The organism is Rhizobacter terrae (genome assembly GCF_003852895.1).
Taxonomy (GTDB): Bacteria; Pseudomonadota; Gammaproteobacteria; order Burkholderiales; family Burkholderiaceae_C; genus Albitalea; species Albitalea terrae.
The window spans coordinates 113264-170806 of record NZ_QUSW01000004.1; the positions used below are offsets into that span (position 1 = coordinate 113264).

Below are 57543 nucleotides of genomic sequence, written 5' to 3' on the forward strand. Positions count from 1 at the left end.
CAACCCACCATCACCAACAAGGTGGTGTTCGTCGCGACCAATGAGCGCGCCAAGGCGCTGGGCACGCTGCTCAGCACCAATGCCGAGCTGCAGGGCATCGCGGTGGAGTACGGATTCCGCATCGCCGACCCCGAGCGCTTCGCCCAGGCGGTGAAGCCCACGGGCCTGGCCATCGAGACGCGCCTGGCCAACGTGGTGGACCCGCCGTCCTTCGAGATCATGGCGGAGATGATCGAGGTGGTGTCCAAGGAGATGACGCAATGAGATCCCGTTGGCTGGCCTGGGCCGGCATGTTCCTGGTGCTGGGCTTCGTGGGCTGCGGCCGAAAGGAAGCGCCGCCCGAGCCCAGCAAATCTGTGGCACTGCCCTCCGCGCCCGCCGCCGACAACGCGGTGCTCAAGGTGCTGGCCACCAGCGACCTGAAGGACATCGAGCCCCTGCAGGACATGGTGCAGCAGGCCACCGGCGTGAAGCTGCGCTTCAAGTTCGGCGGCACCATGGAAAGCACCGAGGCGGTGATGAACGGCAAGGGCGATGCCGACGTCGCCTGGTTCGCCAACGCCAAGTACCTGCTGGCCGATGCGCAGGGCCAGTCGCGTGTGAAGCTGCAGGAAAAGATCATGCTGTCGCCCATCGCCGTGGGCGTGAGTGAATCGGCCGCGAAGAAGCTGGGCTGGGACGATGCCGCCAAGGCGTCGAAGGTGACGTGGAAGGAGATTGCCGAGGCCGCCAAGGCCGGCAAGCTGACCTACGCGCTGTCCAACCCCGCGACGTCCAACCAGGGCTTCATGGCCTTGATGGGCGTGGTGGCGGCCACCAGCCAGAAGACGGACGGGCTCACGGCGGCCGACGTGGACCGCGCCGCCATCGCCGCCTTCCTGAAGGGCTACAAGCTGCCCGGCGACAACTCGACCTACCTGTCCGAGCGCTTCATCGAGCAGCAAGGCACGTATGTCAACGCTTTCATCAACTACGAGAGCTGGCTGCTGAGCCTGAACCAGTCGGGCAAGCTGCGCGAGAAGCTGGTGCTGGTGTACCCGCACGAAGGCGTGAGCACCGCCGACTACCCGCTCATGCTGCTCAACGACGCGCGCCGCGACGACTACCAGAAGGTCGTCGCCTACCTGAAGAGCGAGCCTGCGCAGGTGTGGCTGGCCAAGACCACGCTGCGCCGCCCCATCGTGCCGGAGTTCGCGGCCAAGGTGGCCGACGTGCTGCCCAGCCAGGGCATGCGGGTGGAGCTGCCCTTCTCTCCCGACCGCGCGCTGGCCGACGGGCTCATCGACGCCTACCTGAACGAGTTCCGCCGCCCCATCGCTTCCACCTTCGTGCTGGACACCAGCGGCAGCATGGAGCGCGAAGGCCGGCGCCAGCAACTGGTGCAGGCGCTGCACTACATCGCCGGCGCCGATCGCTCGCTCACCGGCCGCATTGCCCGCCTGACCAACCGCGAGAAGCTGTGGCTGCAGCCCTTCTCCGACACGCCCTACGGCCTGCAGGCCTTCGAGATTCCCGGCGGGTCGGCCACGGCCAAGGGCGTGCAGATCCAGGAAGACAGCGACGCCAAGCAGCAGTCGCTGGCCGACGTGCGGCAGTTCGCCGAAGGCCTTCGCATGCGCGGCGGCACGGCCTTGTTCGACGCCGTCTACCAGTCGCTGCAGCACATGGCCGCCGAGAAGGCCAAGAACCCGGCCTACCAGTACTCGGTGGTCGCCTTCACCGATGGCGAGAACAACCAGGGCCGCAGCTTCGCCCAGTTCAAGCAGGACTACCTGGCCCTGCCCGAGGACGCCCGCTCCATCCCGGTGTTCATGGTGCTCTTCGGCGAAGGCAACGAGCGCGAGCTGTCCGACCTGATCAAGGTCACGGGCGGCCGGCTCTTCGACGCGCGCAAGACGCCGCTGTACAGCGTGTTCAAGGACATCCGTGCGTATCAGTGAGCGGCTGCTGGGCCTCGTCGCCTCGCCGCCGAACTGGATCGGCCTGGGGCTGGCGAGCGTCGTGCTCGTGCTCAAGGGCATGGGCCTGATCGGTGCGCCCGGCCTGGCCATCGCCGTCCTGGGCTACTTCGCCGGCTTCGTGGTGGGAGGCCTGTGGCTGGGCTTCCCTTCGCTGTCGGCGCCCACCTGGGAAGCCCTGCACTTCAGCGATGAAGGCGATGCCCGCGAGGCCATGGAGCGGGCCCTGCAAGGCGTGCGCAGCCTGACCCGCTACAACCCCGACAACCGCCTGCCGGGCAGCCTGCAGACGCGGGTGATGGCGCTGTGCGACTCGCTGGACGGGCTCCTGCAGCAATGGGAGCGGTCCAAGGGCCACCTGTCGCTGGAAGACAGCTTCGACGCCCGGCGCATCGCCATCACCTACCTGCCCGAGGCGCTCAACGCCTACCTGTCCATCCCGACCTCGTACGCGCGCACCCGCGTGCTGGCCAACGGCAAGACCGCGCTGGACACCTTCGACGACAGCCTGGGCGAGCTGGAGCACAAGGTCTCCGAGCTGGCCGACGACCTTGCCTCGCAGGACGCGCAGGCCTTCCTCGCGCACTCGCAGTTTCTCAAGCAGAAGTTCGGCGACAACGAGTTGTCCGGCGCTGCCCTCCTGAATCTTCCCTCGGCCAAGGAGCCGCGATCATGAGCGACACCACGACCACCACCGCCACCCCGGTTGCCAGCTTCCAGCTGCAGCCGCCCGAAGTCATCACGCCGGTTCCGGCTGCGCAGGTCCAGGAAGCCGTGCCGCTGAAGCCGGAGACCGTCAAGGCCGTGGACGACCAGGTCGGCCGGTTCATCGACGCGCTGATGCAGGAAGACCTGCATTCCGACGCCTTCCGCACCAAGCTCGACAGCGCCTTCGCGCTCGGCCGCGAGGAAATCTCCACCGCCTCCGCGCTGATGCAGAACCGCTTCATGCAGAGCAACTTCGTGGGCATGGAGGATTCGCCGGCCTACAAGGCGATCGCCGAGATCCGCGGGCTGCTCGACGAGCTGAACCCGGGCAAGGAAGGCGACCTGCTGCAGAAGAACAAGCTGCTGGGCTTCATCCCCTACGGCAACCGGCTGCAGGCCTATTTCCGCAAGTACCAGAGCGCCAGCAGCCAGTTGCAGTCGGCGATGTCGCAGGTGCATGCGGCGCGCGACGACATGCAAAAGGATGTGGCCGCCATCGATACCACCCGCGCCCAGGTGTGGGAGGCGCTGCAAAAGCTCGCCGCCGCCGCACGCTTCGCCACCACGCTGGACGGCCAGCTCAAGAGCAAGGTCGACTCCCTCGAATCCACCGACCCGCAGAAGGCGCAGGCGCTCAAGCAGGAGGTGCTTTTCTACGCCCGCCAGAACCTCACCGACGTGCTCACGCAGCAGGCCGTGACCATCAACGCCTACATGGCGCTGGGCGTGCTCAAGCAGACGGCGCGCGAGATGATCAACGGCTGCTCGCGCGTGCTCACCACCGGCATGAGCGCCCTGGCCACGGCGCAGACGGTGGCGCGCGCCACCGGCAACCAGATCAAGGTGATGGAGATGCTGACCGGGGTGAACAACACCATCGGCGCGCTCATCGCCGAATCGGGCAAGCAGCTCAACCAGCACGTCGAGCAGACCACGAAGTTCGCCGAGAACCCCATGCTGGGCATCGAGCAGATGAAGACGATGTTCGACCAGACCTTCCAGGCCATGGACGCCATCGACACCTTCCGCGCCAAGGCCATCGACGTGATGGGCCAGAACAACCAGCTCATCCGCGAGCAGATCTCGCGGGCGGAGAGCTACCTTGACAAGAACCGGCAGAAGCTGGCGAAGGAGGCGACGGCCGGCGCGATCGAGGGGCCGGTCAAGCTTTGACCGGCTTGCGCATCAGGCCGGCGCCAGCACCGTGCGGCGCACCCGCCGCACGTTGAACGCGCTGGCGATCAGCACGCCCTGCACGATCGCGATGCCCAGCCACACCTGCGCGGGCTTCTGGCCGTCCATCAAGGACCCGAACACCAGCGGCGCCACCGCCTGGCCGATGTCCAGCCCTGAGTAGACGACGCCGTACACGCGGCCCGTGGCACCGTCGGGCGCCGAACGCTTCACGATGAGGTCGCGCGAAGGCCCCGCCACGCCGGCCGCCACGCCCATCACGCCGAACAGCACCGGCACGGCCAGGGCGGGCAGGTCTGCATAGCCCAGCATCAGGGCGAAACAGGCAGCCACGCCGAAGCCGGCGCCCACGATGCGCTCGCAACGCGATGGATCGGCGGCGAGGAAGCCACCTGCTGCCATGCCGAACGCGCTGCACACCATGTAGATCGTCAGGCACATGCCCGCCCACTGCACCGGCACCTCATGCAGGATGCGCGCGGCTTCGGGCGCGAAGGCCTGCACGCCGCTCAGGGCCATGGCGTAGAAAAAGAAGAAAGCGAAGCACATCCACACGGCAGGGATGGCGAGGAAGTCGAAGCTGCCATTGCCCAGGGCCGCTGTTTTCGCTGCCTTCGGACGAGCGACCACCGCATGAGGCTCCAGGGCCAGTTCACGCCGCGCGAACCAGAGGATCACCAGCACCAGCGTCGACACCGCCCCCGCGCAAACCAGGGCCACGCGCCACGAGTACAGATGCGTCAACGGCACCAGCATGGCCGGCGCCAGGCCCCAGCCCAGGCTGCCGGTGATGCCGTGCACGCTGAAGGCATGGCCCAGGCGCGACTGGTGCACCTTGCGGTTGAGCAGCGTGAAGTCCACCGGGTGGAACACGCCGTTGCCGATGCCGGCCACCACCGAGAAGAACGCCAGCATCGCGTAGCTCTGGCTGGCGGCAAAACCGAAGGCGGCCACCGCCAGCAGCCCCAAGCCGGTGAACAGGATGGGCCGCGGACCGAAGCGGTCCACGATGAAACCCGACGCCGCCTGCACCGAGCAGGAGACGACGAAGAAGATGGTCATCAGGAAGCCCAGCTCGACGTAGCTCACGCCGAAGGCATCTTTCAGCCAGGGAAACAGCGGCGCCAGCAGAAGCTGGCTGAAGTGGCTGATGCCGTGGGCCAGGCCGACGAGGCCGATCACGGTGGCGTCGCGGCGGATGTCGCCGGCAGGAGATGTCGTGCGCAAAGTGGTGCTGCTCATGCGGTTGATGGTAGGCAGGAGGCGGCTTGCGGGTTTACGATAGCTCGTCAAGTTCTGTCGAGATCCGGCCAACATGCCCGCCACCATCCCGCTCGGTCCCCTCACCCCCCATCTGTACGCGCCCAGCAAGGAGCGGCCGGTTCGCGCCAAGGTCCACCGCCTGCGCACCGACCAGCGGGTGGTGCCGCACGACCACCCCTGGGCCCAGGTCGCCGTCTCGGCCACCGGCGTGGTCCGGCTCACCGTGCAGCACGGCACCTACATCGCCCCACCCTCGCGCGCCGTGTGGATTCCAGCCGGCGTCCAGCACGCCGTCTCGGTGGTCGAAGACGCCGACTTGCGCACGCTGTACCTGTACCAGCCCGCCGGCCGGTGCGGGCCGGACGTGGCCCGGTCCGACGAAAACGCGTGGCGGCAGTGCCGGGTGCTGGAGGTGTCGGACCTTCTGCGGGCCCTGGTGCTGGAGATGGACACCACGCCGGACGATGGCCCGCAGCCCGCCCAGGGCATCGATCTCGTCCGCGAACGCCACCTGTCGGCCCTGGTGCTCGACGAACTGCGCCGTGCCAAGCCCGTGCGCCTGGGCGTGGCCCTGCCCGCCGACAAGCGCCTGCGCACCCTGTGCGAGGCCGTGCTCGACGACCCGGTGCGCCACGCCACGCTCGACGACTGGGCCCGCAATGCCGGCGCCAGTCCGCGCACCGTCGCCCGGCTCTTCCGCCAGGAGCTGGGCACGACCTTCGTCCAGTGGCGGCACCAAGTGCTGCTCGCCAAGGCCCTGGCCATGGCCGCGCGCAAGCTGCCCATGGGCACCATCGCCGCCGAGCTGGGCTATGCCAGTCCCAGCGCATTCACGGCGATGGTCCGCCGGTCCGTGGGCGCACCGCCCAGCGAGTTTTTCCAGTGAACCTGTCAGGGGTAACACCCCCTAACTGCATGGGTTGCAACCTCCGGTTGCAGCTGGAGCCGTGCCATCGCGACGGGCTTGCCATAGACTCGGTCAGGCCCGTGCGGGAGGTACTGGTCATGACACTGGTACGCACGAGACGCCACAGGAGAACTCATGCTGACATCGCTGTTCGGTGATCTCGGTCCACCGCGCGACCCTTCGAAGAAGACGCGCCAGGAACCGGAAGGGCCCGACCAGGGCTTTGCCGCCACCGCCATCCTGGAAAGCATGGCCACGGAGGTGAACGACCAGGGCAAGATGGTCGACCGGCACCAGCACGACCTCGTTGTCAGCGGCTCCCCGGCCCAGGCCATCCGCGACCATTTCGCCACCACGCGTGCCGACCTGGAGACGGCCAGCCGCCTCATCACCCTGCTCGACCCGGTGGGCATCTGGGCCTCGGCCGTCATCAAGGCCCTGTCCGACGCCGGCGGGCGGCCCATCGAACGGCTGCACCTGCGCGAGCAGACCACGCTGCGCACGCTGGCCACCATCGAGCGGACCACGCTCGTGCGCCGGCACGAGGAAACGCTCAAGATCTACCACGCCGACGTCCGCGCCCCGGGCCGCGAGAACGCCGAGATCCCCATCGCGCTGATGGAGCGCAGCCACATGACCACGGTGGTCGTGGGGCCCATGCAGCCGCATGCCATCGATGCGCTGCTCGCATCGCTGCTGGAAGCGGTGTCGCTGCCCACGTGGCGCTGCCCCAACCTGCTGTTCATGCTGCCGCCCAGCGCCGTCTGGATCGCCAACAAGATCAGCGCCGTGTCCTGGCCCACGCGGCTGCACGTGCACGTGCTCAACGAGCCCATGACCAGCGCGTCCTCGGTGTGGAACGCCATGCTGGGCATGTGGAACCACGTGAAGACCCAGCCCGCCTGGGAGCCGCCCAATGCCGCGCTGGGCGTGGCGGACTACCCGATCAAGGTCGCCGACCTCCAGGCCTCGGCACCGGTGCCGCTGTCCACGACCCCGTCGGTGACGCCCTCGGTCATGAGCGGCCCGCGCCCGGCCCAGGCCCTGCCGCCCGGCCTGCGCACGGTGCACCAGCCGCCCGCCATGCGGGTCAGCAGCCACCACGCGCTGGATCCGTCCAAGGCCCACAACGCGCTGAACGACATGCTCACCATCGACGGCCTGCTGGGCTGCGCGGTGGTCGACGGCACGACCGGCCTGGTGCTGGCCCGCGAAAGCCGCGAAGACCAGCCCGCCGACCTCGATCTGTCCGCCGCGGCGAGCGCCCAGGTGCTGCGCGCCCATCGGTTGGCAGCCCGCAACATGGGGCTGTCCGACCAGATCGACGAGGTGATGGTCAGCGCCGGCAACCGGCAGCAGGTGCTGCGCACCGTCAGTCGTCACCCGGACCTGTTCCTGCTGGCCTTGCTGGACAAGCAGCGCGCCAACCTGGCCCTGGCCCGGTACAAGCTGATGGAAGTGGAAAAAGGCCTGGTCTGACCCAGCCTGCAGACGGGGCCACTCGCACGTGGCCCCGCTCCAATCACCACATTTCGGGCTCGGCTACCATGCCACCATGAGCCAAGTGCTGTTCGACTACACCAAGCAGGACGCTTCCGGCGCCAGCTGCACCGCCCATGCGTGGGCCAAGGTCCCGGAGCCCCTTTCCCCTTCCCAGCGCGCCGACTGGAAAGCCCGCGCCGCGGCGCTGCTCAAGAAGCACAACGCCGTGCTCGTCGCCCACTACTACGTGGACGGCGACCTGCAGGACCTCGCGCTGGAAACCGGCGGCTGCGTGGCCGATTCGCTGGAGATGGCCCGCTTCGGCCGCGACCACGCGAGCCAGACGCTGGTGGTGGCCGGCGTGCGATTCATGGGCGAATCCGCCAAGATCCTCAGCCCCGAGAAGCGCGTGCTGATGCCCGACCTGGACGCCACCTGCTCGCTGGACCTGGGCTGCCCGCCGGACGATTTCGCGCGCTTTTGCGATGCGCACCCGGACCGCACCGTCGTCGTCTACGCCAACACCAGCGCCGCCGTGAAGGCCCGCGCCGACTGGATGGTGACCAGCTCCTGTGCGCTGGCCATCGTGAACCACCTGAAGGAACAGGGCCAGAAGGTGCTGTGGGCACCCGACCGCCACCTGGGCCGCTACATCCAGGAGCAGACCGGCGCAGACATGCTGATGTGGAATGGCGCGTGCATCGTGCACGACGAGTTCCGCGGCCTGGAATTGGACCTGCTGCGCAAGGAGCACCCAGGCGCCAAGGTGCTGGTGCACCCCGAGTCGCCGCGCAGCGTGGTCGAGCAGGCCGATGTGGTGGGCTCCACCTCGCAACTGCTGAATGCAGTGCTCAAGATGGACGCGCAAAGCTTCATCGTCGCCACCGACAACGGCATCCTGCACCGCATGCGGCAACTGGCGCCGGGCAAGACGCTGATCGAGGCACCCACCGCCGGCAACAGCGCCACCTGCAAGAGCTGCGCGCACTGCCCCTGGATGGCGATGAACGCGCTGCAGGGCGTGGTGGCCTGCCTGGAGCAGGGCACGGGCGAGATCCTCGTGGACGAGCCCATCCGCAGCCAGGCGCTGGGCTGCATCGACCGCATGCTGGACTTCGTTGCACGCAACCCCAACGCCACGGCCAAGCCGGGCTTCGTGAAGAACATCGGCGCGGCCTGAATTCATGTTTGACCACAACGAATCGCTGGAACAGGCCCGCGAGCGGAACATCCGCGACGCGCTTTTCGAGGACATCGGCCAGCGCGACTGGACGGCCGAGCTGGTGCCCGCCGGGCAGCGCGTGAAGGCACGCGTGCTGGTGCGCGAGGACGCCGTGCTGTGCGGCCGCGACTGGTTCGACGGCTGCGTGAAGGCACTGGATGCCGGTGCCAGCGTGCAGTGGCAGTACGACGAAGGCGCGCGCATGGCCAAGGACACGCCGGTGTGCTTCATCGAGAGCAGCGCCCGCGCCCTGCTGTCGGCGGAGCGGCCGGCGCTGAACTTCCTGCAGATGCTGTCGGCCACCGCCACCCTCACCCGCCGCCATGTGGGCGCCATCGAAGGCGCCTCGCCCAACCCGCGCGGCTGCGCCATCCTGGACACCCGCAAGACCATGCCCGGCCTGCGCCAGGCGCAGAAGTACGCGGTGCGCGTGGGCGGCGGCCAGAACCAGCGCCTGGCGCTGTGGCACGGCATCCTCATCAAGGAAAACCACATCGCGGCGGCCGGCGGCATCGCGGCCGTGCTGCACAACGCGCAGGCGCTGAACGCAGGCGTGGACATCCAGATCGAGGTCGAGAACCTCGACCAGCTGCGCCAGGCGCTGGCCTGCGGCGCGAAGAACATCATGCTGGACAACTTCAGCCTGCCGCTGATGTGCGAGGCCGTGGCCGTCAATGCAGGGCGTGCGCTGCTGGAGGTGTCGGGCAGCGTGCAGCTCGACGAGGTGCGCGACATTGCCGCGACGGGCGTGGACCGCATCAGCATCGGCCGGCTGACCAAGGACGTGAAAGCGGTCGACTACTCGATGCGGGTGCTCGAACGGCTGTGATGGCCGCGTGAAAAGGTGGGCATCTGGGCCCCTGTTCCCTTTGCCAAGGCCGGCACCCGGGATCACACTAACGACAGTGTCGTCCAGCGAGACAGGGGCTGCCCATGACAGGTGATTTCTCCTCCATCTACAACCATCACGAGCGGGCCGTGACCACGGCCGTGCGCAACCTGGCGCCGCGCTACCCGCAACTGGTCAGCGAAGACATGCTGGCCGACATCGCCTGCGTGGCCTTGAACCGCCTGCCGCCGCGATACATCCGCCACGAGGTGGACTTCGCCTTCTACCTGACGGACAGGGAACGCATCGAGAACGAACGCGCCATCGGCGAGGCCGTGGCCTTCGCCTTCGAGTTCGTCCAGGCCCGCTCGGCGATGAAAGCGCGCGGCTGAGCGTAAGGTCCGGGCCCCGTCCCCGACAGATGCAGGTCAACCACCTCATCTGAAAGGGACACCGCCATGACCACCCGCTTCCTGCTGCGCACCGGCCTGCTCGCCGCCACCCTGGCCCTCGCCACCACGGCCGCCATGGCCGAGGGCGACATCTATTCCCGCCTGGCCGAGATGCGCGCCAAGATGATGAAGTCGGAACCGCAAGCCATGGTCACCAAGCGCGAGTACATGGAATACGTCAGCCAGGCCTGGGACCTCAAGGCGCACGAGATGAAGGCCAAGGACGGCAAGCTGACGCAGGCCCAGCTGAAGGAGCTGGAAGCTGCCCTCAGCCGGATGGTGACCAACTGAGGCCTCAGCCGCAGCCTCAGCTCAGCGTGCCGGCGAACAGGCGCCGGTCGCGCTCCTCCTTGCTGTCCTTCACGTAGTACTTCGCCGACCACGCGTCCGTCTCCGACAAGGCCATCGGCTTGCCCGACTTGATCTTGCCGGCCTGCTTCGCGCGGAAGTGGTAGTGCTCGAACATGCGCATGAACTCGCAGGCGTAGATGTCGGCGATGGCCGTGCTGCCGCGGATGATGAGCGTGTTCGAGTCGTTCACCACCGTCGAGTTGTTGGAGAAGTTGGCCGAGCCCGTCACGATGATCGGATCGGACCCGAAAGGGTCGATCGCGAAGATCTTCGAGTGGATGTGGATGCCCGCGTGGTGGAAGCTCTCATTGCCTTCCAGCAGCTTCTTCTGGAAGTCGTGCAGCGGCGATGACAGTGTGGTGGCCACCGCGATCGAGTTGCTCGGGTCGCCCTCGATCACGTTGACCTCTTCGGGCCCACCCAGGCTACCGACCTTGTCCAGCAGCATGAAGCGCACGGCCTGTTCATTCTTCTTGGACAGCACCTTGAGGATGACCGGCGACAGCGCGAACGGCGCCGACACCAGCAGCGACTTCGCTCCTTCGCACAGGCTCGCGTACAGGTGCAGCATGGTGTCGTCGGACTGCGGCGAGAGGATGGGAATCACCTGATGCCCCGCGGGCAAGGTCAGCGACACCGGCGTGAGCGTGGCCAGCGCCTGCTTCATCGTCGATGAATCCGCATCGTCCAGCAGCAGCTTGAAGCAGCTCTCGTAGATGGCTGCCACCTTCTCGTCGAACACCGCGTGGCCCACGTTGAGCTGGCCGTACAGCGCGCCGTCGGTCCAGTTGGTGGAACCCGTCCACACCGACTTGGGCACGAGCTTGCCGTTCTCGTTCTTCAGCAGCACGAGGAACTTGTCATGCATGATGGCCGACTGCGGATCGGCCTTGCGAGGCTTGGCGACGGTGCCCAGCTCGGCGCGCTTCACCGCGTCGTCGTTCTTCTTCGCCGTCGTGTCCTTCGCGTCCTTGTGGCGGTGGTGGTAGACGATCTTCACGTCCACGCCGCGCCCGATCGCCTCCTGCAGCCCCTGCAGCAGCTCGACCTGCTGGAACTCGTAGATCGCGCCGTGAAGGGCCCAGGTGTTGTCCTCGGCCTTCTTCATGTAGGCCAGCAGCGCTTCCTTCAGCCCGTTGGACAGCCAATCGCGTGCCTTCTTCGCCTTGGGCGTGTTGGCGGCGAGATCGGCCACGTCGCCGAACTTCGTGTTGAAGGCGCTGCTCGCGGCCGCGGCGCGGTTGAAATGGACGAAGGTCTCGTCGTGCGTCGGGTCCTCGGTGGTCACGTCCAGCGTGATGCCGTCGCCCTGCGGCGCTTCGGTCGGGCTCAGCGCGGGCATCATCTGGCCCGGTGCACCGTAGCGCGGCACGACGGTGAACCTGTAGCGATGCGCCGGCATGAGCGTGTAGTCACCCCAGCGGAATTTCTGCAGTGGCGCGGTGAGCGTGGTGCCGCCGCCCTGCAGGTCGCTCGGGAAGCGCAGCATGTTGGGCAGCCAGCGGAATTCGCCCGCCACCGGCGCGGACGATGCCGGCCCCATGTCCATCCGCCCGATCGAAAAGCCCAGGCAGCCCGGCCGCTTGTCGTCTTGCAGGTCCATCGCGATGATGGCGTTGCGCGTGCCCGCGATGACGCGGACGGTGAGCCCCTGCCTGGTCACGCTGGCTTTCATCGCAGATCCCCTCGTCGGCATCACCTGGGCCGGATGAGCGCAATGGTGGACCTGCAATGCCCCTGCTGGCATCCCTAACTTGGCTGATCCTCTCGGGGGTTGCCCAGCCGCTCACCCACTCAGGCCAAAGGCCTTGGGCTTCTTGCCCGCACGGTGCGCCCGCAGCAAGACGGTCGGGAAGCTCACCGGCAGCGTGGTCGGGAAGTCGCGGCTGAAGTGAAGGCCGCGGCTTTCATGGCGCATCAGCGCCGAGCGCACGATGAGTTCGGCGCAGTCCACCAGGTTGCGCAGCTCCAGCAGGTCGCGGTTCACGCGGAAGTTGGCGTAGTAGTCGTCGATCTCGCTCTTGAGCAGCTTGATGCGGTGCAGCGCCCGCTCCAGCCGCTTGGTGGTGCGCACGATGCCCACGTAGTTCCACATCAGCAGGCGCAGCTCGTCCCAGTTGTGGGCGATGACCACCTGCTCGTCGGCGTTCTCCACCTGGCTTTCGTCCCAGGCGGGCAGCGAGGGCATCTCTGCCTCGGGCCGCGAGAGGATGTGGGCCGCGCAGGTACGGCCCAACACCACGCACTCCAGCAGCGAGTTGCTCGCCAGGCGGTTGGCGCCGTGCAGGCCGGTGTAGGTCGTCTCGCCCACCGCGTACAGGCCCGGCAGGTCGCTGCGGCCCTGCAAGTCGGTGACGATGCCGCCGCAGGTGTAGTGCGCGGCCGGCACCACCGGAATCGGCTGGCGGGAGATGTCGATGCCCAGCTTCATGCACCGGGCGTGGATGGTCGGGAAGTGCTCCTTCAGGAACGCTTCGCCCAGGTGGGTCGCGTCCAGCAGCACGTAGTCCAGGCCATGGCGCTTCATCTCGAAGTCGATGGCGCGCGCCACGATGTCGCGCGGCGCCAGTTCCAGCCGCTCGTCGTGCGCGGCCATGAAGCGCGTGCCGTCGGGCAGCTTGAGCAAGGCCCCCTCTCCCCGCAACGCCTCGGTGATGAGGAAGCTGCGCTCCTGCGGGTGGTACAGGCAGGTGGGATGGAACTGGATGAACTCCATGTTCCCGATGCGGCAGCCCGCCCGCCAGGCCATCGCAATGCCGTCGCCGGTGGCGGTGTCAGGGTTGCTGGTGTAGCGGTAGACCTTGCCGACGCCGCCGGTGGCCATCACCACGGCGGAGGCAGGCAGGGTTTCCACCCGCTGGTGGTCGATGTCCAGCGCATAGATGCCGTAGCAGCGTGGCGTCTCCTCGCGCTTGAGGTGGCGCGAGGTGATGAGGTCCAGCGCCATCCAGCGCTCGCGCAGCTGGATGTTGGGGTGCTTCTTCACGCGCTCGAGCAGGGCGTCGTGGATGGCCTTGCCGGTGGCATCCGCCGCGTGCGCAATGCGCCGCACCGCATGGCCGCCTTCGCGGGTGAGGTGCAGGCCCAGGGGACCGTCAGGGTCGGGCGAGAACGGCACGCCACTCTTGACCAGCCACTCCACCGCCTCGGCGCTGTGCTCGGCGATGAAGCGCGCCGTCTGCTCGTCCACCAGGCCGGCGCCCGCATCCTGCGTGTCGCGCACGTGCGACTCGATGCTGTCGTCGCTGCCCAGCACGCCCACGATGCCGCCCTGCGCCCAGGCGGTCGCGCCCTCGTCCAGGTTGCGCTTGGCGAGCACCACGACGGGGCATTTCTCGGCTGTGTGCAGCGCCACCGTGAGGCCGGCCAGGCCGGCGCCCACGATCACCACCGGCGAGGTACAGGGTTCTTCTGGAGTGGTCATGGGCGCAGCGTGCCGTGTTCGCAGGCCGCAACGGGCCGGCGTCGGCATGACGGAAAGGTGACGATCGGGGAATTCTAGGGTCTGCCCGCACTGCCACAGGCCGGCAGGGTCGCAGGCACGGGACCTGCCTGCATCCCATCATCGTGGGATGGTCCACCCTGAAGAGTCATGAAATCATCGTTTACATCGGCCCTCGGGAGGGGCCTGCTCACCTAAACTGCCCTTGAACCGTGGACCGTTCTCGGGCCGGGAAGCGAACCATGAACTTTTCCAATTCGGGTGGCTGGGTCTCCACGCCACCTCCGCAAGACCAGGTCGATGATCCTGAGGCTTGGCAGTCGACCCGCGCCCAGACGCAGGTCGCCCGCGACGAGCAGGCCTACCTCGATTCCGGGCCGGACGACATCGGCCGCCTAGTGGCCGACAACCTGCGCGAGCTCTTCGTCACCTGCGATGCGGGCCCGGCGCTGCAGCAGCAGTTCGAATTCCACTGCCCGGAGTTCATCGCCATCCACGATGTGGCCACGCATTCATCGCGCAAGCTGCTGGCGGGCATCGCTTCGGCCAGCAAGAGCGCGGTGAAGCGGCTGGTGATCCGCCGGCAGGGCTACGGCAACACGCTGGCCACGCTGGAGTTCGTGGAGCTGCCCACGGCCGACGGCAAGCCGCTGCGCATCTATTCCACCGAGGCCGACGCCGACACCACCACCCGCCATGCCCTGGCCCGCACGCTGCTGGGCTTCAGCACGCTGGGCGTGGTGCTGGTGGGCGACCTGCCCGGCCATTCGATGGCGGGTGTGTTCAAGCCCCTGCACGACGACATGATCACCGGCCCATGGCCGAACCGGAACATGCTGCTGCTGCCGCTGTCCACCGCGAATGCGCTGGTGACCCAGGGCATGGAACTGGGCCGAGGCACCGGCGTGAACGTGCGCACCACGCCGCAGGTGTCGCGGCCGGCGGATGCCTGGAACTTCATCAGCAGCACCTGGGGCAAGCTGAAGCAGGAATTGCGGGGCCTCGGCCAGCCGGCGGGCGCGCCTGCGTCCATGGCGCCGCCCTACCAGCCGCGCCTGGAACCGCAACGCGCCGCGCCGCAGGATTACTCGTCACGCAGCACGCCATTGCCGCTGCGGCCGATGCCCGCCGTGCCGACACAAAGCGCTCGCGATGCCGCCGCCCGCGACCCGCTCACCCGCTACGTGCAGCAGCTCAGCGAGTTGACCGGCATGGTCAGCGTGTGCATTTTCGAAGTGGCTACCGGACGCGACCTCATGCACGCCGGCGCCAGCCCCGGGCCGGAAGACCTCGCCACGCACGGCTCCGATTTGCTGTCGGCCATGCTCACCACCAGCCGCACGCTCGGACTGGGGCATGCGCTGCCCGAGGCGGCCATCACGCTGGGTGCGCATCACCTGGTGCTGCGTGCGGTGCCCAAGCACCCCGGCCTGGCCATGCATGCAGTGCTCGACAAGACGCACGCCAACCTCACGCTGGCACGCCTGCAGATCATGCGCATGGATGCCGTGTTCGACGAGCCCGCACCGACCTGACTCACCCGTCCGGTGCCTGCCGCAAAGCCTCTTCAAGCGCGGCGAGCAACTGCCGCGCCTCCACCGGCTTGACAAGGTAGGCTGCGCAGCCGGCCGCCAGCATGTCCTCGCGCTGGAAGCGATCCGGGTAGGCCGTGACTGCCACCACCGGAAGCATCGCCGTCGCGGGGTCCTGCTTGACGAGCTTGACGAAGCTCAGTCCATCCATGCCCGGCAGGTTCAGGTCCAGCAGCACGACATCGGGATGCTGCCGTGACAGGCTCTCCAGCGCCTGCTCGGCCGTCGTGTTGCTGAGCACGAGGTGCCCGCTCAGCCGCACCCGTTCACCGGCGAGCTTCATGTCGATGCGGTGGTCTTCCACGATCATCACCTTGAGCTGCGCCTTGCGCCGCTCGGCCTCATCGAGGTAGGCCTGGACCTGTGATGCCAGCTGCCGCGTGTCGATGGGCTTGGCGATGTAGCCGTTGCAGCCGGCATCCAGCGCCTTGCGCTCGTCGCCCTTCATGGTGAAGGCGGTCATGGCGATGATGGGCAGCTCGGCATAGCGCGGGTCCGCCTTGAGCAGCCGGGTCAGCGCCAGGCCGTCCATGCCCGGCAGGCCGATGTCCATGAGGATGATGTCGGGTGCACCGAGAGGCAGGACGCGAAGCACCTCCTCCGCATCCTCGCAGGACTGGACGACGTAGCCCTCCATCGTCAAGAGGCTGCAGGCCAGCTTGCGGTTGATGAGGTTGTCGTCGACGACGAGGACGCGTGCAGCCATGGACCTCCCTGCTCAGTGCGCCACCGGTTGCGCGATGGTGGTCGGCAACTCGACATGGAAGGTGCTGCCCACGCCTTCCTCGCTGTGCACCTCGATGCGCCCGCCATGCAGCTCGACGAGGCGCCGCGTGAGCGTGAGCCCGAGGCCTGTGCCTTCATAGCGGCGCGTGAGGCCCCCGTCGAGCTGGCGGAAGGCCTCGAACAGGCGGCCCATGTCCGTCTGCGCGATGCCGATGCCGGTGTCCTTGACCGACATGCGCCAGCGATCGTCACCGCAACGCTCGGCCGTCACCGATACCTCGCCGCCCGCGTCGGTGAACTTGACGGCGTTGGACAGCAGGTTGAAGAGGATCTGGCGGAACTTCTGCAGGTCCAGCGTCACCTTGTCCAGCCCGTCGATGACCGGGCTGCGCAAGGTGATCTGCTTCTTGCGCGCAATGGGCGCCACCACGTTGCACACCGACACCACCGCCTGCTGCAGGGCGAATTCCTCGGGGTAGACCTCCATTCGGCCAGCCTCCACCTTGGACAGGTCGAGCACGTCGTTGATGAGCTGCAGCAGGTGCTGGCCGCATTCATGGATGTCGCCCAGGTACTCCAGCTGCGTGTCGTTCAGCGTGCCGGGCCGCTGGTCGATGAGCAGTTCGGTGAACCCGAGGATGCCGTTCAGGGGCGTGCGCAATTCGTGCGACATGTTGGCGAGGAACTCGCTCTTGAGGCGGTTCGCCTCCTGCAGCAGTTGCTCGCTGCGGCGACGTTCGGTGGCATCGCGGATGGTGCTGGCGATCAGCAGCCCATCCTCGGTCTGGATCGGGCTCAGGCTGATCTCCACCGGGAACTCGCTGCCGTCCTTGCGCAGCCCGTAGAGCTCCAGCCCCGCGCCCATCTGGCGGACCTTGGGGCTGGCGAAGAAGCCGGCGCGCCGGCCGGGGTGTGCATCACGGAAGCGCTGCGGCACCAGCACCTCCACCGCCTGGCCCAGCAGCTCTTCGCGCTTCCAGCCGAAGAGCCGCAGGGTCTGCGAGTTGACGAGAACGATGCGCCCGGATTCCTCCACGATGACCATCGCATCCGGTGCGGATTCGAGCAGGTCGCGGAACTGCCGGTCGGCCTTGCGGCGCGCCTCGATGCGATCGGTGGTGTCGCGCACCGCGCACATCACCATGGTGCCTTCTTCGGTCTGCAGCGGGCTCAGGCTGATCTCGACCGGAAACTCCTCGCCGCTCTTGCGCTGGCCGAACAACTCCAGCCCGGCACCCATGGACCGCGTGCGCGGCTTGCCGAAGAAGCCGGCGCGCCGGCCGATGTGGCTTTGCCGATAGCGCTTGGGCAGCAGCATTTCCACCGGCTGGCCCAGCATGTCGGCCCGCGCATGGCCGAACACCTCCTGGGCCTGCGCATTCGCCAGCACGATGCGTCCGGTGACGTTGACGATGAGCATCGCGTCGGGCGTGGTCTCCAGCAGGTCGCGGAACTTGGCCTCGACCAGCCGCGTGTCGCGCAGCGTCTTCAGCGGCGTTACGTCCTTCTGGGTGATGACGAAGAACTCCAGCAGCCCATCCGACGAATTCACGGCCTTGGCGGAGCCGCTCACATGCAGGGCCGATCCGTCCTTGCGATGCCGCACCGATTCGTCGATGGTGACGCCCCGCAAGCGGGCATCGCTCAACATCTGGTCGAAGGATGCGCGCTGCTCGTCGGCCACCACCAGGTCCGCCATGGAGCGCCCCGTGGCCTCCAGGGAGGCATAGCCGAAGATCGCCTCGGCCGCACTGCTCCAGTGCAAGACACACCCCACGGGGTCCAGGATGACGACAGCGTCAGGATTGTGGTCCCTGACGGCCGCATCGAAGCTCGAAGCCATTGCGTTTCTCCCTGGAAAACGCCTGCGGCTCGTGATGGCCGCCTGAAGCGGCGAGCCTACTCTCATGCATGAGAAAAGACAAAGGCCGCGGCGCTCTCGCGGCCGCGGCCTTTGCCATGGTGCGGTCAGTCGACCGTCAGTGCACCGTGCGCGCGAACACCAGTTCGCCGCCTTCGACCCCCACCGGGATCACATCCTTCGGCCCGAACTTGCCTTCGAGGATCAGCTTGGACACCGGGTTCTCGATGCGCTGCTGGATGGCACGCTTCAGGGGCCGTGCGCCGAAGACCGGATCGAAGCCCGCCTTCGCCAACTCGGCCAGCGCCTGCGGCGACACGTCCAGCTTCATCTCCATCTTCTCCAGCCGCGACTCCAGCACCTTGAGCTGGATCTTCGCGATGGCCTCGATGTTCTTCTCATCCAGCGCGTGGAACACCACCGTCTCGTCGATGCGGTTCAGGAACTCCGGACGGAAGTGCTGCTTGACCTCCACCCACACTGCATCGCGGATGGCTTCGCTGTCCTGCCCCGCCATCTGCATGATCTGGTGCGAACCGAGGTTGGAAGTCATCACGATGACCGTGTTCTTGAAGTCCACCGTGCGGCCCTGGCCATCGGTCAGTCGGCCATCGTCCAGCACCTGCAGCAGCACGTTGAAGACGTCGGGGTGGGCCTTCTCCACCTCGTCGAGCAGCAGCACGCTGTAGGGCTTGCGGCGCACGGCCTCGGTCAGGTAGCCGCCTTCGTCATAGCCCACGTAGCCCGGCGGCGCGCCGATGAGCCGGCTCACGGAGTGCTTCTCCATGTACTCGCTCATGTCGATGCGGATGAGGTGCTCCTCGCTGTCGAAGAGGAAAGCCGCCAGCGCCTTGCACAGCTCGGTCTTGCCCACGCCCGTGGGGCCGAGGAACAGGAAGGAGCCGGTGGGCCGGTTCGGGTCCGACAGGCCCGAGCGCGAGCGGCGGATGGCGTTGGCCACCGCGGTGATGGCTTCGTCCTGACCCACCACGCGCTCGTGCAGCTTGCCTTCCATATGCAGCAGCTTCTCGCGCTCGCCCTGCATCAGCTTGGACACGGGAATGCCGGTGGCACGCGCCACCACTTCGGCGATCTCTTCCGAACCCACCAGCGTGCGCAACAGCTGCGGACGGCCCGGGTCGGAGCCCTTCTTCGACTCCTTGGCCTGCGCTTCCTTGAGCGTGCGCTCCAGCTCCGGCAGCTTGCCGTACTGCAGCTCGGCGACCTTGTTGAAATCGCCCTTGCGCTTGAGGTCCTCGATCTGGATGCGGATGCGCTCGATCTCTTCCTTCACATGCGCCGAGCCCTGCGCGGCCGCCTTCTCGGCCTTCCACAGGTCTTCCAGGTCCGCGATCTCGCGCGTCAGCCGCTCGATCTCGCCCTCGATGAGGCCCAGGCGTTTCTTGGACGCTTCGTCCTTCTCGCGCTTCACGGCCTCGCGCTCGATCTTCAGCTGGATCAGCCGGCGATCGAGCTTGTCGATGGCTTCGGGCTTGGAGTCGATTTCGATCTTGATCTTGGCCGCCGCCTCGTCGATGAGGTCGATGGCCTTGTCGGGCAGGAAGCGGTCGGTGATGTAGCGGTGGCTGAGCTCCGCCGCGGCCACGATGGCCGGGTCGGTGATCTCCACGCCGTGGTGCACCTCGTACTTCTCCTGCAGGCCGCGCAGGATGGCAATCGTCGCCTCCACGCTGGGCTCGCCCACAAGGATCTTCTGGAAGCGCCGCTCCAGCGCCGCATCCTTCTCGAGGTACTTGCGGTATTCATCCAGCGTGGTCGCGCCGATGCAGTGCAACTCGCCGCGTGCCAGCGCCGGCTTGAGCATGTTGCCCGCGTCGATGGCGCCCTCGGCCTTGCCCGCGCCCACCATGGTGTGGATCTCATCGATGAAGACGATGGTCTGGCCTTCGTCCTGCGCCACTTCCTTGAGCACGGACTTCAGCCGTTCCTCGAACTCGCCGCGGAACTTGGCGCCAGCCAGCAGCAAGGCCATGTCCAGCACCAGCACGCGCTTGTTCTTGAGCGAATCGGGCACCTCGCCCGCGACGATGCGCTGGGCCAGGCCTTCGACAATGGCCGTCTTGCCCACGCCCGGTTCGCCGATGAGCACGGGGTTGTTCTTGGTGCGCCGCTGCAGCACCTGGATGGCGCGGCGGATCTCGTCGTCGCGGCCAATCACCGGGTCCAGCTTGCCCTGGCGGGCGCGCTCGGTGAGGTCCAGGGTGTACTTCTTCAGGGCCTCGCGCTGGCCCTCGGCCTCGGCGCTGTCGACCTTCTGGCCGCCGCGCACGGCGTCGATCGCCGTCTCCAGCGACTTGCGGGTGAGGCCGTGTTCCTTCAGCAGCGGGCCCAGCGCCTTGCTGTCGGCCGCAGCCAGCAGGAACAGTTCGCTGGCGATGAACTGGTCGCCGCGCTTGGAAGCCTCCTTCTCGGTGGCCTGCAGCAAGGCGCCCAGGTCGCGGCCGGGCTGCACCTGCTCGCCGCCTTGCACCTGCGGCAGCTTCTCGATCTCGCGCTCCGTGGCCGCCTGCAGCTTGCCGACGTGGACGCTCGCGCGCTCCAGCAAGGCCTTGGGGCCATCGGTCTGCGCCAGCATGGCCGCCAGCACGTGCACGGGCTCGATGTAGGGGTTGTCACGAGTGACGGCCAGGCTCTGGGCATCGGCCAGCGCTTCCTGGAACTTGGTGGTGAGTTTGTCGAGTCGCATGGAAATCCTCTCGTTGCCACCGATTTAAGGCGAATCCTCGCGAATTCAAGCCGACGACACTTGACCAGGAGCAAACCGCATGCGCGAAGTTGGCACAGCTTGCGCCATGGCCACTACGACGGCAGCAGGGCTTTCACCACGTTGTAGCCCACGGCGGCGCAGGCCAGCGAACCGAGCACATGCGCGGCCGTGTGGCCCAGCGCCAGGGCCCAATGCCCACGCTGCAGGAGGATGAGCGACTCGCCGGAGTACGAAGAGAAGGTCGTGAGGCCGCCCAGCAGGCCGGTCACCAGCAGCAGCCTCAGCAGCTCGTTGGGCGTGCGCTCGAACCACATCAGCAGGCCGCCGATCATGAGGCCGCCGGCGCAGTTCACGAGCAGCGTGCCCAGCGGGAAACCGGCCCACTTGCTGTTGAGCCACAGACCCGCGAGCCAGCGCAGCCAGGCGCCGGTGGTGGCACCGACCGCGACCGCGGCCACCTGCGCGAACGAGGGCGAGGCGATCATGCGGCCGCGTTCGCGCTGGCCAGGCCCCAGCGCTTCATCGCGTCGTCGTCGCTCACGCGGGCATCGACCCAGCGTGCGCCTTCGGGCGTGTGTTCCTTCTTCCAGAACGGCGCCTGGGTCTTGAGGTAGTCCATGAGGAATTCGCAGGCCTGGAAGGCGTCCGCACGGTGGGAGGAAGTGACGGCCACGAGCACGATCTGGTCTTGCGGCCTGAGCGGGCCCACGCGATGGATGACGCGAACGGCATGAATGTCGAAACGGAACAGCGCCTCGTCGATCATGGCCTCGATGGCCTTCTCGGTCATGCCCGGGTAGTGCTCCAGCTCCATGGCGGTGACGCCCAGGCCTTCGTTGTGGTCTCGCACGGTGCCAACGAAGGTGGCGATGGCGCCCACGGCAGGGTCCTGGGCACGCAGGGCCGCCACCTCGCGGGAGAGGTCGAAGTCCTCGGTCTGGATGCTGACGCGGGCGCGGTCCATGCCGGTCTCAGCCGCCCGTGACCGGCGGGAAGAAGGCCACCTCGGCATTCGGGCCGACGGCAGCGGATTCATCGCTCAGCGACTGGTTGAGCGCGCAGCGCAGCGCCTTGCCTCGTGCGAGCGCGGCGGCATGCGCGGGGCTCCGGGCGATGAGCAGGTCGCGCACGGCGCCCAGCGTGGCGCCTTCGGGCAACTCGATCTGCTCGCCGCTGCCCAGCACCTCGCGGATGGAAGCGAAATAGCGCACCCGGACCGTGTTCATCGCATCAACTCAGGGAAAGGCAGGAAGCGTACAACGTCGCCGCGGGCGATGGGACGGCCCGGCGGGTTGGCGACCAGGCCATCGGCCCAGACGGCGGAGGTGAGCACGCCCGAGCCCTGGTTGGGAAAGAGGTCAAGACCGCCCTGTGCATTGACCTTCGCGCGCAGGAATTCCTCACGCTTGTCGGCACGCGGCCAGTCGAAGTCGGCACGCAACTCGACGCTGCGGGGCTCGATGTCCTTCGCGCCCTGCAGGCGCAGCAGCACGGGCCGCACGGTGAGCAGGAAGGTCACGAAGCTGGACACCGGGTTTCCGGGCAGGCCGATGAAGGCGGCGCTCGTGCCATCCGGGCGCTTCACGTGGCCGAAGGCGAGCGGCTTGCCGGGCTTCAGGGCGATCTGCCACAGTTCCAGCGTGCCTTCGGCCTGCACGGCGGGCTTGAGGTGGTCTTCCTCGCCGACGGAGACGCCGCCGCTGGTGATGATGAGGTCGGCGCCCTGGGCAGCACGACGCAAGGCATCGCGGGTCGCGTCAAGCTTGTCCGGGACGATGCCCAGGTCCGTACAATCGCAGCCCAGGGCCTGGATCAGCCCGCGCAGCATGAAGCGGTTGGAGTTGTAGATGGCACCCGGCTTCAGCGGCTCACCGGGCATGACGAGCTCATCGCCTGTCGAGAACAGGGCCACCTTGGGCCGGCGCGCCACCTTCAGCCGGGCAATGCCGACCGAGGCTGCCAGGCCCATGGCCTGCGGCGTCAGGCGCTCGCCGGCCGACAGCACGACGGCGCCTTCACGCACGTCCTCGCCGAGGCGTCGGATGTGCTGGCCATTCGCCGGCATGGTGTTGATTCGCACCGCGCCATCCAGCGCTTCGCACAGCTCCTGCATCACCACGGCGTCGGCACCTTCGGGAATCTGCGCGCCGGTGAAGATGCGGGCCGCCGTGCCGGGTTTCAGCGCGGATGGAACCTGGCCGGCGGGGATGCGCTGAGAGACCGGCAGCACCGCGCCTTCGGCAGGGACGTCGGCGCAGCGCAGGGCGTAGCCGTCCATGGCGGTGTTGTCGGCGGGTGGCACGTCCAGCGCCGAGCGCACCTCGTCGGCCAGGATGCGGCCGAAGGCATCGAATGTGGACACCGTCTCAGGGGCATCCAGCGGCCCAACGGCCGCGGCCAGACGCTCCAGCGCCTCAGCCAGCGTCAGCATCGGCGGCCGGGCCGGCGGCGAAGAGGGGGGAGTGGTACTCATAGCGCGAGGAATGGCCAAGGAGGAACTGTGCCACGGCGGCCGGGTCGTTGAGGTCCAGCAGGGGCAATCCGGTGGGTTCGGGCAACTGGCCCGGCTGGTCGGTGCACACCGCGACCACGAAGGGATCGTGCGGGTAGATCACCGGACGGTCGGAGTCAGGCCGCCACACCTCGATCTTGAGGATGTCGGCGTGCTTGAAGCCTTCCACCAGCACCCAGTCGCAATCGACCAGCTCGGCGATGAGCTGGTGCACGGTCGGGTCGGCCTCGACCTCGTACTCGCGGATCTTCGCCATGCGCCGGTCGGAGGCCACCACCACCTCGAAGGCGCCGGCCTGGCGATGGCGCCAGGAGTCCTTGCCCGGCACGTCAATGTCGAAGTTGTGGTGGGCATGCTTGACCACGCTCACGCGCTGCCCCGCGGCCTTCAGGTGGCCGATGAGCTGCTCCAGCAGCGTGGTCTTGCCGGAGCCCGAATAGCCGCTGAAGCCGATGACCTTCATGGATGTGCCGGCAGGCGCCCTGCCCTCATGCGATGCCCTCAGGCATTCTCGGCAATGAAGGCCTTCACGGCCTCGGCATCCACCCGCATCACCTGGAAACGCTTGGGCAACTGCTCGATGCCCACCGTGGCGGCAGGCCGGTCCGGCTGGCGGCCGATCGCCTCGACGATGGTGTCGGCGAACTTCGCCGGCAGGGCAGTCTCCAGCACGATCATCGGCACGCCGGGCTCGGCGTGCTCGCGCGCCACCTTCAGTCCGTCGGCGGTGTGCGTGTCGATCATCACGCCGAAGCGCTGCCAGGTGTCGCGGATGGTTGCCAGGCGGTCCGCATGCGTGCTGCGGCCGGAGACGAAGCCATAGTTCTGGATGCGCTTGAATTCCTCGGCGCTCAGCGTGAACGAGCCGTGGTCCTCCACGTCCGTCTTGAAGAGCTGCTTCGTGCGAGCGCCGTCGCGCCCCAGCAGGTCGAAGACGAAGCGCTCGAAGTTCGAGGCCTTGGAGATGTCCATCGACGGGCTGGAGGTCTCGTGGGTCTCGGCGCTGCCGCGCACGCGGTAGGTGCCGGTCTTGAAGAACTCGTCAAGCACGTCGTTCTCGTTGGTGGCGAGCACGAGGCGCTTGATCGGCAGGCCCATGCTGCGCGCCACGTGGCCGGCGCAGATGTTGCCGAAGTTGCCCGAGGGCACGGCGAAGCTCACGACTTCGTCATTGCTCTGGGTCGCCTGGAAGTACCCGGCGAAGTAGTACACCACCTGCGCCAGCAAGCGCGCCCAGTTGATGGAGTTGACGGTGCCGATCTTGTGGCGGCGCTTGAACGCGAGGTCGTTGGACACCGCCTTGACGATGTCCTGGCAGTCGTCGAACACGCCTTCGACGGCGATGTTGTGGATGTTCGGATCCTGCAGGCTGAACATCTGCGCCTGCTGGAACGCGCTCATGCGACCGTGCGGGCTCAGCATGAAGACGTTGACGCCCTTCTTGCCGCGCATCGCGTACTCGGCCGCGCTGCCCGTGTCGCCGGAGGTGGCGCCCAGGATGTTCAACGACTCGCCGCGGCGGCCCAGCTCGTACTCGAACAGGTTGCCCAGCAGCTGCATGGCCATGTCCTTGAAGGCCAGCGTCGGGCCGTTGGACAGGGCTTCCAGCTTCAGGCCGTCTTCCAGCGGCTTGAGCGGGGTGATCTCCTTGGTGCCGAAGACCTCGCTCGTGTAGGTCCTGGTGACCAGGCGCTTGAGATCGGCGGGCGGAACATCGTCGATGAACAGCGACAGTATCTCGAAGGCCAGCTCGTGGTACGGCAGCGTGCGCCACTTGGCGAGCGTGGCCGCATCGACCTTCGGATATTGCGTCGGCAGGTACAGCCCGCCGTCCGGCGCCAGGCCTTCGAGCAGGATGTCGGAGAAGCCCCGCTCGGTGCGGTCGCCTCGCGTGCTGGTGTACTTCAAGATCGGCTCCGGATCAATTGAGTTCTTCCTTGCGGATGCGGACGATGGGCGCAAGCACCGTGGGCAACGCCTGCATCAATGCGATGGCTTCGTTCATGCGGCCCTCGACCGTCTCGTGCGTCATGATGATCACGTCGGTCTTGGACTGGCCCTCGTCCGCATCCTGCGGGCGCTGCAGCAGCGCGTCGATGGAGATGCCTTTCTCCGCCAGGATGCCGGTGATGCGCGCGAGCACGCCGGCCTGGTCGGCCACCTGCAAGCGCAGGTAGAACGAGGTCACCACCTCTTCGATGGGCAGGATGGGCGTGGTCGCCAGCGAGTCGTGCTGGAAGGCCAGGTGCGGCACGCGGTGGTGCGGGTCGGCGGTGTGCAGGCGCGTCACGTCCACCAGGTCGGCCACCACGGCCGAGGCGGTGGGCTCGGAGCCTGCGCCCTTGCCGTAGTACAGCGAGGTGCCCACGGCATCGGCATGCACCAGCACCGCGTTCATCGCGCCTTCCACGTTGGCGATGAGGCGCTTGCTCGGCACGAGCGTCGGGTGCACGCGCAGCTCGATGCCCGTGTCGCGGCGGCGCGTGATGCCCAGCAGCTTCAGGCGGTAGCCCAGTTGCTCGGCATAGGAGATGTCCGCCGCCTGCAGCTTGGTGATGCCTTCCACGTAGGCCTTCTCGAACTGTACCGGCACGCCGAACGCGATGGCGCTGACGATGGCCACCTTGTGCGCCGCGTCCACGCCTTCGATGTCGAAGGTGGGGTCGGCTTCGGCATAGCCCAGCCGCTGCGCTTCCTTGAGCACCACGGCGAAATCCAGCCCCTTGGCGCGCATCTCGGAGAGGATGAAGTTGGTGGTGCCGTTGATGATGCCGGCGATCCACTCGATGCGGTTGGCCGTGAGTCCTTCGCGCAGCGCCTTGATGATGGGAATGCCGCCAGCCACGGCGGCCTCGAACGCGACCATCACGCCCTTCTCGCGGGCGGCCGCAAAGATCTCGGTGCCGTGCACGGCCAGCAGCGCCTTGTTGGCGGTGACCACGTGCTTGCCCGCGGCAATGGCCTGCATCACCAGCGTCTTGGCGATCTCATAGCCGCCGATCAGCTCGATGACGATGTCGATCTCGGGGTTCGAGATGATCTCGTTCGCATCGGTCACCACCTTCACGTCATCGCCCACGACCTTGCGCGCACGCTCGATGCTGCGGGCGAAGACGCTGTGAATCTCGATGCCACGGCCGGCGCGGCGGCGGATTTCTTCCTGGTTGCGACGCAGCACGTTGAACGTGCCGCTGCCCACGGTGCCGATGCCGAGCAGGCCGACTTGGATGGGTTTCATGATGCAGGTGTGGCCGTTGAAGGCTCAGTGGGAGTGACGTTTGCGGTAGTGATCGAGGAATCGCGCGATGCGGCCGATGGCGTCGGTCAGGTCATCGGAGTTCGGCAGGAACACGAGGCGGAAATGATCAGGCGCCGACCAGTTGAAGCCGGTGCCCTGGACGATGAGCACCTTCTCCTCGGCCAGCAACTCGTAGGCAAATTGCTGGTCGTCGGCGATGGGGTAAAGCTTCGGATCCAGCCGGGGGAACATGTACAGCGCCGCCTTGGGCTTGACCACGCTCACGCCGGGAATCTGCGAGAGCAGCTCATAGGCCAGGTCACGCTGGCGGCACAGCCGGCCACCGGGAGCGACCAGGTCCTTGATGCTCTGGTAGCCGCCCAGCGCCGTCTGGATGGCGAGCTGCCCCGGCGTGTTGGAGCACAGGCGCATCGAGGCCAGCATGTTCAGGCCTTCGATGTAGTCCTTGGCATGGCGGCGCTCGCCCGACACCACCATCCAGCCGGCGCGGTAGCCACAGGAGCGGTAGTTCTTGCTCAGGCCGTTGAAGGTGACGAAGAGCACGTCATCGGCCAGCGAGGCGATGCTCGTGTGCGAGACGCCGTCGTACAGCGTCTTGTCGTAGATCTCGTCGGCGAACACCACCAGCTCGTGCTGGCGGGCAATATCGACGATCTGCTGCAGCACCTCGACGGGGTACAGCGCGCCGGTGGGGTTGTTGGGGTTGATGACCACGATCGCCTTGGTGCGCGGCGTGATCTTCTTCTTGATGTCCTCGATGTCGGGGAACCAGCCCGACTGCTCGTCGCAGACGTAGTGCACCGGCGTGCCGCCCGACAGCGCCACGCCGGCGGTGTACAGCGGGTAGTCCGGCGACGGCAGCAGCACTTCGTCGCCGTCGTTGAGCAGCGCGTTCAGGCTCATCACGATGAGCTCGGAGGCGCCATTGCCCAGGTACACGTCGTCGACGGTGACGCCGCGGATGTTCTTTTCCTGCGTGTAGTGAACCACCGCCTTGCGCGGCGCGAACAGGCCCTTGCTGTCGGTGTAGCCGGCCGTGTGCGGCATGTTGCGGATCATGTCCTGCACGATCTCGTCGGGCGGCTCCAGGCCGAACGCGGCGATGTTGCCGATGTTCAGCTTGATGATCTTCTGCCCCTCGTCTTCCATCTGCCGCGCCTTGTCCAGCACGGGTCCACGGATGTCGTAGCAGACGTTGGCGAGCTTGCTCGACTTGGCGATGGGTTTCACGACAAGGGTCTCCGGATTTGCAGTCTGAAATGCTGCAGCGCAAAACCTATAATTTAACCACAGGCCTCCCGTGGAAAACCCGTGAAACTCCAAGCCGATCGAATCGAAGGAACCAACGCGATTGCCAGACATGGCCTTGATGGCGTGATCGTCAACGGCCGTGAGCACCGAAGCAGCGTCGTCGTGCCCTGGAAAGGCGACGTGACGGAATGGCCGGTCAATTCATTCGAGGGCCTGACCGCAGCACATTTCCAGGCCCTGGCGGACCTGAAACCCGAACTCGTGATTTTTGGCAGCGGCCCGCGAATCCGGTTTGCGCCGCCGGCGCTGATGCGAGCGCTGATCGACGCGCGAATCGGCATCGAGACCATGGACACGGCCGCCGCCTGCCGCACCTACAACGTCCTGCTGGCAGAGGGCCGCTCGGTCGTTGCGGCACTGCTTTTTCCGAAGCCGTCAAGCCCCTCCGAATAAGGCCATCGGCGCATGCAGCGGCCATCGGGAAAGCCGCTTGCTTCCCTTATAATCACGGGCTACGCCCACGAAGCGCAACGCAGCAGAATACTTCATGACGCCAGCCCTCAACAAACCCCTGCCGGAATTTGAAGCGCTCGCAACCAGTGGCGTGAAGTTCACGCCCGCTGCTTTTGCCGGCCAGACCGTCGTTCTCTACTTCTACCCCAAGGACAATACCCCGGGCTGCACTACTGAAGCCATGCAGTTCCGCGACCACCACAAGGATTTCGTGAAGGCCGGCGCCGTGGTCTTCGGCGTCTCGCGCGACAACATGGCCTCGCACGACAAGTTCAAGCAGGCGCTGGAGCTGCCCTTCGAGCTCATCGCCGACACCGAGGAAAAGCTCTGCCACATGTTCGGCGTGGTCAAGAACAAGATCATGTACGGCAAGAAGGTCAAGGGCATCGAGCGCTCCACCTTCCTGATCGACGGCAGCGGCGTGCTGCGTGCCGAATGGCGCGGCCTGAAGGTGGCCGGCCATGTGGAAGAAGTGCTCAAGGCCGTGAAGGCGCTGAAGAAGGCCTGATCGGTCACTGACCGCTGCTCTCAAGACAAAGCCGGCCCTGGGCCGGCTTTGTCATTTCTTCAACGTGACATTTCCATGGCAATGCAAGTCATTCCCAGTCACGTTGGCCCCGATGCGACAACCGGTTGTGGCCGAAGCCGCGATGTGCATAATGGGTCATGCCCGTGAGTTGTGAAACGCGCACTCTCTCCATCAAGCCGCACAGGCGACTGTGCGGCTTTTTTTCTTCTGAAACGCAACGGAGCCGCCTCTTCTCATGCCACTCCCCAAGCCGCCTGCCAAACGTGCCGCACTACTGACCCAATCCGACTTCGACTCGCAGGCCGCGCCCAAACCGGGCAAACGTTCACAGAAGACACTCGCATCGGCCGAACCCGCGTCGCCGCCTGAGCTCCACTTGCTGGCCGAAACCTCGGAGGCTGTCGCACCGCTGGCGCCCAAGGTCGCCGAGCCCCGTCCGGCAGCAGCTGCGGCCAAGCGCCCCGCGCCGGAGCCTCGCGCCCGCAAGCCCCGCGGCGACGGCCCGCCCAAGCTCTTCGTGCTGGACACCAACGTCCTCATGCACGATCCGATGTCGCTGTTCCGCTTCGACGAGCACGACATCTACCTGCCGATGATCACGCTGGAGGAACTGGACGCCCACAAGCGTGGCATGACCGAGGTGTCGCGCAACGCCCGCCAAGTCAGCCGCGACCTGGACGCGCTGGCCGCCGCCATGGGCACGCGCGATGCCAGCGGCATGTCCGAAGGCCTGCCGCTGTCGCGCACCGGCCACCGCGAAGCCGCGGGCAAGCTCTTCTTCCAGACCAACCTGGTCAACGTCAGCCTTCCCGCGGGACTGCCGCAAGGCAAGGCCGATAACCAGATCCTGGGTGTGGTCCAGGCCCTGCGCGACCAGAACTCCAAGCGCGACGTCGTGCTGGTGTCCAAGGACATCAACATGCGAATCAAGGCCCGCGCCCTGGGCCTGCCCGCCGAGGATTACCACAACGACAAGACGCTGGACGACGGCGACCTGCTGTACACCGGCGTGCTGCCCTTGCCGGCCGACTTCTGGGACCGCCATGGCAAGACCATGGAAAGCTGGAACCAGGGCGGCTACACCTTCTACCGCATCAGCGGCCCGATGGTGCCCGCGCTGCTCGTGAACCAGTTCGTGTACCTCGAGGCCCCGGGCGCCGCCCCGCTGTACGCCAAGGTCACCGAGATCACCGGCAAGACGGCGGTGCTGCGCACGCTGCGCGAGTACACCCACAACAAGAACGCCGTGTGGGGCGTGACCGCGCGCAACCGCGAGCAGAACTTCGCCCTCAACCTGCTGATGGACCCGGAGTGCGACTTCATCACGCTCACCGGCACCGCAGGCACCGGCAAGACGCTGATGACGCTGGCCGCCGGCCTGTCGCAGGTGATGGACGAGCGCCGCTACACTGAGATCATCGTCACCCGCGTGACGGTGCCGGTGGGCGAGGACATCGGCTTCCTGCCGGGCACGGAGGAAGAGAAGATGAGCCCGTGGATGGGCGCTCTGGACGACAACCTGGAGGTCCTGTCCAAGAGCGACGGCGGCGCCGGCGAGTGGGGCCGTGCAGCGACCAATGATCTCGTGCGCAGCAAGATCAAGATCAAGAGCCTGAACTTCATGCGCGGGCGCACGTTCCTGAACAAGTTCGTGATCATCGACGAGGCCCAGAACCTGACGCCCAAGCAGATGAAGACGCTCATCACGCGGGCGGGTCCGGGCACGAAGATCGTGTGCCTGGGCAACCTGGCGCAGATCGACACACCCTACCTGACGGAAGGCAGCTCGGGCCTCACCTATGCCGTCGACCGCTTCAAGGGCTGGCCGCATTCGGGGCACGTGACGCTGGCTCGTGGGGAACGGTCTCGGCTGGCTGATTTCGCTAGCGAAGTTCTCTAGGCTGACGCAACCTTCGGGTTGAGGGGCGACTGGGTAGGGGGTCTGCGGACAGTCAGCAAGCCCCGCTTGCGTCCGCAGACCCCCACCCCATTCCTCCCCCCACCCAAACCGTCGAGAAAGAAAAAGGGCCGCCAAACAAGCGGCCCCTCATCACCAAGAGAACGACATCACTTCTTCAGATAGTCGTAGAACGCCTTCGAGTTCGTCTCACGACCCAGGAAGTTCTTCACCAGCTCCTTGGGCGGCTTCTGCCCCCCCTGCGACAGCACATCCTTGCGATACCGCCCGCCCACCACCGGATCGAGGTGATTCGCCTCGAAGGCAGTCCGCAGGTCCATCGCCACCACCAGGCTGTAGAGATAGCCGTAGTAACCGGCGCCGTAGCCGCCCGTCACGTGCGAAAAACCAGCCGGGAACATCGTGCCCTGCACGTGGCCCAGGGGCGTCGCGCCTTCCATCTTGACCCAGGTGGCCATCGCTTCCGGTGCGTCGGCGGAGTGCAGCGCGAGGTCGTAGCTGGCGTACAGGTGCTGGCGGGCAAAGCGGGCGCCCTTGCCGAAGTCGCGCGCGGCGATGGCCTTGTCGACGAGCTCGTCCGGCACCGGCTTGCAGTTGGCGCACACGGTCTGGAAGAGCTTCAGCACCTTCTTGTCGTAGACCCAGTCCTCCAGCATCTGCGAAGGCGCTTCGACGAAATCGCGCTTCACGCTCGTGCCGGCCTGCGCCGCATAGCGCGTGGCCGACAGGTTGTTGTGCAGCGCGTGACCCATCTCGTGGAGCATCGTCTCCAGCTCCGACAGCGACAGGCCCTTGCGGTCCATGTTCACCACGTAGGCGGCTTGCGGCACGCGGTTCTGCAGCGTCGAGCCATTGCGGTAGCTCCACACCGCGGCGTGGTTGTACTTGCCGTCGCGGGGATACATGTCCACCAGCAGTGTGGCCAGGGGCTTGCCGCTCTTGGCGTCGCTCACGGCGTAGGCCTGCACGTCCTCATGCCAGAGCTTGGCCGGCACGCGGGTGTACTTGATGCCCAGCATGTTCTCCGCCACCTTCATGATGAACTGCAGGCTCTCCTGCGGCGGGAAGTACTGGCGGAAGGCGTCCTGGTCGACGGCGTATTTGGCCTGGCGCACGCGCTCGGTGTAGTACGACCAGTCCCAGCGCTCCAGCTTGGTCTGCTCCAGCGGCGTGCCCAGGTGCCTGGCCTTGGCCTCGCGCAGCTCGGCCAGGTCCTTGGCCTCGCCTTCCTTCACTGCGCCCTTCACGTCGTCCAGGAAGCGCAGCGTGTTGGCCGTGCTCTCCGACATGCGGCGGCGCAGCTGGAAGTCGTCGTAGCTCTTCATGCCGAAGAGCCCGGCGTATTCGCGGCGCAACTGCACGATCTCGTTGAGCAGCTTGAGGTTGCCTTCGCCGCCTTCGCTCAGCTTGGCGCGGTAGATGCGCTCGCGTGCAGCGGCATCGTCCGCGCGGTCGAGCACCGGCAGGTAGGTCGGGTAGTCCAGGCCCAGCAAGTAGTGGCCCGAGTCGTCGCGCGGCTTGTCCTTCCAGACGTTCTCCGGCACGCCCTTCAGCTCTTCGGCCGTGAACGGCACCTTCGTGTTGGTGTCGCGGATGTTCTTGTTGAACTGCTGGTCCAGCTCGGTGATGCGGTCGATGATCTGCTTGGCCCGGGCGCGCTTGTCGGCCGGCAGGCTCACGCCGGCGTCCTCGAACTGGTCGAGCGTCACGCGCATGAACTCGCGGTCGATGTCGTTGCGCGGCTTGACCTTGGCCGCGGCCTTGTAGAGCGTCTCGTTCTGCCCGAGGGTGGACAGGAAGTCCTGCCACTTCAGCACGCAGGCCTGCGCCGCGTCACGGATCGCCTTGTCCGGGTGCACGTACACCAGCAGGTCGATGGGGTTGGAGACGTCCTCGATGTAGGCATTGAGCGCGTCGGAGGCTGCCGGCCACTTGGCATCGGGCGCATGCTTTTCGAGTGCCTTGACGTGCTTGGCAGCGCCGTCGAGCCCGCTCTGGCAGGCAGTCTCCACCGCCTTGGCATCGGCAAAATTCGGGAAGGCAGGACCGGGCAGCGTGGGGGCCGCGAAGGCGGCTGCCGAGGTAACGAGGGCTGCGGCGAGGGCAAGCGGAAGTTGGGGTCGCATCGGATCTCCAGCGATCAAAGTGAATATCCCGCCTCGTGGGCGGGAAACGCCGAATTGTCGCCGGGGCTTCAGGCGGCCGGCCTGCGGGTTGGACCCAGGTTCGGCCGGGAATGCGATGAACTGCGGTTTCCGAGGGATGAACTGCGGCCCGTCATGCCGGGCCAGCCACCAGCGCCTGGATCTGCGCCAGCGCGGTCGGGTCTTCGATGGTCGTCAGGTCGCCCGGGTCGCGCCGCTCGCACACGGCCTGGATGGCCCGCCGCAGCAGCTTGCCCGAGCGCGTCTTGGGCAGCACGTTGACGATGTGCACCCGCGCAGGCCGCGCCACCGCGCCCAGTTGCTGGTCCACCGTCTTCATGATCTCGCCTTCGAGCCGAAGCCTGGCAAGGTCATCCGTGAGGCCGCCGGCATCCTTGGCGACCACGAAGGCCATCGCCACCTGGCCCTTGAGCGAGTCGGCCACGCCCACCACCGCCACCTCGGCCACGTTGGGATGGCTGGAGATGCTTTCCTCGATCTCGCGCGTGCCCAGCCGGTGGCCGGCCACGTTGATCACGTCGTCGGTGCGCCCGAGGATGAAGTAGTACCCGTCCTCGTCGCGGATGCCCCAGTCGAAGGTGCTGTAGACCAGCCGCCCCGGCACGGTGCTCCAGTAGGTCTTCACGAAGCGCTCGTCGTCGCGCCACACGGTCTGCATGCAGCCGGGCGGCAGCGGCCCTTCGATGACCACCACGCCCTTGTGCCCTGCCCCGCGCAGTTCCTGCCCGGTGGTCTCGTCGATGAGCTTCACGTCGTAGCCGTACATGGGCACGCCCGGGCTGCCGAACTTGCTCGGTGCACGTTCGACGCCGTTGGCGATGGTGAGGATGGGCCAGCCCGTCTCGGTCTGCCAGTAGTTGTCGATGATCGGTTTGCCCAGGCCGTCGGCGATCCACTTCGCGGTGGTTTCGTCCAGCGGCTCGCCGGCCAGGAACAAGGCCTTGAGCGAGCTCAAATCATGCTGCTTCAGGTACTTCGGATCCTGCTTCTTGAGCACGCGCACGGCAGTGGGCGCGCTGAACATCGACGTCACCTTGTACTTCTCGACCAGGCTCCACCAGATGCCTGCATCGGGCCGGATGGGCAGCCCCTCGTACATGATGGTCGCCATGCCGGCGATGAGCGGTCCGTAGACGATGTAGCTGTGCCCCACCACCCAGCCGATGTCGCTGGTGGAGAAGTAGGTCTCGCCCGGCTCGCCCATGAAGATGTGCTTCATGCTGGCGGCCAGCGCCACGGCGTACCCGCCGGTGTCGCGCTGCACGCCCTTGGGCTTGCCGGTGGTGCCGCTCGTGTAGAGCGTGTAGCTCACTTCGGTCGACTCCAGCCAGGTGCAGGGCACCTGCGCGCCAAGGTGCTTCTCGCGCAGCGCGGCATAGGACTCGTCGCGCCCGGGCTCCAGTTGCATCGACGCGAGACCGCGGTCCACCAGCAACACCTTGGACGGCTTGTACGCCGCCAAGCGGATGGCTTCGTCCAGCAAGGGCTTGTAGGCCACCACCTTGCCCGACCGGCTACCGGCATCGGCGCTCACGACGACCGTGGGCTGCGCATCGTCGATGCGGCTGGCCAGGCTGCCGCTGGCGAAGCCGCCGAAGACCACCGAATGGATGGCACCGATGCGCGCGCAGGCCAGCATCGCGAAGGCCGCTTCAGGAATCATCGGCATGTAGATGAGCACGCGGTCGCCACGCATCACACCCAGCGAGAGCAACACGGCCGCCATCGCCTGCACCTCGTCATGCAGCTGGCGGAAGCTGTAGGTCCGCTCCTCGTTCGTCTCCGTGGAGACGAAGATGAGCGCGTTCTGGTCCGGCCGGGTGGCCACGTGCCGGTCCACCGCGTTGTGGCACAGGTTGGTCTGCCCGCCCACGAACCAGTTCGCGAACGGTGGTTTGCTGTATTCGCACACCGTGTCGAATGGCCGGTGCCAGTCGATCAGCCGGGCCTGTTCGGCCCAGAAGCCGTCACGATCGGCGATGGAACGGCGATGGAAATCCGCGAAAGACATCATGGTCACCCCGACTGCCTGTGAGTTTGTCCACAGTCCATTTCATCAGATGAACCTGACTACTGGTTGTCACGATTCCGGGTTTTCCAGGTGTAAATCAAAGGTCGGTCAGATGGTGGAGCCCAGTATCCTTGCGGCCAATGCGAGATTTCGACCATCAGCCCCGGCGGCGCCCTGTGTCCATCGTCGCCGCCGCGGTGCTCGCGCTGTCGGCGGCATTGGCTGGCAGCAACGCCAACGCCCGGCCCGACACCGACAAGCAGCCCGAGCGCATCGGCCGGTTCCTGGCCGACATCGCGCTCACGCCGCCCGTGACCATGGCCGCCCTGGCGACCCCGTCGATGAGCCCCGTGGCACCGGCAAACGGCAGCGGCCCCAACAAGCCCAACATCGCCGAACGCGTGCGCGACGGCGCGTCCGACATGGTGCTGACTGCCATGAACTTCATGGGCGTGCCCTACAAGCGCGGGGGCAACAGCGAGGAATCGGGCTTCGACTGCAGCGGCTTCACCCGCCACATCTTCGAGCTGAGCCTGGGCCTGGTGCTGCCGCGCAAGGCCGACCAGCAGGCGCACGCGCCGGGCCTGGTGCCCGTGAGCCGAGATGAACTCAAGCCAGGCGACCTGGTGTTCTTCAACACGCTCAAGCGCACCTTCTCGCACGTGGGCATCTATGTCGGCGAAGGCAAGTTCATCCACTCGCCGCGCGCCGGCGGCGAGGTGCGGGTGGAGGCCATGGACCTCGCCTACTGGAAGAAGCGCTTCACCGGCGCGCGCCGGGTCGAAGCCCTGGCCGCTGCGCCAGCCGCCGCCGAAGCGGCATCCGCGCCTACGACTTTGCGCTAGGCCAAGGTCTCAGCGCCTGCGGGACAGCAGCCTGTGCCGCAGGCGGGCACAATCGGGCCATGGGCGATAAAGTCATTCCGCTCGCCGACCACCGCTACGCCGCCTCGGTGCCGCACATTCCCTCGAATGCGCTGCCGGCCGATGGCAGCGTCGTCGATCGCCTGGGCCGGCCGCTGCGCGACCTGCGCATCTCGGTCACCGACCGCTGCAACTTCCGCTGCAGCTACTGCATGCCGCGCGAGGTCTTCGACAAGCACTACGAATTCCTGCCGCACTCCTCGCTGCTGAGCTTCGAGGAGATCGAGCGCGTCGCCCGCGTCTTCGTCTCGCATGGCGTGCACAAGATCCGCCTGACGGGCGGCGAGCCGCTGCTGCGCAAGAACCTGGAAGTGCTGGTGGACATGCTCGCCAGGCTGCGCACGCCCGAGGGCGAGCCGCTGGACCTCACGCTCACCACCAACGGGTCGGTGCTCGCGAAGAAGGCCCAGGCGCTCAAGGACGCGGGCCTGCGCCGCATCACCGTCAGCCTGGATGCACTGGACGACACGATCTTCCGCCGCATGAACGACGCCGACTTCCCGGTGGCCGAGGTGCTGCGCGGCATCGACGCCGCCGAGCGCGTGGGGCTCGGGCCGATCAAGGTCAACATGGTGGTGCAGCGCGGCGTAAACGACCACGAGATCCTGGCGATGGCAAGGCACTTCAAGGGCTCGTCCATCGTGCTGCGCTTCATCGAGTACATGGACGTGGGCGCCACCAATGGCTGGCGCATGGACCAGGTGCTGCCGTCGGCCGAGGTGCTCAAGCGCATCGCGGCGGAGTTTCCGCTGGAGCCGCTGCAGGCCAGCGTGAGCGGCGAGACGGCCGAGCGCTGGCGCTACCGCGACGGCAGCGGCGAGATCGGCGTGATCTCCAGCGTCACCCAGGCCTTCTGCCGCGACTGCAACCGCGCCCGGCTCACCACCGAGGGCAAGCTCTTCCTGTGCCTGTTCGCCACCCGCGGGCAGGACCTTCGCGCCCTGCTGCGCGGCGGTTACTCCGATGAGCAGCTCGCTGCCGCCATCGGCCACATCTGGCAGTCGCGCGACGATCGCTACTCCGAACTGCGCAGTGCATTGCCGCCTGAGACCTCATCGGGCGGCAAGCGCGTCGAGATGCACTACATCGGCGGTTGATGAGCGCGGCCATTCCCATCGGCGACATCACCGGCCTTGTCCTCGCGGGTGGCCGCGGCACGCGCATGGGCGGCGCCGACAAGGGCCTGCAGATGTACCGCGGACAGCCGCTGGTGGCGCATGCACTGCAGCGGCTGCGGCCGCAGGTCGGCCGCGTGATGGTCAATGCCAATCGCCATGTGCAGGCCTACGAACGCTTGGGCGTGCCCGTGGTGCCGGACACCCTGCCCGACCACCCCGGCCCGCTGGCGGGCTTCCTGGCGGGACTCGCGCGCTGCGAAACGCCCTGGATGGTGACGGTGCCCTGCGATACGCCGGCATTTCCGCCGGACCTCGTCGCGCGGCTGGGCGCCCAGGTGCAGGCGCGCGGCGCCGACCTCGCGATCGCTGTCACACGCGACGCATCGGGCGAGCAGATCCAGCCCGTCTTCTGTTTGCTCAAGACCTCGCTGATGCCGGCCATCCAGGCCTTCACCGGTTCGGGCCAGAGCAAGATCGGCCTGTGGGTCAGCCAGCAGCGCGGGGTGCATGTGCTCTTCGATGACGCCAGCGCCTTCTTCAACATCAACACGCTGGACGAGCTCCAGCAGGCTCAGTGGGCCCACGATGGCGAATGACATCGACATCCGCCGGCTCCTGGCCCCGGACGCCGAGGCCTACAAGCGCTTGCGCGACGACATGCTCGATGGGTTCCCCGATGCCTTCACTTCCGATGCCGAATCCGAACGCGCCAAGCCGGCCAATGCCTACGTCGCGCGTTTCGAGGCCGAGGGCGACGCCGCGCGATTCAGCTTCGGCGCATGGCGCGGCGGCGAACTGGTGGGCGCCATCAGCTGCGAACGTGACGCGCGGCTGAAGGTGCGCCACGTCGGGCACATCATCGGCATGATGGTGCGCCCCAACCTGCAAGGACACGGCATCGGCCGCGCACTGATAGCCGCCACGCTCGCGCAGGCCAGGTCCGTGCCGGAGCTGGAACTGCTGACCCTCTCAGTGACCTCCAGCAACCAGGCCGCCGTGGGCCTGTACGAGAAGGCCGGCTTCGTGCGCTACGGGCAGTTGCCGCACGCCATCAAGCTCGGCGACAAGCGCCTCGGCAAGGACCTGATGATGCTGGCCCTGCGCCAGCAACCGTAGGGTCCGTCAGGCCTTGCGGCGCCTCGCCACACCGAGCAGGCCCAATCCCAAGGCCATCAAGGCCCAGGTCTCGGGCTCCGGCACCGGCGTCACCGTGATCGAGCTGAGATAGAACTGGTCGGGCACCGCGCCGCCGAACGCAAAGCTGAAGGTCGTGCCCGAGGCGAGGAACCCCGGGGAAATCGACCCGGAGCCCGCCGGCAAGGCCATGTTCACGCCATTGAGCAGGAAGGTCGCGCCAGGGACCCAGCCGCCGGCGCTGTGGCCTTCGGAGGCCAGGCCGATCGCGTTGATGACCACCGCCCGATCGAAGTTCAGCACCAGGGACTCGAAGCTGGTGATGTTGTCGTCCGCGGTGTCCTTCCAGTGGTGGTAGACACCCAGGCCCGCGCCGATCTTGCGCGCCGGGTCGTACTTGTTCTCGTGGTCCTGCACCACGGCGACCTGCGTGGTGTTGTAGAAGCCCGTCGCGTGAACCGTGACGCCGCCGGAGACGAAGGTCAGGTCGTCTCCGAGAACATTGGTGTCGACACTGGAGCTGCACAGGTCACCCCCCGTGCAGTAGACGCCGTCGGTCGGCAGGAAACCGCTGGAGACACCGCCGCTGTACTTCAGGTTGGCGAAGTCAAAGACCGAAACGGCCGACGCGCCGAGGCTGGTACAGCCAAGTACCGCAACAGCGAGGAGGTGGCGAACTCTCATGGACGACTCCCAGTGAACGACGATGCTGGATGTCAGCATAGTCATCACCGTCGTAACAATCGAGCATGGACACCCCGCGCTCAGGGGGAAGCGTTACACAGTCGCGGATGCCGCTCGCACATCCTCGCGAATGCGGTGCAAGGCTCACCAAAGGCGAGCACCTTGCACCGCGCTTCACATCGTCGGGCGCACCGCGAAGCTGCGTAATTCTTTCAACGCTTGGCCAGTCGCTGCCAGGTCTCGACCACCGTGTCCGGGTTGAGCGAGATCGACACGATGCCTTCTTGCGCGAGCCAGTCGGCGAAGTCCGGATGGTCGCTGGGGCCCTGGCCGCAGATGCCCACGTACTTGCCCACGGCGCGGCAGGCTGCGATGGCGCGCGAGATCATGGCCTTCACGGCCGGATCGCGCTCGTCGAAGTCGCGTGCCAGCAGCTCCAGGCCGGAGTCGCGGTCCAGGCCCAGCGTGAGCTGCGTCAGGTCGTTGGAACCGATGGACATGCCGTCGAAGTGCTGCAGGAACTGCTCGGCCAGGATGGCGTTGCTGGGCACCTCGCACATCATGATCACGCGCAGGCCGTCGGTGCCGCCGGCAGCAGCGCGCTTGAGGCCGCGCTCGGCCAGCATGCCCACCACCTTCTCGGCCTGGCCCAGGGTGCGCACGAAGGGCACCATGATCTCGACGTTGTTCAGGCCCATGTCGTTGCGCACGCGCTTGAGCGCCTCGCACTCCATGGCGAAGGCCTCGCCGAACTCCTCGCTGATGTAGCGCGACGCGCCGCGGAAGCCCAGCATCGGGTTCTCTTCCTCGGGCTCGTAGCGCGAACCGCCGATGAGCTTGCGGTACTCGTTGCTCTTGAAGTCGGACAGGCGAACGATGACCGGCTTGGGCCAGAACGCGGCGGCGATGGTCGCCACGCCTTCGGCCAGCTTGTCCACGTAGAACGCCCGCGGCGATGCATGCCCGCGCGCCACCGACTCCACCGCCTTCTTCAGGTCGATGTCGATGTTCGGATAGTCGAGGATGGCCTTGGGGTGGACACCGATGTTGTTGTTGATGATGAACTCGAGCCGCGCCAGGCCCACGCCCGAATTCGGCATCTGCGCGAAGTCGAAGGCGAGTTGCGGGTTGCCCACGTTCATCATGATCTTGATCGGGCAGTACGGCAGTTCGCCGCGCTGCACCTCGCTCACCTCGGTCTCCAGCAGGCCGTCGTAGATGTAGCCGGTGTCGCCCTCGGAGCAGGCCACGGTGACCAGCGCGCCGTCCTTCAGCGTCTCGGTCGCATCGCCGCAACCCACCACCGCCGGGATGCCCAGCTCGCGCGCGATGATGGCCGCGTGGCAGGTGCGGCCGCCGCGGTTGGTGACGATGGCCGAGGCCCGCTTCATCACCGGCTCCCAGTTCGGGTCGGTCATGTCGGTCACGAGCACGTCACCGGCCTGCACGCTGTCCATCTCGGAGATGCTGTGCACGATGCGCACCGGCCCCGTGCCGATCTTCTGGCCGATGGCGCGGCCTTCGGCCAGCACCGTGCCCGTGCCCTTGAGCTTGTAGCGCTGCTCGGCCTTGCCCTCCTGCTGGCTCTTCACCGTCTCCGGGCGGGCCTGCAGGATGTACAGCTGGCCGTCGCCGCCGTCCTTGCCCCACTCGATGTCCATCGGACGGCCGTAGTGCTGCTCGATGATCAGCGCGTACTTCGCCAGGTCGATCACGTCCAGGTCGGTCAGCGAGTAGCGGTTGCGCTGCTCGGGCGCGGTGTCCACCGTCTTCACCAGCTTGCCCGAGGCCTTCTTCTCGTCGGGCGTGGCGAACTCCATCTTGATGAGCTTGGAGCCCAGGTTGCGGCGGATGATGGGCAGCTTGCCGTTCTTCAGCGCCGGCTTGTGCACGTAGAACTCATCGGGGTTCACGGCGCCCTGCACCACCGTCTCGCCCAGGCCGTAGCTGGAGGTGATGAACACCACGTCCTTGAAGCCGCTCTCGGTGTCGATGGTGAACATCACGCCGGCCGAGCCCAGGTCGGAGCGCACCATGCGCTGCACGCCGGCCGACAGGGCCACGTCACTGTGCGCGAAACCCTTGTGCACGCGGTAGCTGATGGCGCGGTCGTTGTAGAGGGAGGCGAAGACCTCCTTCATCTTGTGCAGCACCTCATCGATGCCCACGACGTTGAGGAAGGTCTCCTGCTGGCCGGCGAAGCTGGCGTCGGGCAGGTCTTCGGCGGTGGCCGACGAACGCACGGCGAACGACGCGCCGGGGTTGCCCGCGGTCAGCTTCTTGAACTCGGCTTCGATGGCCGCCTGCAGGTCGGGCGGGAACGGTGTTTCCTCGACCCACTGGCGGATCTGCGCGCCGGCTTCGGCCAGCGCGCGCACGTCGTCGGTGTTCAGCACGGCCAGCTTCGCATTGATGCGGTCGGCCAGGCCGTTGTGCTTCAGGAACTGCCGGAAGGCGTGCGCCGTGGTGGCAAAGCCGCCCGGGACGCGAACGCCCGAGGCTGCCAGCTGGCTGATCATTTCGCCGAGGGAGGCGTTCTTGCCGCCGACCGACTCGACGTCGGCCATTCTCAGGTGCTCAAACGGAACGACCAGGGCGGTCGCCTCAAAGCGGGGTGAAGACATGGGAAAGCTCCGAGAGGTTGAAAAACCGGGGCTCCCGCGTCGTGCAAGGGGCATGGGCCGTCCCACTTCGATGTTCGAAGTTGTTGTGGGGAGGTGGGGGCGCGCATGGGCAACGAAGTTCGCGAGATGTTGCCGGGGATTCTAGGGGATGCCCCTGAGATTGCGCTGACCTTTGGAAACACCGGGCTTGGGCGGACAGCGCACCAACTGCCCTGATCGTGAACTGCAGCACAGGTGGAGTCGCCCAGGGTCAAGAAGTCCGACAACCCGCCGAAAAACCACGTGATCAAAAGAACCCGGTAGGGAGCCTCCGTTGGACGTTTCAGACGAAGTCAACCGGCATTACCTGGACCACGTGGTCGCGACTTCCGAGACACAACTCGTGGAAGCCAGCGAAGACATCCTGGCGCGCAACGGCATGAAGCTGCTGGCCAAGGGTGCGCGCATCGATGCCAACGTGCGCGATCGGCTGCTGTCGCACAAGCTGCGCAAGCCGCTGGAAGAGTGCGTGCGCGTCACCGGCGGCATCAACCTGCGGCTGTCGCAGGCGGCCGAGCAGCTCCTGCACGCCTCCGACGCCTTGCATCACCTGTGCGGATCCCGGGCGGAGAGCTTCGTGGCGGCAATGCGCCGCGTGCGGCTGACCCAGCCGGTCGAGTCCCTGCTCACCGTCTACTGCGAACACCGCAGCGACAAGCTCAACCACGCCGTCACCGTCTGCCTGCTGGCGCAGAGCCTGGCCGCCGAGGTCATGCGCGACCGGCCCGAAGAGGCCGCCACCCTGGTGCTGGCCGGCCTGCTGCACGATGTGGGCGAGCTCTACATCGACCCGGCCTTCCTGGCCAAGGGCGTGCGGCTCGCGCCGGAGCAGTGGCGGCACATCGTCACCCATCCCATCGTGGCACACCGCCTGCTGAAGGACATGCAAGGCGCCGGCATCGCCGTGGCACAGGCGGTGCTCCAGCACCATGAACGCCTGGACGGTTTCGGCTACCCGCTGCGGCTGCAGGCCGACAAGTTCACGATGAACGGCCAGGTGCTGGCCACCGCCGAGCTGCTGGTCGGCCTGATCGAGTCGGGCCACCCGCGTCCGCTCACGCGTGCTTCGATCGCCATGAAGCTGATCCCCGGCGAGTTCGGGCGCGGTTTCATCAATGCCATCTCCAACGCGGCCCACCAGGAAAGCGCCAGCGCCACCATCCACAACACCACGGAGCTGATGATGTCCAGCCTGCCGCGGGTGCAGCGCATCCAGGCCACCCTGCAGCGCTTCCGCGCGGGGCAGGAGACGCTCATCAAGCAGATGGGCGTGATGAGCGACAAGGTCAAGCCAGTCATCGCCCAGGGCATGGACCGGCTCAAGAGCATCCAGGTCGCGTTCTCCAGCACCGGCATGGATGCCGGCAGGCCCGAGGAGCTCATCGCCCAGCTGTGCCTGCAGCCCGACCCGCACCTGCACATGGAGCTCACGACCATCCTGCGGGAGATCGAGTGGCGCCTGAAGGAGCTGGAGCGCGAATCCATGCTGCGCACCCAGCTGGCATCGCCCGCGGAATGGCCAGCCATCGAGCAGCTCATCCACCTCATGAAAGGCAAGGCGAAGTCACCGGCCTAGGTTCTATGATGGCTGCGTTGGAATTCCTCCAAGGCCAGCGCATGTCCATGCCCAACCGCACTGTCTTCTTCGTCTCCGACGGCACCGGCATCACCGCCGAGACCTTCGGCAACTCCATCCTCAACCAGTTCGCCGCCAAGCCGCGCCACGTGCGCCGGCCCTTCATCGACACGGTGGACAAGGCGCATCAGGTGGTGCGAGAGATCAACCACACCGCCGAGGTCGAGGGCAAGCGGCCGATCGTGTTCATCACGCTCGTGGACCGCGAGGTGCTGGCCATCGTGAAGGACCTGTCCAAGGGGCTTGTGCTGGACATGTTCAACACCTTCATCGAGCCGCTGGAAGCGGAGTTCGGCATCACGTCGAACCACCGCGTGGGGCGCTTCTCGGACGTGGCCAAGAGCCAGGAATACACCGACCGCATCGAGGCCATCAACTTCTCGCTGGCGCACGACGACGGGCAGTCGGCCAAGAACCTCGAATCGGCGGACGTGATCCTCGTGGGCGTGAGCCGCAGCGGCAAGACGCCCACCTCGCTGTACCTGGCGATGCAGCACGGCGTGAAGGCGGCCAACTACCCGCTCATCCCCGAAGACTTCGAGCGCGGCAAGTTTCCGTCCTCGCTCGCGCCGCACAAGGCCAAGTGCTTCGGCCTGACCATCGACCCGGAGCGGCTCAACCAGATCCGCCACGAGCGCCGGCCCAACAGCAAGTACTCGTCCATCGAGAACTGCCGCTACGAGGTGCGCGAGGCCGAAACGATGATGCGGCGCGAAGGCATCGCCTGGCTGTCGTCGACGCACAAGTCGATCGAGGAGATCGCGACGACCATCCTGCGCGACATCCGGCCCGACCGGCTGATGTACTGAAGCGCATCAACGCGCCAGCAGCAGCTGGTCGAACAGCTGTGCACCGCCCGCGCCGCCCAGCGGCACCAGCAAGGCCTTGAACAGCGGCTGATCGAAGAATGACGCGAAGGCGCCGCTGCGGTTGTTCTCCACCGACTGGATCAGCCTGCTGAACGGCCCGACGAGCTGCTGCCGTGCCGGTCCCGCCCCGCGCAGCCAGCGCAGGTCGGCCTTCATCCGCTCCAGCGACACGTCACGCGCCGATTGCGCCGCATGCCGCAGCAAGGCCGCCAGGCCGATGAGCCACGCGCAGTAGCCTGCCACCGCCAGCGCGATGGGCATGGTCACCGCCCAGGCGTCCAGCAGCCGGCTGCGCGCCACCACCATCAGCGCCAGCACGATGAACGGGCCGATGATGAGCGGCGCGACCAAGGCCGTGCGGCGCTCCACCACCTGCATGTCGATCCAGTCGTCCAGCAGCGTGTGCGGCGAGGCATCGTTGGCGGGCGCATCGCTGCGCTGGGCAGGGTCGGCCGCGACGTGCGCCATCCATGCATCGACCTGCTTGTCTCCCAACTCCCTCGCGAAACGCCTGAGCGTGGGTTCGGGGTAGAAACTCCTCGCGCCCTTCAGGTGCCAGATGAAGCGGCATGCCAGCATGTGCGCATCGGCCACCGCGAACACGAGCAGCGGCAGCAGTGCGAGCAACGCGTAGAACGTCCCCGCGATCAGCCGGCGATGGCCGAGCCCACGCACCGGCACTTCCGGCACGTAGCCTTCGCTGAAGCCGGTGAACAGCAGGTAGACGATGACGGTGGTGGCCACCCAGCCGAACATCACCCTCGCCAGCCGCGCGCGGCCCCGGCCGCGGTGCTCGTACTGGCACCACAGGTCCTGGAAGTCCACGCCCAGACCATCACTGCGTCGCCACAGCAGCAGCGTGTTGCTCTCGATCCAGTGGCGGCATCGCGCCCAGGGACCGGCCGGCAGCGCCTGCCCGCATGAGCCGATCTGCCCGGCGGCAAGCCATTCCTTGTCCAGCCGGCGCGAGCGGCGTGCGTGGGACCACAGGTCGTCCAGCGCCCACAGGATGACGAACATCGCCATGATGTGCAGCAGGTGCGACGGCCAGGCGCTGATGCCTTCGATCCACGCCGCGGGCTCGCAGTCCTGGCAGGGCTGCGACAGCGGTTTCGGCCAGAGGCTCCACACCGCCACGCTCACCACGCCGACGACCGCCGCGCCGCTGAGCGCCATCCGCCGCCGCGGATCGACGCCCAGTCGCGCTCGCCACCGGGCTGCGCGCGTCGCGTCCTCGGCGGCCTGCTTGCGCTCGATGCGCAGCAAGAGCAGCCCCACACACACCGCGGCCGACACCCACGCCGCCACCTGGCCGATGTGCGCAAGCCCGAGCCCCGCCTGGTTCACGAACTCCAGCACCGAGCCGACGATGAACACCAGCAAGGCGAAATGCATGGCCACGATGACCGCGCTGCCCGCCTTCAGTCCCGACTGGTCACCAGGCAGGGGCGAAGGCTCGTCGAGCAGGAAGGACCGCGCCGACACCATCGCCGGCGTGGACGGCCACACGAAGAGCGCGAAGGCGATGACGAAGATCAGCAGCGCGGCCACCACCGCACGCAGCCCCGTGGCGGGCGTGGGGCGTGCCTGCAGGTCGTAGCCCTGCACCGCGAACGGACCGGTCCGGCCCACTTCGTAGACCGATGGGCAATCCAGCGCCGGCTTGAAGAGCGCCGCCTCCTGCTCCTTGCAATCGGCGGCTCGGCAGGCCGCCCGCCGTGCGGCCACGAAGGCCGAGGACTGGTACACGTCGCGGAACGGCGGCACGCCGTCCTGCGCCTTCGGATTGGGAAACGAGGTCGGCAGGCTCGACGCGATGACGAGGTTGCGCGTGAAGCCCACCACCTCGGGATGCAGGTAGCGCGCATCCATGTCGGTCGTGAAGAACACCTTGTCGGGGAAGTTGTCGCGCAGGGCCTGCAGCACCAGCAGCTTGTCGTGCACGTCCAGCGCGAAGATGCCGATGGCGCCGATGGGTGCTGGCTGCCTGCGCACCTTCTGCCCGTTCGAGTCGTCCACGTAGACAGCGTGCGTCTCGCTGTCCTTGAGCGTGCCCGCGATGCGGCGCAGGTAGTCGAGCTGGTCGCGCGCCTCGGGCCATTCGATGGGGCCCTGGCGCCTGGTGCCGGTCTGCTCGCCGACCTTGTCGCCGCCTTCGCGCATGGTCACGCCGTCGATGCCCCGGTAGAAGTAGGCCACCTCCACCTCCGGCGGCTCGCGGTCGGAAGGACCGGCCATCACGTTCTCGTAGCCACAGGCCTCGCGCGACTGCCAGTTCGCCTTGGCGAGCCTCGCCCGGAACTGCGACACCAGGGCCTGCGAATACAGCGAGTCGCGCTCGGCCAGCAGCACGATGCGGCGCGGCGAATGCGGCGGCAGGCGCAGCCGCAGCTCGCTCACCAGGCTCTTCAGCAGCAGGCTGTCGGTGGCGATGGTGCGCTCGATGTGCACCGTGGGCTTGTCCCCCGCCGGAAGGAGCAGGGCCAGCTTCTCGGTCAGGAACCGCTCCAGGTCGCGCGATCGGCGCTGGCGCCTGGCCGGCAGGTCGTCCGATCCCTTGGCGGCCTCGGGCACCTGGGCGTTGCGCCAGCGGGTCAACTCGGTCAGCTCACGATCGGGCACGGTGGCCGAGGGGCTGAAGATCTCCGCATGCGCCAGGTGCACGTAGCCGCGCCGCGCGCCCTCCTCCACCGGCCGATGCTCGTCCGCCGCCTCGGCCAGGTCGTGCAAGGCGACCTGCAGGGCGTCCGACCCGGACGGTCCGATCACCGCCAGCCGGGGCGGCGTCGCGGCCTTCTCGAAGACATCGTGCAGCACGTGCGCAAAGGCATCCAGCTTGGGCGTGGGCAATGCCGCCTCGTTGATCCACAGCACGGCGATGCTGCGGTAGCTGGCCTCGGCACTGCCGCGGGCATGCGAGCTCGGCAGCAGCAGCTCGTAGGGTGCGACGAAGGTGTCGATGGACTCCTTGCCGCCTGGCGCTGCCTTGGCAAGGTGCGACGCCTTGGCCGCCCCGCCATGGCGACGGCGATCCTGTTCATCCCACCGGAACTCCAGCAGCCCCATGCGCTCTGCGTTCACCGGCAGATAGTGCTTGGCCTGCAGGCCTGACAGGATGGCGTAGCGCGTGCGCCGCCGCGCCTCCTCGGCGCCGACGAACGGATTGCCGGGCACCATCACCGCCATCACGAGGTGGTCTGCCATGGCGGCCTCGGCCTTCGGCGCCGGCGGCGAGAAGGACATCTTGTGCACCACGCCTGGCGCCGTGCCCGAACTCATCACCGATGCATCGATGCGTGCCTCTTCGGGTGCGGTGCCGGTCTCGACCTCCTCGACCGTGCGGCGCATGGCGGCCAACAGGCTGTCGGGGCTGCGGCGCTCGTGCACCTGGTGCTCGTCACAGTCCTTCGGGATGGTCTTGGCCCCGGACTGCCGCTCCTTCTCGCAGCGCTCCCGGCGTTCGGATTCTGTGCGCCGCCAGGCCATGAAGGGGTCTTCCCACAGGCGCGCATCCACCTCCAGCTCGCTGGACAGGGCCGGTTGCGCACGCTCCTTCTCGGGCGGGCGCATGTGCTCGAAGGCCTGCGGCACGAGCAGGGTGCTGGACACGAAGGCGGCCAGCACCGCGAGGCTGGCCCAGGGGATGTTGCTGCTGGCACTGTCGGACATCTGGATGCCTCCCTGGCGGGTCCGTGTCCTGACAACTTAGGCGGCCGCGCAGGAATGAACATCCCACCATTTGGCGAGATCCGGTGTTCTAGGGGGAGCAGGTTAGGGGTGGTGCGGCAAGCGCTGCCGCGAGGATTCGTACATGCAGATGGCCGCGGCCATCGACACGTTGAGCGACTCCTCGCCGCCGGGCTGGGGGATGCGCAGCGTCATCGCGCACTGGCGCATCAACGCATCGGACACGCCCTGCCCTTCGTGGCCCATCACCCAGGCGCAGGGCCAGGGCAAGCGGGTGTCGTGGATGGCGCCCTTTGCATGCGAACTGGCGGCCAGCAGCGGCACGCGCAGGCCCTGCAGAGAATCGACGCCCTCCACCAGGCGCAGGCCGAAGTGCGCGCCCATGCCGGCGCGCAGCACCTTGGGCGACCACAGCGCCGCCGTGCCCTTGATCGCCACCACCTGGGCAAAGCCGAAGGCCGATGCACTGCGCAGGATGGTGCCGACGTTGCCGGCGTCCTGCAGGCGGTCGAGGACGATGGTGGGCGCGTCGGGCTCCAGGGCTGCACTCCCTTGCCACGGCACGACAAAGCCGATGGGCGCCGCAGATTCGAGCGTGCTCAGCCCGTCCATCAGTGCTTGCGGAATGACCGCCACCGCGGCCGCCTGCTCAGCGAGTGTGCGCAAGGCGGGCTGGTCCCACGCCAGCTCGGTGATGACGGCCTGCGCCGGCTTGCCGCCGCGCTGCAGGAGCGCCGAGCACAGGTGGTCGCCCTCGATCCACACCTCGCCCAGCTTGCGGTAGGCCCCGGGGTCGCCGGCCAGCTTGCGCAGCCGAACCAGCAAGGGGTTGTCGCGCGAGGTGATGGACTTGGCCTGTGTCATCCCGCGGCGCGGTCCAGGCCCAGCGCCTCGCGCACCGGCGCGAACGAACGGCGGTGGACGGCGCAGGCGCCATGCTGCTTGAGCGCCGCCAGGTGCTGCGGCGTCGAATAGCCCTTGTGCGCATCGAAGCCGTACTGCGGATGCAGCTCGTGCAGCTGCAGCAGCATGCGGTCGCGGTGCACCTTGGCGATGATGGACGCGGCGCTGATGCACTTCACCGTCGCGTCGCCGCCGATGATGGCTTCGGCGTGGATCTTCAGCCTCGGCAGCTGGTTGCCATCCACCAGCACCTTGGCCGGCTTCAGGCGCAGGCCTTCCACCGCGCGGCGCATCGCCAGCAGCGTGGCCTGCAGGATGTTGATGGTGTCGATCTCCTCGACGCTGGCCTCGCCGATGGCGCAGCACAGCGCCTTGTCGCGGATCTGGTCGTACAGCCGCTCGCGCTGCAGCGCGGTGAGCTGCTTGGAGTCGTTCAGCCCGCGGATGCGCTTGGCGTCATCGAGGATGACCGCCGCGGCCACCACCGGCCCGGCCAGCGGACCGCGGCCGGCTTCGTCGACGCCGGCGATCAGGCCTTCCACCGGGAAGCTCAGGCCCAGTTGCTCAGGCTTGGAGGATCTTCTGGATGGCATCAGTGGCAGCTTGTGCAGTGTTGCGGCGCAGTTCGAGGTGCAGCGCCTGGAACCGGCGCTGGACCGCCTCGCAGCGGGCGGGGTCGTCCAGCCAGGCCAGCGCGGCCTCGGCCAGTTTCGCGGGAGTGGCCTCGGCTTGCAACAGCTCGGGCACGGCGAAATCCCTGAGAAGGATGTTCGGAAGTCCCACCCAGGGCTGGTACTTCATGCGCTTCATGAGCTGCCAGCTCAGCCAGTGCATGTTGTAGGCGATGACCATGGGGCGCTTGAAGAGCGCGGCCTCGAGCGTGGCGGTGCCGCTGGCGACCAGCGTGACGTCGCAAGCGGCGAGGGCTTCATGGGAGCGGCCGTCGAGCAGTTCGACCCGGACCCGCCCGGCATGCGGCGCCAGCAGGGGCTCGATCATGGGGCGCAGGCCGGGTGCGACGGGCAGGATGAACCGCAGGCCCGGACGCCGCCTGTTCATCTCGACCGCGGCGGCCACCAGACTGGCGCCGATGTACTGGATTTCCGAGCGGCGGCTGCCCGGCAGCAACGCGACCACGGTGTCTTGCGGGGTCAGGCCCAGCACCTGCCGGCTGGCGTCGCGCGGCACCTCCAGCGGAATCGCATCGGCCAGCGGATGACCGACGTAGCTCGCGGCGATGCCGTGGCGTTCGTAGATCTCCGGCTCGAAGGGAAACAGGCACAGCACGTGGTCGACGGCGCGGTGCATCTTTTCCACCCGCTTGCCGCGCCAGGCCCAGATCGACGGGCTGACGAAGTGGATGGCCTTGATGCCGGCGGCCTTCAGGCGCGCTTCGAGGTCGAGGTTGAAGTCCGGTGCATCGACGCCGATGAAGGCATCGGGCCTGTCGCGCAGCAGCCGCTCGGCCAGTTGGTCGCGGATGCCCACGATCTCGCGGTAGTGCCTGAGAACCTCCACATAGCCGCGCACGGCCAGCTTCTCATGCGGCCACCAGGCCTGGAAACCCTGCCTGGCCATCTTGGGGCCGCCGATGCCTGCGGCCGTCAGGCCGGGCCAGCGCGCTTTCAAGCCGCCCAGCAGCAGGCTGGCCAGCAAGTCGCCCGAGGCCTCGCCGGCCACCATCGCGAATCGCGGAGCCATGATCAGCGAACGATGCCGCGGGTGGCCTGGTTGAGGAAACCGCTCATCAGCGCGACATCATCTGCCGCCTCCGGCGTCTCCTGCGCCAGCGCCTCGATGGCCTCGCGGGCTGCTTCCAGCGTCAGCCCCTGGCGGTACAGCAGCTTGTGCATCTGCTTGACCGCTGCGATGCGCTCGGCCGAGAAGCCGCGGCGCTTGAGGCCTTCGAGGTTGAAGCTGCGCGCCGCCGGCGGGCTGCCCTGCACCATGGCGAAAGGCGGCACGTCCTGCTGCAGGCTGGTGCCCATGCCGGTCATGGCGTGGGCGCCAATCTTCACGAACTGGTGGACGTTGGTGTACGCCCCGAGGATGGCCCAGTCGCCCACCACCACGTGGCCGGCGATCTGCGCGTTGTTGGCGAAGATGGTCTTGTTGCCCACGCGGCAGTCGTGCGCGAGGTGGGTGTAGGCCATCATCCAGTTGTCGTCGCCCAGCGAGGTGACGCCTTCGTCCTGCACCGTGCCGATGTTGAAGGTGCAGAACTCGCGGATGGTGTTGCGGTCGCCGATCACCAGGCGCGTGGGTTCGCTGGCGTACTTCTTGTCCTGCGGGTGCCCGCCCAGCGAGGCGAATTGGTAGATGCGGTTGTCGCGGCCGATGGTCGTGTGGCCCTCGATCACGCAATGCGGCCCCACCGTCGTGCCCTCACCGATGCTCACATGGGCCCGGATGATGCTGTACGGCCCGATGGTCACGCTGTCGCCGAGCTGCGCGCCCGGCTCGATGATCGCGGTGGGGTGGATGTTCGCCATGGTGGGCTCGGCGCGTCAGGCGATGGTGCGCATGGTGCACATCAGCTCGGCCTCGACGGCCAGCTCGTCGCCCACCAGCGCCTTGGCCGAGAACTTGAAGATGCCGGCCTTGGCGCGGTCCAGCGTCACGTCCAGGATGAGCTGGTCGCCCGGCTCCACCGGCCGCTTGAAGCGCGCACCGTCGATGCCGGCGAAGTAGTACACCGTCTTGTCGTCGGGCGTCTTGCCCAGGGTCTCGAACGAGAGGATGGCCGCGGCCTGCGCCAGGGCCTCGAGCATCAGCACGCCGGGCATCACCGGGCGGTGCGGAAAGTGACCTTCGAAGAAGGGCTCGTTGATCGTGACGTTCTTGAGCGCCTTGATGCGCTTGCCGCTGTCGATCTCCAGCACGCGGTCCACCAGCAGGATGGGATAGCGGTGCGGAAGCTTCTTGAGAATCTGGTGGATGTCCATCATGGTGTCTTCTTTTCGAGGGCTCGGAGCCGCTCGCGCAAGGTGTGCAGCTGGCGCAAGGTGGCGGCATTCTTTTCCCAGGACGCATTGTCGTCGATGGGAAACACGCCGCTGTATTGCCCGGGCTTGCCGATGGACCGCATGACCACGGACGCCGCGGAGATGTGCACGTTGTCGGCCAGCGTGAGGTGGCCCAGCACGATCGCGCCGCCGCCCACGGTGCAGTTGGCGCCGATGGTGGCACTGCCGGCCACGCCCGCGCAGCCGGCCATCGCGGTGTTGGCGCCGACGTGCACGTTGTGGCCGATCTGGATGAGGTTGTCCAGCTTCACGCCGTTCTCGATCACGGTGTCGTCCAGCGCGCCGCGGTCGATGCAGGTGTTGGCGCCGATCTCGACGTCGTCGCCGATGCGCACGTTGCCCAGTTGTTCGATCTTTTCCCAGCGACCTTGAACAGGCGCGAAGCCGAAGCCGTCGGCGCCGATCACGACCCCGGAATGCACGATGCCCCGGCCGCCGATGCTGCAGCCGAAGCCGAGGGTGACGTGGGCAGAGAGCCGTGTGCCCTCGCCCACCGAGGCTGCGCGGCCGATCACGCAGTGCGGGCCGATGACGGCGTTGTCGCCGATGACTGCGTCAGCCTCGACGACCGCCAGCGGGCCGATGTGCACACCAGCCCCGATCCGGGCCGACGCATCGACCACTGCGCTCGGATGCACGCCCGCAGCCGCCGCCGGCCGCAGCCGTTGCGCCCACAGCCGCGTCAGCCGCGCGAAGCCCAGGTAGGGATCGTCCAGCACGATGGCCGCGCCGCGCGCCGCCGCCGCATCACGCATGGCGGGAGACACGAGCACGCACGCCGCCTGCGACGCGGCAAGCTGCGACTGGTACTTGGGGTTGGAGAGGAAGGAGATGGTGGAGGGCGTGGCGCCCTCCAGCGGGCCGATGCGGGTGACGCGGACGGCGGAATCGCCGATCAGCTCGCCGCCGAGGTGGGCGGCGATGTCACCCAGCGTGAACTCAATGGCCAATCACTTGCCGCCTTGCGCGTTGAGGGCCTTGATGACCTTGTCGGTGATGTCGGCGCGCGGGCCGGCGAACACCGCTTCCTGCAGGATCAGGTCGTACTTCTCGGTCTCGAAGATCTGCTTGATGACGCGGTTGGCGCGTTCCACCACCTGGCCCAGCTCTTCGTTCTTGCGCTGGTTGATGTCTTCCTGGAACTCGCGCTTCTTGCGCTGGATCTCGCGGTCCTGGTCGACCAGCTCGCGCTGGCGGCGGTTGCGCTCGGACTCGGACAGCGTGGGCACGTCCTTCTCGAGCTTGTCGGCCGCGGCCTTGAGGCGGGCGTCCATGTCGCCCAGTTCCTTCTCGCGCTTGCGCACTTCGGTTTCCAGCTTGGCCTGGGCGGCCTTGGCGGGGGCAGCCTCGCGCAGCACGCGGTCGCTGTTCACGTAGCCGATCTTCAGTTCCTGGGCGCCTGCCGCGGGAGCCACGGCCGCTGCAACGGCCATCACGGCCGTCATGAGTACATAGGAGAGTTTCATCAGAACGCGGTCCCGATCTGGAATTGAAGAGGCTGGATTCTATCGCCCGGCTGTTTGCGGATCGGACGACCGTAACTGAGCTGCAGCGGGCCCACCGGCGAGATCCAGCTCAGGCCCAGGCCGGCGGAAGCACGCAGGCTGCCGGCGGTGATCTTCTCGTGCTCGCCCCACACGTTGCCGGCGTCCAGGTAGGCGAACCAACGCAGCGTGCGGTCGTTGCCAGTGCCCGGAACAGGCAGATACAGCTGTGTCTGGGCGTTGATGCGGCGGTTGCCGCCGATGTAGGCGCCGATCACGTCCACCGGGCCCAGCGAACCCTGGTCGAAGGCCCGCACCGTGCCCAGGCCTCCACCGTAGAAGTTCTTGAAGATCGGATAGGGCTTGCCGTTCAGGCCCTTGCCCCAGCCGGCCTCGGCGTTGAAGCCGATGGTGAAGCGGCGGCCCAGCGGGATGTACTGCTGGTACTGGGCGTTGGCACGCCAGTAGCGGGCATCGCCCAGCAGGCCGGCTTCCAGGTTCAGGCGCTGGTAGGTGCCGTCGGTGGGCACCAGTGCGCTGTCGCGGCCATCGCGCGTCCAGCCGATGGTCAGCGGCACGGTGCTGCTGACCTTGCCAAAGATCTCGCGGTAGTTGAAGTAGTTCTGCGGCAGCGCCACGTCGCCCTTGATCTCGGTGCGCTCGTAGCCGATGCCGAAGAACACGGTGTCGAGTTCGCTGAAAGGCACGCCGAAACGGATGGACGCGCCCGGCGTCACCAGTTCGTACTCCTCGCCCTGGCTGTTCAGTGGCTTCACGGTTCGGTAGTACAGGTCCAGCGAGCGGGAGATGCCGTCGATGGTGAAGTACGGGTCGATGGTGCTGAGCACCAGCGTGCGCTGCGACTTGCTGGTGTTCAGCTCCAGCCCCAGGTAGTTGCCCGAGCCGAACACGTTCTCCTGCTTGATCTGCGCACTGAGCGACAGCTTGTCGGCCGAGGAGAAACCAGCGCCCAGCAGCAGGTTGCCGGTGGGCTTTTCCTTGATGGTGAGGGTCAGGTCGACCTGGTCCTGCGTGCCGGGCACTTCGGCGGTGTCGACGTTGACCTCGCTGAAGTAGCCCAGGCGGTCCACGCGGTCGCGCGAGAGCTTGATCTTGCGTCCGTCATACCAGGAGGACTCGAACTGGCGGAATTCGCGCCGCACCACTTCATCTCGCGTGCGGCTGTTGCCGGCCACGTTGATGCGGCGCACATACACCCGGCGCTGCGGCTCGGCGAAGAGCGTGAGCACCACCTGCCCGGTGGCGCGGTCGATGTCGGTGCGCGGGTCGATGCGGGCGAAGGCATAGCCGAAGGTGCCGAAGCGCTCGACGAAAGCCTTGGTGGTGTCGGCCACGGCCTCGGCACGGTAGGGCTGGCCGGGCTTGACCGTCACCAGCGTCTTGAAGTCCTCTTCCTTGCCCAGGTAGTCGCCGTCGAGCTTGACCGCGGTGACGGTGTAGGGCTGGCCTTCCTTGATGTTGATGGTGATCGTGATGTCTTGCTTGTCAGGCGAGATCGCCACCTGCGTGGACTCGACGTTGAATTCGAGGTAGCCGCGGTTCAGGTAGTAGGCGCGCAGGGTTTCCAGGTCGGCGTTGAGCTTGGCGCGCGAGTAGCGGTCGGCCTTGGTGTACCAGTTCAGCCAGCCGCCGTCGTTCAGGTCGAACAGGCCCTTGAGCGTGCCCTCGGAGAAGGCCTGGTTGCCGACGATGCGGATCTCGCTGATGCGCGCGGCCGTGCCTTCGGTGACGGTGAAGGTCACGTTCACGCGGTTGCGTTCCTGAGGCGTGACGGTGGTCACCACCTCGGCGCCGTACAGGCTGCGTGTGAGGTACTGGCGCTTGAGTTCCTGCTCGGCGCGGTCGGCCAGCGCCTTGTCGAAGGGCAGGCCCTCGCCGATGCCGAAGTCCTTCAGCGACTTGGTCAGCGTGTCCTTGTCGAATTCCTTCAGGCCGCGGAAGTCGATGTTGGCGATGACGGGCCGCTCTTCGACGATGACGACGACCACGCCCTCCTCGACCTCGATGCGCACGTCCTTGAACAGGCCCGTGGCGAACAGCGCGCGCAGTGCGGCGCTGCCTTTCTCATCGGTGTAGGTGTCGCCCACGCGGAAAGGCAGCGAGGCGAAGACCGTGCCGGCATCCGAGCGTTGCAGGCCTTCGACGCGGATGTCTTTGAGCTGGAAGGGTTCCACCGCCCATGCGGAGCCGGCCTGCAAAGCGGCAGCCAGCGCGACGCACAAAACGGTAGGACGAAACGAACTCAGGCGAGATGAAGGTCGCATGCGGGGGACTGTCAGTGCTGGCCCAGCTGGCGGGCCACGTCGTTGTAGAGAGCGAGTGACATCATCAAGAGCACGAGGACGAGGCCGGCTCTTTGCAACCGTTCGAACCACTGCTCGGACAACGGACGCCCTGTCACTGCTTCAAAAAGATAATACATCAGGTGCCCACCGTCCAAGAACGGCAGCGGCAGGAGGTTCAACGCGCCGATGCTCGTGCTGATGACAGCGAGGAACCCGATGAAGAAGGCCAGCCCCATCTGGGCGGTCTGGCCGGCGTACTCTGCGATCGTGATGGGGCCGCTCAGGTTCTTGAGCGAGGCCTGGCCGATCAGCATCTTGCCCAGGATCCTGAAGGTCATGCCCGAGCTTTCCCAGGTGCGGGTGACGCCCTGGGCCATCCCTTCGAAGAATCCGTACCGCACGAGCACGGTGGGAGGACGGGCGCCGATGCGCATGTCGACATAACCCACGCGGCTCGCGCCTTCCTGCCGGGAAGCCGGCTGCACGCTCAATTCACGAACTTGCCCAGCCCGCTCGACGCGCCACGTCATCAGCGGGGGCTCTCCGGAGGCCGCGCTTGCACGGATGATGTCGATGAGCCCTGCCGCGTCGGCAATGGGCTTGCCGTCGACGCTGAGGACCCGGTCGCCCGCAAGGATGCCTGCCTTGGCCGCGGGCCCCCCCGGCATCGGTGTGGAGACCACGGGCTCGCTGAACGCCAGCCCAAGGCCGATGCTGCGGATCGTGGCGGCGTCCAGCTCGTGGGAGGGCAGGTCCTGGATGGGCAGTACGACCGTGCGTTCGCCATGTCCGCGCGGGCTGGACAGGGACAGGCTCAGCGGTTCGCCGTGGGAGACCGCCTGAGCGAGTTCCCAGCTCACATCGGCCATCGATCGCACATCACGCCACTCCCCGCCGTCGCGAGACACGCGGCGCACCAACTCGCCGGGCTGGATGCCGGCACGCTCGGCCAGGCTGCCCGGTGTCGGAGACGCCATCAGCGCCTGCGGCTCGTCCACGCCGATCCAGTTGGCCACCGCCACCAGCACGACCGCCAATGCGAAGTTGGCCAGCGGCCCAGCCGCCACGATGGCCGTGCGCTGCAACAGTGACTTGCTCTTGAAGGTCTGGTGCCGCTCGGACGGCTGCACCCCGCCCTCTCGGTCGTCGATCCAGCGGACGTAGCCGCCCAGCGGGAAAGCGGAGATGACGAACTCGGTGCCGCCCGGCGTGGGCTGGCGGCGCCAGATCACGTTGCCGAAGCCGACGGAGAAACGATCGACCTTCACGCCGCAGGCCACCGCCACGCGGTAGTGGCCGTACTCGTGGACCAGGATGACCACCGCGATGGTCACGAGGAACGCGAGCAGGTTGACGAAGAACGCCGAGGAAATCATCTGGCGTAACGCTTGGCGATGTCAGCGGCCTGCGCGCGCGCGCGCTGGTCCAGGGCGATGAGGCCGTCGATGCTGTGCGCATCGGTCGCGCCGATGGCGAGCGTGGCCAGCGTTTCGGCATTCACGCCGTGGATGCGGTCGAAGCCGATGGCACCTTCGAGGAAGGCGGCCACCGCGATCTCATTGGCCGCATTGAGCACTGCCGTGCTGCCAGGCGTGCCACGCAGCGTGTCCCAGGCCAGTTGCAGGCCGGGGTAGCGCGTGAAGTCAGGAGCCTCGAAAGTCAGGTTGCCCATGGACATGAAGTCCAGTTGACTCGCGCCGGACTCGATTCGTTCCGGGAACGCGAGGCCCACCGCGATCGGTACGCGCATGTCGGGCGTGCCCAGTTGCGCCAGCACCGAGTTGTCGCGGCAGACCACCATCGAATGGACGATGCTCTGCGGGTGGATCACCACCCTCACCTGCTCGGGCTGCAGGTCGAACAGCCAGCGCGCCTCGATGACCTCCAGCGCCTTGTTCATCATCGTCGCCGAGTCGACGGAGATCTTGCGGCCCATCACCCAGTTCGGATGCGCCACCGCCTCGTCGGGCGTGACCGTGTGCAGCGTGGACGGGTCGCGCGTGCGGAAGGGGCCGCCCGAGGCCGTCAGCAGGATGTGGTCGATGTGGCTGTGCCAGGCGCTGCGGTCTGCGGGCAGGCACTGGAAGATCGCCGAATGTTCGCTGTCGATGGGCAGCAAGGCGCTGCCGCCTTCTTGCACCGCCTGCATGAACAGCGCGCCACCGACGACCAGCGCTTCCTTGTTGGCCAGCAGCAGCCGCTTGCCAGCGCGCGCTGCGGCCAGGCAGGGCCCGAGG

At 67.1% G+C, this 57543-nt stretch carries 49 protein-coding genes (2 of these 49 only partly in view); 20 read left to right on the forward strand and 29 right to left on the reverse strand.

Features of this window, described 5'->3' with window-relative positions; translation table 11 throughout:
* The 4 genes in view from DZC73_RS15400 to DZC73_RS15415 are tightly spaced (each overlapping or abutting the next) and all read left to right on the forward strand, a layout consistent with a single transcriptional unit that may run on beyond the window.
* Nucleotides 1-264 carry the final stretch of a hypothetical protein gene (locus DZC73_RS15400; protein ID WP_124541248.1) on the forward strand. It extends 864 nt beyond the left edge of the window, so only the last 264 of its 1128 coding nucleotides appear in the window; its start codon lies beyond the left edge, outside the window; its stop codon occupies nt 262-264.
* Nucleotides 261-1940: a vWA domain-containing protein gene (locus DZC73_RS15405; protein WP_124541249.1), complete on the forward strand. Its 1680-nt coding sequence runs from the start codon at nt 261-263 to the stop codon at nt 1938-1940. Before DZC73_RS15400 ends, DZC73_RS15405 begins: the two co-directional genes overlap by 4 nt.
* Nucleotides 1927-2634 (forward strand): hypothetical protein, encoded by a 708-nt coding sequence (locus tag DZC73_RS15410; protein ID WP_124541250.1) that lies wholly within the window; start codon nt 1927-1929, stop codon nt 2632-2634. Before DZC73_RS15405 ends, DZC73_RS15410 begins: the two co-directional genes overlap by 14 nt.
* Nucleotides 2631-3839, forward strand: coding sequence for a toxic anion resistance protein (locus tag DZC73_RS15415; RefSeq protein WP_124541251.1), 1209 nt, complete (start codon nt 2631-2633; stop codon nt 3837-3839). The genes DZC73_RS15410 and DZC73_RS15415 overlap by 4 nt, the downstream gene beginning before the upstream one ends.
* Before the next feature lie 12 nt (nt 3840-3851).
* Here the strand turns inward: DZC73_RS15415 and DZC73_RS15420 are convergent, their stop codons facing one another.
* Nucleotides 3852-5102: an MFS transporter gene (locus tag DZC73_RS15420; RefSeq protein WP_124541252.1), complete on the reverse strand. Its 1251-nt coding sequence runs from the start codon at nt 5100-5102 to the stop codon at nt 3852-3854.
* Nucleotides 5103-5175: 73 nt separating this feature from the next.
* Here DZC73_RS15420 and DZC73_RS15425 point away from each other — a divergent pair, with 73 nt between their 5' ends.
* The 6 genes from DZC73_RS15425 (at nt 5176) to DZC73_RS15450 (ending at nt 10306) form a co-directional block, all read left to right on the forward strand.
* Nucleotides 5176-6009 (forward strand): AraC family transcriptional regulator, encoded by an 834-nt coding sequence (locus DZC73_RS15425; protein WP_124541253.1) that lies wholly within the window; start codon nt 5176-5178, stop codon nt 6007-6009.
* Between the two features lie 156 nt (nt 6010-6165).
* Nucleotides 6166-7509, forward strand: coding sequence for a roadblock/LC7 domain-containing protein (locus DZC73_RS15430; RefSeq protein WP_124541254.1), 1344 nt, complete (start codon nt 6166-6168; stop codon nt 7507-7509).
* Between the two features lie 76 nt (nt 7510-7585).
* A complete protein-coding gene (gene nadA, locus DZC73_RS15435; RefSeq protein ID WP_124541255.1) occupies nt 7586-8692 on the forward strand; it encodes a quinolinate synthase NadA in 1107 nt (368 codons plus the stop codon).
* 4 nt (nt 8693-8696) lie between these two features.
* Nucleotides 8697-9563: a carboxylating nicotinate-nucleotide diphosphorylase gene (nadC, locus tag DZC73_RS15440; protein ID WP_124541256.1), complete on the forward strand. Its 867-nt coding sequence runs from the start codon at nt 8697-8699 to the stop codon at nt 9561-9563.
* Nucleotides 9564-9667: 104 nt separating this feature from the next.
* Complete coding sequence (locus tag DZC73_RS15445; protein ID WP_124541257.1) at nt 9668-9955, forward strand: late competence development ComFB family protein; 288 nt, start codon at nt 9668-9670, stop codon at nt 9953-9955.
* 66 nt (nt 9956-10021) lie between these two features.
* Nucleotides 10022-10306, forward strand: a complete 285-nt coding sequence (locus DZC73_RS15450) for a hypothetical protein (RefSeq protein ID WP_124541258.1) — start codon at nt 10022-10024, stop codon at nt 10304-10306.
* A gap of 16 nt (nt 10307-10322) precedes the next feature.
* Here DZC73_RS15450 and DZC73_RS15455 read toward each other — a convergent pair whose 3' ends face one another.
* The gene (locus DZC73_RS15455) at nt 10323-12041 is read right to left on the reverse strand and encodes a phospholipase D-like domain-containing protein (RefSeq protein WP_161974605.1); all 1719 of its coding nucleotides are present in this window, start codon (nt 12039-12041) and stop codon (nt 10323-10325) included.
* Between the two features lie 111 nt (nt 12042-12152).
* Nucleotides 12153-13790 (reverse strand): L-aspartate oxidase, encoded by a 1638-nt coding sequence (gene nadB / locus DZC73_RS15460; protein ID WP_124541260.1) that lies wholly within the window; start codon nt 13788-13790, stop codon nt 12153-12155.
* Nucleotides 13791-14050: 260 nt separating this feature from the next.
* Between nadB and DZC73_RS15465 the strand changes: the two genes are divergently transcribed.
* Nucleotides 14051-15343: a hypothetical protein gene (locus DZC73_RS15465; RefSeq protein WP_124541261.1), complete on the forward strand. Its 1293-nt coding sequence runs from the start codon at nt 14051-14053 to the stop codon at nt 15341-15343.
* A gap of 1 nt (nt 15344) precedes the next feature.
* Here the strand turns inward: DZC73_RS15465 and DZC73_RS15470 are convergent, their stop codons facing one another.
* The 11 genes from DZC73_RS15470 to DZC73_RS15520 form a co-directional block, all read right to left on the reverse strand.
* Nucleotides 15345-16106: a response regulator gene (locus DZC73_RS15470; protein WP_124541262.1), complete on the reverse strand. Its 762-nt coding sequence runs from the start codon at nt 16104-16106 to the stop codon at nt 15345-15347.
* 12 nt (nt 16107-16118) lie between these two features.
* Nucleotides 16119-17969 (reverse strand): PAS domain S-box protein, encoded by a 1851-nt coding sequence (locus DZC73_RS15475; protein WP_124541263.1) that lies wholly within the window; start codon nt 17967-17969, stop codon nt 16119-16121.
* Nucleotides 17970-18105: 136 nt separating this feature from the next.
* Nucleotides 18106-20694, reverse strand: coding sequence for an ATP-dependent chaperone ClpB (gene clpB / locus DZC73_RS15480; RefSeq protein WP_124541264.1), 2589 nt, complete (start codon nt 20692-20694; stop codon nt 18106-18108).
* Between the two features lie 113 nt (nt 20695-20807).
* Nucleotides 20808-21200, reverse strand: coding sequence for a CrcB family protein (locus DZC73_RS15485; RefSeq protein ID WP_124541265.1), 393 nt, complete (start codon nt 21198-21200; stop codon nt 20808-20810).
* A complete protein-coding gene (gene moaE / locus DZC73_RS15490) occupies nt 21197-21679 on the reverse strand; it encodes a molybdopterin synthase catalytic subunit MoaE (RefSeq protein WP_124541266.1) in 483 nt (160 codons plus the stop codon). The genes DZC73_RS15485 and moaE overlap by 4 nt, the downstream gene beginning before the upstream one ends.
* Before the next feature lie 7 nt (nt 21680-21686).
* Complete coding sequence (locus DZC73_RS15495; protein WP_124541267.1) at nt 21687-21941, reverse strand: MoaD/ThiS family protein; 255 nt, start codon at nt 21939-21941, stop codon at nt 21687-21689.
* Entirely contained in the window at nt 21938-23146 is a 1209-nt protein-coding gene (locus DZC73_RS15500) for a molybdopterin molybdotransferase MoeA (protein ID WP_124541268.1), read from the reverse strand. Before DZC73_RS15500 ends, DZC73_RS15495 begins: the two co-directional genes overlap by 4 nt.
* Nucleotides 23130-23690 (reverse strand): molybdopterin-guanine dinucleotide biosynthesis protein B, encoded by a 561-nt coding sequence (gene mobB, locus DZC73_RS15505; protein WP_124541269.1) that lies wholly within the window; start codon nt 23688-23690, stop codon nt 23130-23132. The genes DZC73_RS15500 and mobB overlap by 17 nt, the downstream gene beginning before the upstream one ends.
* Before the next feature lie 38 nt (nt 23691-23728).
* Complete coding sequence (thrC, locus tag DZC73_RS15510; protein ID WP_124541270.1) at nt 23729-25135, reverse strand: threonine synthase; 1407 nt, start codon at nt 25133-25135, stop codon at nt 23729-23731.
* Between the two features lie 13 nt (nt 25136-25148).
* Nucleotides 25149-26465: a homoserine dehydrogenase gene (locus tag DZC73_RS15515; protein WP_124541271.1), complete on the reverse strand. Its 1317-nt coding sequence runs from the start codon at nt 26463-26465 to the stop codon at nt 25149-25151.
* Between the two features lie 24 nt (nt 26466-26489).
* Nucleotides 26490-27716 (reverse strand): pyridoxal phosphate-dependent aminotransferase, encoded by a 1227-nt coding sequence (locus DZC73_RS15520; protein ID WP_124541272.1) that lies wholly within the window; start codon nt 27714-27716, stop codon nt 26490-26492.
* A gap of 81 nt (nt 27717-27797) precedes the next feature.
* Here DZC73_RS15520 and DZC73_RS15525 point away from each other — a divergent pair, with 81 nt between their 5' ends.
* The 3 genes from DZC73_RS15525 to DZC73_RS15535 all read left to right on the forward strand — a co-directional run bounded on the left by DZC73_RS15525 (nt 27798) and on the right by DZC73_RS15535 (nt 30679).
* The gene (locus DZC73_RS15525; RefSeq protein ID WP_124541273.1) at nt 27798-28190 is read left to right on the forward strand and encodes an Mth938-like domain-containing protein; all 393 of its coding nucleotides are present in this window, start codon (nt 27798-27800) and stop codon (nt 28188-28190) included.
* Nucleotides 28191-28284: 94 nt separating this feature from the next.
* Nucleotides 28285-28758: a peroxiredoxin gene (locus tag DZC73_RS15530; RefSeq protein ID WP_124541274.1), complete on the forward strand. Its 474-nt coding sequence runs from the start codon at nt 28285-28287 to the stop codon at nt 28756-28758.
* Between the two features lie 256 nt (nt 28759-29014).
* Nucleotides 29015-30679 carry a PhoH family protein gene (locus DZC73_RS15535; protein WP_124541275.1) on the forward strand — a complete coding sequence of 555 codons (1665 nt, stop codon included), beginning with the start codon at nt 29015-29017 and terminating at the stop codon, nt 30677-30679.
* Between the two features lie 167 nt (nt 30680-30846).
* Here DZC73_RS15535 and DZC73_RS15540 read toward each other — a convergent pair whose 3' ends face one another.
* Nucleotides 30847-32823, reverse strand: a complete 1977-nt coding sequence (locus DZC73_RS15540; protein ID WP_124541276.1) for a M3 family metallopeptidase — start codon at nt 32821-32823, stop codon at nt 30847-30849.
* Between the two features lie 151 nt (nt 32824-32974).
* Nucleotides 32975-34876: a propionate--CoA ligase gene (locus tag DZC73_RS15545; RefSeq protein WP_124541651.1), complete on the reverse strand. Its 1902-nt coding sequence runs from the start codon at nt 34874-34876 to the stop codon at nt 32975-32977.
* Between the two features lie 173 nt (nt 34877-35049).
* Between DZC73_RS15545 and DZC73_RS15550 the strand changes: the two genes are divergently transcribed.
* Genes DZC73_RS15550 through DZC73_RS15565 form a run of 4 tightly spaced genes read left to right on the forward strand, consistent with a single transcriptional unit; the run spans nt 35050 to nt 38030 of the window.
* Nucleotides 35050-35718 carry a C40 family peptidase gene (locus DZC73_RS15550; protein WP_235835147.1) on the forward strand — a complete coding sequence of 223 codons (669 nt, stop codon included), beginning with the start codon at nt 35050-35052 and terminating at the stop codon, nt 35716-35718.
* A 59-nt stretch (nt 35719-35777) separates the two neighbouring features.
* Complete coding sequence (gene moaA / locus DZC73_RS15555) at nt 35778-36893, forward strand: GTP 3',8-cyclase MoaA (RefSeq protein WP_124541277.1); 1116 nt, start codon at nt 35778-35780, stop codon at nt 36891-36893.
* A complete protein-coding gene (gene mobA / locus DZC73_RS15560; RefSeq protein WP_124541278.1) occupies nt 36893-37510 on the forward strand; it encodes a molybdenum cofactor guanylyltransferase MobA in 618 nt (205 codons plus the stop codon). The genes moaA and mobA overlap by 1 nt, the downstream gene beginning before the upstream one ends.
* The gene (locus tag DZC73_RS15565) at nt 37500-38030 is read left to right on the forward strand and encodes a GNAT family N-acetyltransferase (protein WP_161974606.1); all 531 of its coding nucleotides are present in this window, start codon (nt 37500-37502) and stop codon (nt 38028-38030) included. The genes mobA and DZC73_RS15565 overlap by 11 nt, the downstream gene beginning before the upstream one ends.
* Before the next feature lie 6 nt (nt 38031-38036).
* On the opposite strand, the gene DZC73_RS15570 is transcribed toward DZC73_RS15565, so the two are convergent.
* Together DZC73_RS15570 and ppsA are read right to left on the reverse strand one after the other, a co-directional pair.
* Entirely contained in the window at nt 38037-38732 is a 696-nt protein-coding gene (locus DZC73_RS15570; protein ID WP_161974607.1) for a PEP-CTERM sorting domain-containing protein, read from the reverse strand.
* A 212-nt stretch (nt 38733-38944) separates the two neighbouring features.
* On the reverse strand, nt 38945-41356 hold the full coding sequence (ppsA, locus tag DZC73_RS15575; RefSeq protein ID WP_124541281.1) for a phosphoenolpyruvate synthase: 2412 nt from the start codon (nt 41354-41356) through the stop codon (nt 38945-38947).
* Between the two features lie 313 nt (nt 41357-41669).
* On the opposite strand from ppsA, the gene DZC73_RS15580 reads away from it, so the two are divergent.
* Nucleotides 41670-42971 carry an HD-GYP domain-containing protein gene (locus DZC73_RS15580; RefSeq protein ID WP_124541282.1) on the forward strand — a complete coding sequence of 434 codons (1302 nt, stop codon included), beginning with the start codon at nt 41670-41672 and terminating at the stop codon, nt 42969-42971.
* Between the two features lie 47 nt (nt 42972-43018).
* Nucleotides 43019-43840, forward strand: coding sequence for a posphoenolpyruvate synthetase regulatory kinase/phosphorylase PpsR (ppsR, locus tag DZC73_RS15585; protein ID WP_124541653.1), 822 nt, complete (start codon nt 43019-43021; stop codon nt 43838-43840).
* A gap of 6 nt (nt 43841-43846) precedes the next feature.
* Here ppsR and DZC73_RS29735 read toward each other — a convergent pair whose 3' ends face one another.
* The 11 genes from DZC73_RS29735 to ispC all read right to left on the reverse strand — a co-directional run.
* Nucleotides 43847-47569: a hypothetical protein gene (locus DZC73_RS29735; RefSeq protein WP_161974608.1), complete on the reverse strand. Its 3723-nt coding sequence runs from the start codon at nt 47567-47569 to the stop codon at nt 43847-43849.
* Between the two features lie 102 nt (nt 47570-47671).
* Entirely contained in the window at nt 47672-48451 is a 780-nt protein-coding gene (locus tag DZC73_RS15595) for a TrmH family RNA methyltransferase (RefSeq protein ID WP_124541283.1), read from the reverse strand.
* Nucleotides 48448-49083 (reverse strand): ribonuclease HII, encoded by a 636-nt coding sequence (gene rnhB, locus DZC73_RS15600; RefSeq protein ID WP_124541284.1) that lies wholly within the window; start codon nt 49081-49083, stop codon nt 48448-48450. The genes DZC73_RS15595 and rnhB overlap by 4 nt, the downstream gene beginning before the upstream one ends.
* Nucleotides 49055-50191, reverse strand: coding sequence for a lipid-A-disaccharide synthase (lpxB, locus tag DZC73_RS15605; RefSeq protein ID WP_235835149.1), 1137 nt, complete (start codon nt 50189-50191; stop codon nt 49055-49057). The genes rnhB and lpxB overlap by 29 nt, the downstream gene beginning before the upstream one ends.
* 2 nt (nt 50192-50193) lie before the next feature.
* Nucleotides 50194-50982: an acyl-ACP--UDP-N-acetylglucosamine O-acyltransferase gene (gene lpxA / locus DZC73_RS15610; protein ID WP_124541285.1), complete on the reverse strand. Its 789-nt coding sequence runs from the start codon at nt 50980-50982 to the stop codon at nt 50194-50196.
* A 15-nt stretch (nt 50983-50997) separates the two neighbouring features.
* Nucleotides 50998-51438, reverse strand: coding sequence for a 3-hydroxyacyl-ACP dehydratase FabZ (gene fabZ / locus DZC73_RS15615; protein WP_124541286.1), 441 nt, complete (start codon nt 51436-51438; stop codon nt 50998-51000).
* On the reverse strand, nt 51435-52460 hold the full coding sequence (gene lpxD / locus DZC73_RS15620) for a UDP-3-O-(3-hydroxymyristoyl)glucosamine N-acyltransferase (protein WP_124541655.1): 1026 nt from the start codon (nt 52458-52460) through the stop codon (nt 51435-51437). Before lpxD ends, fabZ begins: the two co-directional genes overlap by 4 nt.
* A gap of 6 nt (nt 52461-52466) precedes the next feature.
* On the reverse strand, nt 52467-52982 hold the full coding sequence (locus tag DZC73_RS15625) for an OmpH family outer membrane protein (RefSeq protein WP_407924106.1): 516 nt from the start codon (nt 52980-52982) through the stop codon (nt 52467-52469).
* A complete protein-coding gene (bamA, locus tag DZC73_RS15630; protein ID WP_124541287.1) occupies nt 52982-55285 on the reverse strand; it encodes an outer membrane protein assembly factor BamA in 2304 nt (767 codons plus the stop codon). Before bamA ends, DZC73_RS15625 begins: the two co-directional genes overlap by 1 nt.
* Before the next feature lie 11 nt (nt 55286-55296).
* The gene (rseP, locus tag DZC73_RS15635; RefSeq protein WP_124541288.1) at nt 55297-56682 is read right to left on the reverse strand and encodes an RIP metalloprotease RseP; all 1386 of its coding nucleotides are present in this window, start codon (nt 56680-56682) and stop codon (nt 55297-55299) included.
* Nucleotides 56679-57543, reverse strand: partial view of a 1-deoxy-D-xylulose-5-phosphate reductoisomerase gene (gene ispC, locus DZC73_RS15640; RefSeq protein WP_124541289.1) — the 3' portion only. Its footprint extends 320 nt past the window's final position; 865 of the gene's 1185 nt are visible here — the last part of the coding sequence; its start codon lies beyond the right edge, outside the window; it ends in the stop codon at nt 56679-56681. The genes rseP and ispC overlap by 4 nt, the downstream gene beginning before the upstream one ends.

Excerpts from the sequence above, each read along its gene's own strand:
- DZC73_RS15405 (WP_124541249.1), top strand. The coding sequence starts at position 261 with ATGAGATCCCGTTGGCTGGCCTGGGCCGGCATGTTCCTGGTGCTGGGC.
- DZC73_RS15415 (WP_124541251.1), top strand. The coding sequence starts at position 2,631 with ATGAGCGACACCACGACCACCACCGCCACCCCGGTTGCCAGCTTCCAG.
- DZC73_RS15420 (WP_124541252.1), bottom strand. The coding sequence starts at position 5,102 with ATGAGCAGCACCACTTTGCGCACGACATCTCCTGCCGGCGACATCCGC.
- DZC73_RS15425 (WP_124541253.1), top strand. The coding sequence starts at position 5,176 with ATGCCCGCCACCATCCCGCTCGGTCCCCTCACCCCCCATCTGTACGCG.
- DZC73_RS15430 (WP_124541254.1), top strand. The coding sequence starts at position 6,166 with ATGCTGACATCGCTGTTCGGTGATCTCGGTCCACCGCGCGACCCTTCG.
- nadA (WP_124541255.1), top strand. The coding sequence starts at position 7,586 with ATGAGCCAAGTGCTGTTCGACTACACCAAGCAGGACGCTTCCGGCGCC.
- nadC (WP_124541256.1), top strand. The coding sequence starts at position 8,697 with ATGTTTGACCACAACGAATCGCTGGAACAGGCCCGCGAGCGGAACATC.
- DZC73_RS15445 (WP_124541257.1), top strand. The coding sequence starts at position 9,668 with ATGACAGGTGATTTCTCCTCCATCTACAACCATCACGAGCGGGCCGTG.
- DZC73_RS15450 (WP_124541258.1), top strand. The coding sequence starts at position 10,022 with ATGACCACCCGCTTCCTGCTGCGCACCGGCCTGCTCGCCGCCACCCTG.
- DZC73_RS15455 (WP_161974605.1), bottom strand. The coding sequence starts at position 12,041 with ATGAAAGCCAGCGTGACCAGGCAGGGGCTCACCGTCCGCGTCATCGCG.
- nadB (WP_124541260.1), bottom strand. The coding sequence starts at position 13,790 with ATGACCACTCCAGAAGAACCCTGTACCTCGCCGGTGGTGATCGTGGGC.
- DZC73_RS15465 (WP_124541261.1), top strand. The coding sequence starts at position 14,051 with ATGAACTTTTCCAATTCGGGTGGCTGGGTCTCCACGCCACCTCCGCAA.
- DZC73_RS15470 (WP_124541262.1), bottom strand. The coding sequence starts at position 16,106 with ATGGCTGCACGCGTCCTCGTCGTCGACGACAACCTCATCAACCGCAAG.
- DZC73_RS15475 (WP_124541263.1), bottom strand. The coding sequence starts at position 17,969 with ATGGCTTCGAGCTTCGATGCGGCCGTCAGGGACCACAATCCTGACGCT.
- clpB (WP_124541264.1), bottom strand. The coding sequence starts at position 20,694 with ATGCGACTCGACAAACTCACCACCAAGTTCCAGGAAGCGCTGGCCGAT.
- DZC73_RS15485 (WP_124541265.1), bottom strand. The coding sequence starts at position 21,200 with ATGATCGCCTCGCCCTCGTTCGCGCAGGTGGCCGCGGTCGCGGTCGGT.
- moaE (WP_124541266.1), bottom strand. The coding sequence starts at position 21,679 with ATGGACCGCGCCCGCGTCAGCATCCAGACCGAGGACTTCGACCTCTCC.
- DZC73_RS15495 (WP_124541267.1), bottom strand. The coding sequence starts at position 21,941 with ATGAACACGGTCCGGGTGCGCTATTTCGCTTCCATCCGCGAGGTGCTG.
- DZC73_RS15500 (WP_124541268.1), bottom strand. The coding sequence starts at position 23,146 with ATGCTGACGCTGGCTGAGGCGCTGGAGCGTCTGGCCGCGGCCGTTGGG.
- mobB (WP_124541269.1), bottom strand. The coding sequence starts at position 23,690 with ATGAAGGTCATCGGCTTCAGCGGCTATTCGGGCTCCGGCAAGACCACG.
- DZC73_RS15515 (WP_124541271.1), bottom strand. The coding sequence starts at position 26,465 with ATGAAACCCATCCAAGTCGGCCTGCTCGGCATCGGCACCGTGGGCAGC.
- DZC73_RS15530 (WP_124541274.1), top strand. The coding sequence starts at position 28,285 with ATGACGCCAGCCCTCAACAAACCCCTGCCGGAATTTGAAGCGCTCGCA.
- DZC73_RS15535 (WP_124541275.1), top strand. The coding sequence starts at position 29,015 with ATGCCACTCCCCAAGCCGCCTGCCAAACGTGCCGCACTACTGACCCAA.
- DZC73_RS15540 (WP_124541276.1), bottom strand. The coding sequence starts at position 32,823 with ATGCGACCCCAACTTCCGCTTGCCCTCGCCGCAGCCCTCGTTACCTCG.
- DZC73_RS15545 (WP_124541651.1), bottom strand. The coding sequence starts at position 34,876 with ATGATGTCTTTCGCGGATTTCCATCGCCGTTCCATCGCCGATCGTGAC.
- moaA (WP_124541277.1), top strand. The coding sequence starts at position 35,778 with ATGGGCGATAAAGTCATTCCGCTCGCCGACCACCGCTACGCCGCCTCG.
- mobA (WP_124541278.1), top strand. The coding sequence starts at position 36,893 with ATGAGCGCGGCCATTCCCATCGGCGACATCACCGGCCTTGTCCTCGCG.
- DZC73_RS15565 (WP_161974606.1), top strand. The coding sequence starts at position 37,500 with ATGGCGAATGACATCGACATCCGCCGGCTCCTGGCCCCGGACGCCGAG.
- DZC73_RS15570 (WP_161974607.1), bottom strand. The coding sequence starts at position 38,732 with ATGAGAGTTCGCCACCTCCTCGCTGTTGCGGTACTTGGCTGTACCAGC.
- ppsA (WP_124541281.1), bottom strand. The coding sequence starts at position 41,356 with ATGTCTTCACCCCGCTTTGAGGCGACCGCCCTGGTCGTTCCGTTTGAG.
- ppsR (WP_124541653.1), top strand. The coding sequence starts at position 43,019 with ATGCCCAACCGCACTGTCTTCTTCGTCTCCGACGGCACCGGCATCACC.
- DZC73_RS29735 (WP_161974608.1), bottom strand. The coding sequence starts at position 47,569 with ATGTCCGACAGTGCCAGCAGCAACATCCCCTGGGCCAGCCTCGCGGTG.
- DZC73_RS15595 (WP_124541283.1), bottom strand. The coding sequence starts at position 48,451 with ATGACACAGGCCAAGTCCATCACCTCGCGCGACAACCCCTTGCTGGTT.
- rnhB (WP_124541284.1), bottom strand. The coding sequence starts at position 49,083 with ATGCCATCCAGAAGATCCTCCAAGCCTGAGCAACTGGGCCTGAGCTTC.
- lpxB (WP_235835149.1), bottom strand. The coding sequence starts at position 50,191 with ATGGCTCCGCGATTCGCGATGGTGGCCGGCGAGGCCTCGGGCGACTTG.
- lpxA (WP_124541285.1), bottom strand. The coding sequence starts at position 50,982 with ATGGCGAACATCCACCCCACCGCGATCATCGAGCCGGGCGCGCAGCTC.
- fabZ (WP_124541286.1), bottom strand. The coding sequence starts at position 51,438 with ATGATGGACATCCACCAGATTCTCAAGAAGCTTCCGCACCGCTATCCC.
- DZC73_RS15625 (WP_407924106.1), bottom strand. The coding sequence starts at position 52,982 with ATGAAACTCTCCTATGTACTCATGACGGCCGTGATGGCCGTTGCAGCG.
- bamA (WP_124541287.1), bottom strand. The coding sequence starts at position 55,285 with ATGCGACCTTCATCTCGCCTGAGTTCGTTTCGTCCTACCGTTTTGTGC.
- rseP (WP_124541288.1), bottom strand. The coding sequence starts at position 56,682 with ATGATTTCCTCGGCGTTCTTCGTCAACCTGCTCGCGTTCCTCGTGACC.